Below are 57671 nucleotides of genomic sequence, written 5' to 3' on the forward strand. Positions count from 1 at the left end.
TTATTGAAAACTTCCAGTAGCCGTTTTCCTAATCTTCGGTTGAGATAACAACTGCAAATTTTTAAATAATTTACCAAAAACAATAACAAGAAAAATGTTATTTTTTTGAAGACATCTGCGGAAAGTCAGTTATAAGAAATCCTCCTACTATTCTGGGAAAATATAGAATATATATGGATGATAAACGAAGTCAAAAATATCCGAGGAACTTTAACTTTTATAATTTCACTTTTATAACTCCTATGTATTTTTTATAGATTTATTCTATTGGATGGGCGCGGTAATCGGTCAAAGGTTGAGTATTCCTATATGATATAGGATATTGGAGTTCAGAAAAGCATAGCATGAAAAATGATAGAAAAACGAGAAAGTAGGAACGTTGATTACAGACTAACAAAACATCAATACAACGTCAATCAACTCTACTCTGAAAGAAAGTTCACATAGCAAAGAAATGATTAATCAAGGTATATTATTCATGATTCAATCAATATAATTATAAAATCATAATAAGATTCAAAAGTACGAGGAAAATCTAAGTTTTTTCCTATATTACTTACTTTTAGCATTGTGGCTCCCCATCTGCCTTGTATACAGGTGAGGAGACCAACATTGCAAATTTAGATCTATTTAGGAGGCGTATCTTTTTCTTGTCTGTTCGTATGAATTCTGTCTGTTCGTAAGACATATTACTAAATGACAAACAACTATTTAATACTTTTGTCAATAATTGTGTTATTTAATGTTGATAAATTAAAAATAAGTAGTACTTATCAAAAGAATGAATTTCTCTCTATGAACCACCTTTCGGAGCTAATACATTTCAAGAAGAAATATGACTCCGACCCTTAGCGCAAGTATCAGAGTCCCGTATCTGGATATATATTTTTCAAACCGCATTCTTGTACTGTTTATTGACCATTTACTAAGGATATTTTTGTGAGGGTACGTAACTTAACATTGGAAATTAAAGCGCAAGCAGTAAAATGAAGATTAAAAGCAGAATATAAAATACAAAAAATAAAGTAAAAACCATAAAACATAAAAAAGATAACTTCATTAGTAGTAACACTATTTTTAAAAAAGTTAGTTCTCAGAAGTTAGACACTATTTCATACAGGACGTTTTCAAGTATGAGCATACAGAATTCCCCAAGGAACTCCGAAGAAGCAATAATTATTCAGAAGGAAATAATAGGCAGAAGTAATATTAAAACAGGGACTAGCCCCGAAAAGGCAGACAGAGCCTCTGAAAGAAGCGGTATTCCTATCCTTGAAGTCAAAGACCTCTGTCATAGATACCCTCACCTTGATTCAAACGCCCTGGATATGATTAACTTAAAAATATTCAAAGGGGAAAGAGTTGCAGTTCTTGGGGCTAACGGGGCAGGGAAATCCACTTTATTCAAGCATCTTAATGGAATCCTGCGGCCTCTTTCAGGGGAGGTTCTGATAAAAGGAGAAAAGGTTACTAAAAAGAATGTCAGGACCTGCAGGGAAACGGTAGGAATTGTCTTTCAGGACCCTGATGACCAGGTACTCGCTCCGAGTGTTGAAGAAGATATTGCTTTTGGACCGATTAATATGGGTTTATCCAGAGGCGAGGTCGAAACGAGAGTAAAAGAAGCTCTGGAGATGGTTGGACTTACAGGTTTTGAAGAAAGAGCCCCACACCATCTGAGCGGAGGGCAGAAGAAACTGGTGGCAATCGCAGGTATTCTTGCCATGCGCCCTGAAGTGATAGTGCTTGACGAGCCAACAGCAGGCCTCGATCCTCTAAGTTCCGCCCGCGTCCTTGAACTGATTATGAAAATGAACAGGGAACTTGGAATCACGCTGCTCCTTTCTACCCATGATGTGGATGTTGTCCCTTATTTTGCTGAAAGGGTCTTTGTTCTCCACCATGGAAGACTTGAAGCTGAAGGGAGCCCGGACGAGATTTTCAGTGATTCCGAGCTTCTCAGGAAAGCTCATCTAAGACTCCCAAGAGTGGCCGAGGTATTCGAAATGCTCCAGCAGGAAGGAATCGATATTAACATACAAATAACAGCCGAAGCAGCCAGGGACGAAATCCTGAGGGTTATCGGCCCCAGTGATAAAACGGCAGGGACGACGTGAAAGTCAAAAAAGCTTCCGCACAGGAGAACATTTGATGGTAACCCTCACGGATATTGAACGCGAGTCATACAAAAACAGCTTCATACACCGGCTTGATCCCAGAGTAAAATTGCTCTTTTCGCTTGCAATAATCATTTACGTAGTGAGCCTGCCGAGGATTCACGAAAAAAATATGGTTCGCCTTCTTGCCATAGAAGCTTATTTACTGTTTCTTGTGCTCGTTGCCGGACTGGACTTAAGGTATTTTGCCCTCCGCATCCTTGCTATTTTACCGTTCGGACTCGGAATTGCCCTTATTCAGCCTTTTCTGAGACCTTCGTTTATGGAAACTTATACCCCTTATCCTCTTGGCCTGCCTTTCGGGCTCAGCATAACCTATGAGGGACTTGCCTTCGGAAGTTCACTGATTGCGAAATTCCTGGTCTGCATAACAGTCGTCGTCCTTTTCTCTTCCACTACACGGATGAGAGATATGGTCATAGCAGCAGACAGGATAGGCATCCCAAGAGAATTTACCCTGCTGCTGAGTATGATGGTACGCTATCTTTTCCTGTTCTGGTCAGTCCTGAAAAGAATAAAAATTGCGCAGCAGACCAGGCTCTTCGATATCTGGAACAAAGATGTCCCAAGGAGATGGGTCATCGAGCAGGTAGGAAACAGTATGAGCGCAATTTTCATACGCTCCTACGAGCAGGGAGAAAGGACCTATATCAGTATGCTTTGCAGAGGCTACGGAAGCGGGCATGAAAAAGCGTATTACAGGAAAAAAATCAGGGCTCAGGACGTCTTTTTTTTGCTCCTGAGTGCAGGTTGCATATTATATATTCATCTTTATGTCTGAGAGATCTGCTGCCTGAAAAGAAACCTGAGTTATATAGTTTTTGAAACCCACTTTTTATAGATCTCCAGAAGATTTTATCTTTTTTTCAGAAATACAACCGTATTATTAACTGGAGGTTCCGGCTGAACCCGAAGATATTCTTCAAATCCGGCAGGTAGTTCGAAGAGAGAACTACTATCCAGAACTCTCCGAAGACCCCTTTTGTAGAGACGATAGGAGACTTTACTTCCCTTTGGCAGGACTTTTGCAAGGTGCTCGAATATCTCTTCTTTAGGTTCAGCCTGGGCAGCAACCATGTAAAGGTCACAGCTGGTATTAAGTGGTAGAATGAAGTGGTTTCCTTCTATTATCGTGATGTTTTCGGAAAGACCAAGGCGGGCAATTACCTTCCTGGAGAGGCTTGCTCTTTTTTTATCCTGCTCAATTCCAATTCCGAAAAGACCATATTTGTGGCAGAGAACTATCAGACTTAGGGGTAGAGGCCCACTTCCAAGAAAAATAACGCAATCTTTTGGTTTTAGGCAGGAACCTGTATATTCGGTCCTGGCAAGCTGGAGATAATTTGGATAAAAAGTAAAATTTTGGAGGTCTTCCCATGGATTCCGGCTTGAGAGAAGACTTTTTGCTTTTTCAATTTCAAGTTTCAGATTGTATAAAAGCCGAAAGTTAGAAATTGAAATTAGCAAGGAGTCAAATCCCGGGCTTTTAAGGATCATCTCTGTGGATAATTCATCTATATCTAGGGCTGCAAGTTCATCCAGTCTTTTAAATACGGCATGCAGTTCGATTGAGGAACTTTCCAGAATTTTGATCTCCTCAAGACCATTTACACGAGCATGAATCTGCCGAAGTTCGGCGATTAAGGGTACAGCCCCAATTTTGAGGATGTTACTCACACTCCAGGAAGACCAGGGTATTGTTTACCTTTCCAGCTGGATATATCTCTTTTATTTTTCGAAAACCTTTGATCTGTTCCGGCTGGACTGACAAATAAAGAAGCTGTCTCATGCCACTATAGTTGCGGTAGCACACTGAGATGGATTTTTCAGGACCTGATTTTCTATTTTTTATCATCAAATGGATGTTCCGGAAGATGCGCTCTTTGGGTTCGGCAAGTCCTGCTATCAGTACAGAATCCCATTCAATTTTTGAAAGTGCGGTTTCGTCCCCTTCAAGAATATTTATCTCCTTTTCGAGGCCAAAGTGCTTTACACAGCTTTTTGCCAGAACTACTGCTTCGGGGTCTCGATCTACGCCGATACAGCGGATGCCGTATAGTTTACTGAAAAGCAGTAGAGTAACAGGAAGGGGACCACAGCCTACAAAAGCCAGCACTTTAATTTGGGAAGAATTCTGGATATGGTTTTTAATCAGATTTTTGTACCTGGCATACAGAGGAAAAGATTCCAGCATTTTCCAGGGTTCTTTGCAGGCCAGAATTTCTCTTGCAAGTTGGGTCTCATGCAGGCTAAAAAAATGGGTGTAACTGGCATAAATAGAAGGAAGTACGGCGTTGATCTCGGGGTCCCTGAGTACAACCTGACAGAGAGCGTCAGTGACATCAAGCTGCCCAATTTCATCCAAGTCAGAGAAGATTTCGTAAAGATGGGGAAGATTAAACTCGGCAATTCGATTCATATCACAAGATTGAATGTTACTGTAAAAATTCAATATGCAAGATTTTATAGTTCTTATATTGAATAAATTCTGTCCATGTTCCTGAAATAAGGGTGAAAAATTGCTGTCCTCTGTGCTCAGTAAGCTGCTCATAAGATAAGATCCGATTCAATTCGTTGTAATTATATTAACAAAAATATATAATTATAGCAATATATACTCGGTCTGTGAAAAACGTATATAAAGCTTTGGATAATATTCTGCAGGTGTTAATATTAAAAATATATATATAAATTACATATGAAAAAATAAGTAAAACGTATGAAGAATTCGTTGAAATAGCCATTGAATACAAAAACAAAAAAAAATAATCGTTAACGTCGGGAAAATAAAAATGTTAGGGCATTTGGCATTGGCTCATTCAGAGTGACAGAGGAACTTATTCTAACTTTTTCTGCCCCGATATCAGAAAAATGGAGTTACTCCCAAGAAGCCTCTGCGTGAATGATTGCCTATTTTTTTTAAACTTCTGCACCTCCAGAAGAGGATTGACTGCGGTGTTCACAAATCCGATTTCAGAAAAGAGGAGAGAAGCATTCTCCGGACTTATTTTCTCATAGAGAGGCAGTGAATTCCGGATTGGCCCATAACAATCCTTGAAAATCGAAGCGGTCTGGTTCTTTTTCACAAACCTTTCAGCCCCTTCGGAAAGCATTCTTTTAATGCGTCTGCCTGGTCGGGGATCAAACCAGTCGCCATCTATGGCAAAAATCGTGCCTCCCGGTTTAAGAACCCTCCTCCATTCCCGGACAGCACACGCAGGCTGCTGGAGAGTCCATAGCAGGAATTTATTCGTGACCAGATCGAAAGAACTGTCTTCAAAAGGTAGGTTTTCCGCATCCCCATGGAAAAAATCAATCTCAAGGCCCATATTCTGTGCGTTATGCTTTGCTCTCTCAAGCATTCCTTCGGAAAGATCTATGCCTGTTACCTTATGCCCCATCTCAGCAAAAAGAAGGGCAAGAAAACCAGCACCAGTCCCCACGTCCAGTACTTTCAAACGCTCACTGGAAACCAGGGAATTTTCAAAGATTTGTTTCCAGACAGTGCGTTCTTCTTCATCAAAACCACTTACCCCGTTTGTGTATGTGGAAGACCTTATATTCCAGTAGTTGGCAATAACTTTCTTACAGTTTATATAAACACCTCCAAGAAATATTATAAAGAAAGCCCCTTACCTGCCCTTTTTTGCATAAGTTCTTTTATGCTATTCTTAGTTCTATTTTTTGAAGGCTTTTATTTTTGTATCCGTTTTTTAATTGGGTTGGTAAACACTTCCCATTTTCAAAAGGTTCGAGTTTTTGAGCTTTTTTTCGGCAGTGTTGCAAATTTGATGTAAATTTAAAGTTAAATTTCATGCATTATTAGGATTTGACTTTATGGAAGGTAACCTCCTTTAAGCTCGGATTTTTTATGACGAAAGGTTTTGGCGTCAGACCCTTTATTTTCAAGCTTCGTATGCGCGTATTTTTTAATCTGAGGGTTTTTGTTCTCGCAATTTTATCAGGCATATTTTATTCCTTCCCTTGCCAGAAAGTTTTTCTTAGCTTCTGGTTCATACTTATGTTAGCATTCGTAAAATAAATTATTTCCTATTACTAATTAATTGCATACAAAACTAATAAATTTACCCATAGAAATAACAATAAAATAGAATTTAACGATGTGAAATTAGATGAATAGTTGATGCCCAGAGAAATAAAAATATTCCAAGGAAACGTGCGGAAAGTCAGTTTGAGAATTAAACTATGAGTTTTCCCGTTTCTGAGTTCAGATGATTTTAAGAGAGTTGCGGCAGTTTGAGAGATAAAAGAGGACATAATGTGTTGTAAAATCTGCAAAAGAAGTATTGAGAACGATTTCTCAGAAGGAGGTAAGAGAAGGGGCCACAGTGAATTTCCTGCGGTTCGGATTGAAGAATAGGTTAGATTATAATTTTCAATAAATTATTTTGCATTTATCTGTTATTTTTCAAAGAATCCAGTTTCTTTGTATCTCCCGGTTTGTTAATACTAATTTTTATTTTGATATGAAAAAGTATTTAGTTATAAAACTCTTTTAAGTATAAAATAACATGAAAGTAAGTAATAGTGTTACCAATTAGTTCCTAATTTGGTAGAAACCGGTGAATTTTAGGGAATGGATTCTTAATGCAGAAAATTAAAGCAAAACAGGCTTCACCGAAGCAAAAAAACGGTTTACAGATATATAGGGAGTGGGACGAGTTACCCTTTGTATCTTCGCCGACTCCTCATTTTGCCCAGTTCTTCTCTCTTGGGTATTTTCTTTCTCCTGATTGCTCTGTATCTCTTCCAGGACTTTTCTATCTTGATCTGAACATTTACCGGGAGCCCATGATAAAAGCTCTTATCAAAGAACAAAGTGAGGATCTGTACCGGCTAATAAAAAGGGTCCAGTTTGACGGAAAATATTATAAGGTAAAATGTGTGCGTTCAGAAGAATGGGAACACTGCTGGGATCTGGCGGTCCGAGTGCAATTTATTGGAATGATACAGGGGTTAGCCTTCGAGCCGAAGAAGATTGTTTCCATAAAAGACAAGAAATAACCTACAAATTCCTTGTCCTGGTAAATCCATATGAGTTGTGGGAAAGGGAACTGGTCGAAAGGTTATGGAACCTTCAGGAGAGAATTGAGTTCCTGATAGCAAAAATCCTCTTTCACGAGTGCATCCATATCCTTATCTTCCTCGGAAAAACTCTACCCTCAGGTTTTGAGCAGACGGATAGTTTCCTTGAATTTAGAGAGATGCTTAAGTTTGCAAACTCGGAAAAACTGTGCCCTGAAAGTTGTGGCGTCCAGTCTCATCTTGTGAATCTGGCTGACCTTGCCCCAAACTTTTCCGAAAGTTCCGAAAAAAAGCTGGATAAGGTTTCTGAACTTTATGAATTTCTGATCCACGAAAAATACAGTATCAGAAAAACCGATCTGGCTTTCGGCCTTTCCTGGAGTAACAGAAAAATTTCCCGGAACTATGCGAAAATCGCAGCTTTGAAAATGGGCTCCTGTCCGGAATCCAATAAAAAAATTATGGGAGAAAGAAGTTAACAGGTTGCATAAGGATTTGGAAGAAGTATATTACAGGATTGATGATAACCAGGCATTTGAGAGTGAGATAAATTGAAAAATTTCCTTGAAAACTTGAACATCAGAAACTCGATTGATTATATTAAATACCAGATCTGAAGAAGCTAATTTTGAGTTTCAGGATAGGCTCAATAGTAAAATTCTTTTAATAAAAATAAAAAGGAGGGAAATAGATAGTGAGAGTTATGATCGTGGACGATGCCGAGTTTATGCGAATGGTAATCAAAGACACTCTCTTAAAGCACGGATATGAAGTGGTTGCTGAAGTGGGTGATGGGAAAGAGGCAATTCAAACTTATCTGGAAGTAAAACCGGATCTCGTGTTAATGGATATAATTATGCCAGATATGGATGGAAAAGAGGCATTGCAAAAACTTCTTGTTATGGATCCGGAGGCAAAAGTGGTAATGTGCTCTTCTCTTGGGCAGCAGGCCCTGATAACAGAGTCAATGAAAATAGGCGCTATGGGTTTTATAGTAAAACCTTTTGAACCTGATGGAATGCTGGATGTAATAAGAAAAATTGCTGATCAAATTAGTGTCGCGCCAACGGCAAAATGTCGTATAAAATCGATTGCGACTATTCAGAATCGTTGAATCTTTGATGGTTGACACTATATTAGTTTAATTTAACTCAAATAGAACTTAAGTGATTGAAATAACAAACCAGCGCCTAAAGCATCAAACTTATTTTAATATTTATGCCGTATTGATCATGCTTGATTCTCTCACAATATGTGCAAGTTTAGTGTGGATATTACATATATAAGAAGAACAAACAGTTTACTTTCCAGATAAGACTGAAAAGCTGCTCAATATTGAGATACGAACGATTTAATGCAATGTAGGGTCCTCAAAAAATGATCCGTTTTTTAAGGATTATTGAGTCTTATTTCCCAGATAAATGTGGTTTTAATGCTTTCTCAAAAAAGTACATATTTTTAATAGTTTATTTGTTATTTTAATGGAATTAATCTCCTCAATTTCCAGATTTTAAACATTTTTTTGGCAGTTTTAAAAATTTGCTGTAAAATAAAAGTAATATTTTTGGATATGGTTAATAATTTGAGCCTACTTAATTTGAATTAGTATCCTAACTTAGGAGTGATTTAAATATAATATAAAGGGTTTCTGTTTCCAAGAATGATTATTTGAGGAAATAGAACTATAGATCAATTCCCAAACTGTAAATTTGAAGTTATATTTTTATCATTCCTTAATAAAATATATAACTCCGCCGAAAGTTTGGCATTCTGTCGATTTTCGGGGTGAAAAAGTTGGTTATTATTTTTAATCCAGTGCTCCATCTTTTGCACCCAGTCCCTGCCTACTTTGGTACCACAGGCAGGGGAAAAAAGGAGTTCAGGTGCTTTAGTTGATTTAGGAGGTAATTTAAGTTTTGTGTCTGTTCGCCAGAGACACTCTATCTTTATACTACTAACCGGTATTTAACATTTTTTATATCTTTTTTACCATTTGATGTTAAATTTCATTAATATATTCATACATTTATTAGTACATTAATTTCTTGGAGAATTTGCCATCTTTTATAGTGATAAAACATTGAAAGTGAGTAGATGGATTTAAAAAGCTACATGATATATGAAAAGATAACAACGCAGGTAAATAAGAAAAGCTGAAATCCCTTGGATCTCAGCTATATTCGACGTAGTCTTCCCGTTCTACTTTTTAACAATGATCCTCTAGCTCTTCTTCTCGTTAAGTTTCGTAATAGATAAGGAATTACAGCCAACATAGTTAATGTGAATATATATTCGACTTAGAGCCTATCCGAAAAGTGTTGTTACCTACTGTAACTTTTACAATTGACAATATGTACAACCGGAAAGGATGCCGATATTATAGACCTACCGTAACTTTTCAACATGCGTTAATGACTTTTCGGATAGGCTCTTAGTGAAAGATATGAGGATACTTAATTCGACTAAAAAATAAATATACAGATACTGAAGAAGGTTCCAATAAAAAAATTGTCAAAAAAAGTAATACCAAAATATATATATGTAATACTGAGTTATCTAAGAGTATATTGGTAATCTTTCAAGAATTCATACCGAAATGAATAGCGAGAACAGTTATAAACAGATGAATAAACTGCTTTTCATTTACATTGACGTACTCCGTAAATTTTGATTTTATTCAGTGTTTATCCTTTATTTTATGATAAATGTTCTGAAAAAACATATTGACTGAAATGTTCACAGTAAAAACGGGGAAAATTAAAAATAAGGTGTAAAAAGAGGAAAACAAAAATGCATATACCTGATTCTTTTATACCGTTAACTCAGGCAATCGTCTATTGGTTGATTGCCCTCCCATTTATAATAATGTCAATGAAATGGGCAAAAAATGAACTTGACGAAATGAAAGTACCTGTTCTTGCCGCCCTTGCCGCAGGAATCTTTGCAATCCAGGCCATGAATATTCCCATAGGGATGGGAACAAGCGGGCATATGGTAGGAGCAACCCTTGTTGCCATCGTCTTCGGAAGCCCCTGGGCCGGAGTCCTTGTGCTTACTCTAGTCCTACTTGTGCAGGGTTTCGCCTTTGGTGACGGTGGGATCACAACCATGGGAGCAAATATACTGAATATGGGTATCATTTCCGGGTTTGTCGGATATTATACATATGTTGCCCTTCGCAAGAGTACAGGCACAAGCATTGCAGCCTTCGGAGGCGCATGGCTAGGACTCTTTATCTCGGCAATAGTCTGCGCGATTCAGATTTGGATTGCAGGGACTTTCCCCCTCGTCCCAGGCCTCATCGCCATGGGCACCTATCACCTGATAATTGGTTTTATCGGAGAAGGGCTGATTACTGCAATTGTAATCACAGCGATTGCAAAATCCCGCCCTGACCTTCTTGAGGATAGTTTTACTGCCAGACCAGATAGACTTAAAAAGGAGACAAAGGAGACCCACGCATGAGCGGAAAATCGAATATGAAATTTTTTTACGCCGGAATTGTGATTGCGCTTTTGCTCGCCGTTCTAGCCCCATTCCTTGCATCTCCAGATCCTGACGGGCTTGAAAGTGCTGCTGGAGGGATAGTTGAAGAGTCAAAAATGTCCCAAATTGAAGAATCTCAACCAGTAGTTGGGTCCCCAATGCCTGACTATTCAATTGAAGGCCTGGGGAAGAGCGGAGAAGTTCTGGCAATTGCAGTGGGAACACTTGCAGTAATGGGAATCAGTTTTGGGCTGGGTAAAGTTTTCAATAAAAAAGCCTGAGGTTCGGGCTTTAAAGGTTCCATTACTCTCAGAAAAATAGAGGTTAAGGATTCATAAATATTATACTTGAAGGGCAGAGCTGATTCACAACGCAGGATGAACATTTTGGTTTTCTTGCCTGGCAGACTTTTCTTCCATGATAAATCAGGGTCATGGAGATCGAATCAAGGTCTTGCTTTCGGGCAAGCGAGATCAGGTCCTGCTCAATTTTATCAGGATCGGAGTTTTTCGTAAACCCCAGCCTTCTTGAAACCCTTTTTACATGCGTGTCCACAGCGATACCCTCAATTATTCCAAATGCTCTGGCAAGCACGATATTAGCGGTTTTTCTTCCGACGCCTGGCAAACTAACCAGTTCTTCCATAGTATCCGGGACTTTCCCATTGTAGTTCTCAACAATCAGTTGCGCAACAGCTTTGATATTCTTTGCTTTGTTTTTGTAAAAACCTGTTGAATAGACATCAATCTCAAGTTCTCTCAGGTCTGCATTTGCATAGTCTTCTGCGGTCCTGTATTTGTGGAACAATTTTTCGGTTACTCTATTAATCTGGACATCGGTTGACTGGGCTGAAAGAACGGTTGCCACAAGAAGTTCAAGGGGATTACTGTAGTTAAGAGAAGGTTTTGCATTCGGGTACTCTTTTTTTAGAAGAGCCCAGATCCGGTCAAAATTGTGCCTATTGTTAGGAATATCAGATTCATAAAGAAAATCTTGAGTAGCCGATTTTTTTGGCTTTTTCTCAGACATTAGTAACTCCAAATTTTCGGGTTTGTTTCCTATTTCAGCGAAAGCGTACTTTCTTTGCGAAGTCTGTATTTACATTTAGTTAAGGTACAGAGTATATTTGAGTGCCTGCTTCCGGGTCTTGTAAGAGGTTTTACAGCATATAAGGAATATCCGAACATATAGTAGGATAGGTAAAGATTACTTTTCTTATGTCCGATACACTGATGTTAAGCCTCATTGCCATGGCGAAAATATTTATAGCTTCTTCCGCGTTCGGACCCAGAATATGAGCTCCCATTATTCGGTCATTTACCTCATCAATAATTACCTTTGAAGCTGCAAATTCGATACCTGTTCTCTGAGTTGTCTTCCATTTGCTCCTGTCCCGGAAAATCACCTTATATTTATCGCTGTCTTTTGCTGCGTTGATTCCCACAGAAGCCAGAACAGGAATAGTAAAGACAGCACTCGGGATACCTGTATAATCAGCTTCGGCATCATCTCCATCCAGAATATTAGCTGCAGCAATCTGGCCCTGAAGTGTTGCTACCGGAGTTAGCTTCATGCCTTCGGCGACACAGTCTCCTCCAGCGTAAATATTTGGATTTGAAGTCCGCATGTGTTTATCAACTATAATACCTTTCTTCTCAGAATTAACGTCTGCATTCTCAAGTTTCAGGTCTTCGATATCAGGGACTCTCCCCGCCCCGTTCACAACCATATCCGCATTATAAGTTCGGATTTCGGATTGAGCCCCTTTTTTGAATTCGGTCCTTACCAGAAAACCGTCATTTTCCTTTTTGATAGCTGCCACTGGATTATTTGTAAGGATTTTAATGCCTGCTGTTTCTGAAGCTTTTACAAGCAGATCTACCATATCGAAATCGAAAGATCCGAGAGGTTTTTCGCTCCTATGCAGAATTAAGACCTCGGATCCTGCTCTTCTCGCAATGTGCGCAAACTCGAAAGAAATGTAGCCACCCCCGATGAAAATTATCTTTTTAGGGATCTTTTTAGTTTCCATGAAATCCTCATCCGTTGTAAGGTATTCCTCACCGGGTATGCCCAGTTTCCTGGGCTTTGATCCCGTCGCAATGAAGATACATTCCCCTTTGAGTTTATCCTCTCCGACAATTACGGTTTTCTCATCAGCAAATTGGGCTATTCCGTGATACATATCAATCCCCAAATCCGCGAGCATCTTTTCAGTTTCACGAGGATAGCTCTCAGTAAACGTTCTCTTGAATTTGATAAGTGAGGGCCAGTCGATCTCTAGAGAGTTATGAGACCCTGCGCCTTTTCCTATCAACCGGTTATTCAGGTCCATAGCTTCAGATGCACTTGCAAGCACTTTTTTTGGGTCACAACCTCTAAGAGGGCAGGTGCCTCCGTACTTCCTTGAGTCAATAATAGCGAATTTCAATCCCGATGACCGTGCCCTGCCTGCAAGAGTCCTGCCTGCAGTACCTGTCCCGATAATGATAATATCATACTTTTTTTCCATTAAATTCCCCACAACATTTGATATGTTATTTTTTGGACAAAGAAATTAAAAAAGTAATCCTGGAAAAAGCCGTTTCTCTATGCATTTCCTATTCATTCTATTTCCAAAGAATAAGTATTTCACCTGAACACTTTTCCTGAAAGAAGTTAATATTAGTATAGTTTCAGAAAGTTATGCATACAAAGTACCAAAAACTTAAAGAACTACATATCCAGAAGATTTCTGAGAGCATACTGAAGGGAATACTGGAATTTCAGAATTGAAGCTAGTTTTTCCCGAAAAGAGAAGCTTCTTTTTAATATAATACGTGTAAACCATAAGTTTTATAGCTAATAATTTTTAAACCAAATATATTGGTGATTTTTTGGTAAAAAGGGCACTGCTCAGCGTCTCAAATAAGACAGGAATTGCAGAATTCGCACGCGGGCTTGAATCACTTGGCGTGAAGATTATCTCAACAGGCGGGACAGCGAAAATTCTTCGCGACGCCGGCATAGAAGTTACCGATGTCTCGGAAGTTACGGGCTGTCCGGAGATGATGGGAGGACGGGTTAAGACTCTCCATCCGAGAATTCATGGAGGGCTCTTATGTCTGCGGGAAAGCGAGGAACAGATGGAGGAAGCTGCAAAAGAAGAGATATCTCTCATTGATATGGTGGCTGTAAATCTCTATCCGTTTGAGGTAACAGTTTCAAGAAAAGATGTAGAATTTGAGGAAGCCATTGAAAATATAGATATAGGGGGCCCAACTCTCCTTCGCTCGGCAGCCAAGAACTACCGTTCGGTAACAGTACTCTCCGACCCATCGGATTACGGGCACGTCCTAAAAGAACTGCGCTCAAGCGGAATAATTTCGGATTCGACTCGGGCTACCCTGGCAGTCAAGGCTTTCAGGCATACCGCTGATTACGATGCAGCCATCGATACTTACCTTAGTAAGACTCTGCTCGGAGAAGAAGTACTTCGCCTGAAGTTTACTGACGGCATGAAACTCCGCTATGGAGAAAACTGGCATCAGAAAGCCTATTTCTATAAAGACCCCAAAATAGAAGGCCCTAGCCTGGCAAAAGCCGCCCAGCTGCATGGGAAGGAACTTTCCTATAATAACTATGTGGATGCTGACAATGCCCTTCAGACGGTAAAAGAACTCGGAAATGCCTTCCCTGCAGTAGCAATCGTAAAACATAACAACCCATGTGGACTTGCTACCGGAAGCACACTCCTTCAAGCTCTTCAGGCTGCCTGGGACGGAGATCCGATTTCAGCTTATGGAAGCATAATCTGCACGAATGAAATCTTTGACCTTGAGGCTGCTACTTTTCTCAATGGAAAATTTGTGGAAATTATCCTTGCTCCTGACTTCAAGCCTGATGCCCTTGAATATCTGAAAAATAAAAGTGAGAACCTAAGACTCCTGAAACTGCCTGAACTCAGGGAAATTTTCGGGACAGAATATACATATAAGTATATAATCGGAGGCATGCTCAAGCAAAGCCGCGACATCGGAATCTACGAGAAATGGGAGTCGGTCACAGATGCCCCCTATCCTGAAGACAAGCGTTCTATCTCGGAATTTTGCCTGAAAGCCTGTAAAGCAACCAAATCTAACGCAGTGATCCTAGCTCATGAGTACGAGTCAGGCTTTTTCATGGTACTGGCTATGGGTGCAGGGCAGCCTAATAGGGTTGACTCTATCCGCAAACTGGCAGCCACAAAGGCTATCGAAAATCTGAGGACAATTTACAAAAGAGAACATCTTGACGTTTCCTTTGAAGATTACTGCCAAAAAGTTATGTCAGAATGCGTAATGGCGTCGGATGCTTTCTTCCCCTTCGATGACAGCATAATTTATGCCGCAGAAAATAATATCCGCTATATAGTCTCCCCAGGCGGATCAATCAGGGACGGCGAGGTTATTGCCACTGCAAACCGGCTCGGAGTTGCCATGATCTTCACAGGCATGCGCCACTTCCTCCATTGAGATAATCGATAAAATAACAATGGGCTGAAACCGGAATCCGAATCTCTGCCGTCTAAGGGGCAGGGGAAACAAATTTACAAATGATTTTAAGACCTGTTAACGCTCAATTGGCAATAGTTTCGAGTACACAGGAAATATATATATTTATATTTTAAAGGAAAATTCAGGATATAGATCAGATCTATCTGGACTACTGATTAAATATAACTTTTATTGAGCTCGTCCAAAACCAGTTTTATTCTCAATCAGTAAGCGCTTAAGAAATAATTATCATGATCAGAAATCTTGATTGATTATTCAGAATACGAGATTCAAAGAAGCACTTTTGAGTTTTGGATGAGCTCATTATAAAAAATGAGGATATAATACTTTTCACAGTTTTTGAGAACTTACTCAATTAAATTCACTGTATTAAGTTATATATTCAGCTTTTTTTGAACGTTTTCACATATAACATTTATTTAACGTTTGATCCAACGCATCCCTGCTTTAAAAATCGCTTACTTTTGGTAAATATTTAATAAATATATTACTTATGAATATGAATTTTTTAAGTATTATTTTTGTTATATTGTCTGAATACTTAACTATGAAATGTATATTAGTAAAATAATCTAATACCATTAACATATAAAATTTCTGTTCGTGGACGGAAAGATTATTTAAAGTGTCTGTCTACTTTTTCGGAAGCCAGATACATACAATCCGGAATGATAGAAAAAATCAGTAATGATTAAGTACACTCTCAAAAAAGATAATATATATTGAATTCGTATACCATTATAGCAATGTTATATCACCCAGACATAACTGCTACTCCAATTCAATGTAAAAAAAGAGAGGAATATAAAACTTAAATATTATATATTGTAAATCAAAAGCGGAGAGCCTACATAGGGACATAAAGCCCCAATTATTTCCAGGAACAATATTAAAAATAATGGGTTGATAAAAGTGAAATCCAACGGACTTTTAAGCATTCTAACTTTTTCTGAAAAGAGAAAGGATATTCTATTTCTACTTCAGGAAAATCCTAGAACTCTTTCCGAAATCAAAGATTATTTTGATGTAAGGTCACCTGAGATTCTGCCTCGCCTGAAAGAGATGGAAACCGCAAATTTGATTGTCAGGCAGGAAGGAATGTATCAATTGACCTCCCTCGGAAAAGTTTCAGCCATATATTACAAGCCCTTCCTGGACACCCTCACAGCTATAGAATCAAATGAAGATTTCTGGAGAGACCATGACCTTGTTGCAATTCCGGATATGTTGTTAAACAGGATTCAGGAACTTAAAGAATGCAGGGTTGTAAGAGATGAACATGAACATATTTACGATACTCATAAGGCATTTATGGAAAATGTGTTATCTTCTACCCAGTTCATGGGATTTTCATCCATTTTTCTTCCAAGCCATCCTCCAATGTTCCTGGAATTGGCCCGCCATAATATTCCGATTTCCATAATTGTTACACCCAATGTTTTCTTCAAAATAAAAAGCGAGCATAGTGCTGAAATTGAAGAATTCCTTAAATACAAGCATACAAGTTTCCATGTGTATGACAATGCAAAGATAGCTTTTGTGGTAACAGATCGATTCTTATCCCTTTCGCTCTTTTTCAAAAACGGAACCTTCGATCCTCGAAATGACCTGATAGGTTTTGACTCGTCTTCAATTAAATGGGGAGAAGACCTTTCTAAGTATTATAAAGAAAATTCAATTGAAATAAAGAATCTGTAAAATCCTGCAGGAAATTTCCGGAGAAGAACCCTGAAAAACGAGATATGGAAAATAAGGATTTAGGGATTTGCAATTTTGAGTCCGGTAAATTCACTGTGGATTGAATCGCTTTCTCTGAGACATTCTGTCTGCTGTATTGCTCGTTATACTTCAGCATAGAACTTTTGTTAAGCCATACAATTTATACCAGCAGAGCACCTGCAATCGTCCGTAGTCCGATTATTGAGGTTGATTCTCCGTCCACAAGAATGATCCTTTTGAATTTCCGGAAAGGAGGCTCTTCGTCATCAGACTTTGTATAGCTCTGGATGCAGATCAGCCCACATATGAAACTGTAGAGAATGATCATAGGTTCGAAAGCAAGAATTCCATTGATTAGAGCAATACCGAGTATCAGGTGGGAGAGCATGTGCACTCCTAGAAGGAAGTTACGGGTATTTCGTATACCGAGGCTTACAGGAAGGGTTTTTATACCTGCGAGAGTGTCCCCTTTGATATCTTTAAAATCATATATAGTAGAATTGACAAAGAGTTTGACTCCAAAAAAAGTGAAGATTAGAACAATAGGAATAATGTTTCTACAGGTGCTACCTGCAAGCCCGGAAATGAAAGTACCCCAGGTAAGACCCACAACAAAATTTTTGACTCCAAGTCCACCTTTGAGTTTCAAAGAAAATTTTCCGATATTAATACCTTTACTATAAAGAAAGCCGGTCACAAAAGGTATGAATGCGAGTGCAAGCATTCCCTCTTTTGCCAGTATATAGCTTCCTATGACAAAGGTCAGCATGGAGGCAGCAAGACCTATTTCCTTTTTAGAGCCACTTAATTCTTTCCGGTTTACAGTATCCTCTTCGGAACCGAGTGCCCTGTCGAGTGTATATACAGAGTAGATTACAAGTCCTCCTGCAATGCAGGTAAATATATTGGACTGGAGTTGGAGCAGGAGGAAAGCGAGATGAATTCTGAATGCACCTGAAAATGCAACTAATATAGAACTTTTTAACAATTCGCTAGTAGCATTCTTTTCCCCATACTCTGAGACATTCCTTAGTCTATGCCTGATAAAGCGGTCAAAACTTTCGAAAAATACATTGGAGTTCATAAAAATAATAATGAACGACTTACAAATATTATTAACTTAATAGAAGATTTTACAATCTGTATAAAAGATAACTGGTCAACTAAATTTTAAAGAAATGAACTAATAATAGCCGAATAAACTAACAATTGGTTGTAAGGAAATTATGTTCTCGTTATTCCATAAAAAAGATACTGGCATACATTTTATAAAAAATCGGAATAATTCTAGGCGTAGAAACCAATGTATGAAAGAAATGTATTAAGTTGCATACTGAAAATCTTGGAAAAGTTATTCAAACTGTATGAAAACAAAACCGATCTACAAACAAAGATCTTTGCCAAGCTGATCATATTTGTAACAATGGCTACATCATTTTTGTAAACTTCACCATTATTCACCGCATGGATGGTTTGGAACTGTGATGGTTGTGACCTGCGTCTCAACCACAATCTGAACCCTTATTATGGGGCTGTGGGCTAACTGTCCATTTGCCCCGGCTCCGGGAATGGGCTTAAATGCATTTTTTACATTTGACATGATTCTCGGTCTGAATATGAGCTGGCAGGTTGCCTTTACTGCGGTTCTTGTAGCTGGAATTGTCTTGTCATCTAACCCTTATAAAATTCAGAGAGATTATAGTCAATGAAATTCCAAAAAATCTTAAAATTACAATAAATGCAGGAATAGACTTTATTATTGCTTTTATTGGGTTTACGGATGCAACATGTTCAGGAGTGGTCTTGGGGACATTTACAGGAATTAGGTATGTTAAGTGCATCCGCAGCCGAGGAAAGACAGGGCTTACTTCAGTTGTAGTTGCAGGATTTTTTTCTGGTTGCGCTCTTCATATAGCCCAGCTCAGCCGTTATCTCCGAATATATGATATCTCCGGCCCTTATCATGGCAGAAATTTTCATGATTAAGGGGTTAAGAGATCTCACCTCTTAAACCCGGACAGAGGTTATTGCTGCAGCAGTTACTATCCTGATGATAACTCTCATCTATTCGATTGCGGAAGGAATTGTCTGGGGAATAATTTCCTACACTGCGATTAAGGCCGGAAGAGAAAACTTCAAAGATATAAGTGTAACCATGGTTTATCTATCCCTGATTTATCTGTTAAAGTAGAGGAATCTTCATGCGTCTTCGGTTAAGTGAGGAATCGTGACAAAATGCCCCCATTTTCACAACAGTTGTTATAAATTTCAACATATGGTGGACTGGAACAAGGTATCGAGTTCATATAAAATGGCCAAAGTTTAATCAGGCTTAAGGTGCAAAATCGATAGCTTTCAGGCAAGAAAATTCCTTAACCGATGACCAATGGAGGAATCTTTAAAAAAGTAAGACATTTTAGAGAGAAGGCAAACTCACAAACAATTCATGAAATAGAGGAAATAAATGGCTTCCCTGAAAACTCTGATAAGTAGAAAACACCAAAATAGTAAAAAATAAAGGGCAATTGTAGCCCAAAAAGAAGCGAATTATAAATGTTACAAGGGAATTATTTTCTTTCCGTACATTTCGTTCAGTACCTGCCCCATGGCAGCGTAAATTGCTGAAAACCCTGTGAGAATTCCCTCATAACCGGCGATCTTGAGTATTGCCGGGTTGCCCAGATAGTTTCCTGCAGCAAGAAGGAAAAACAGGATTGTCAGGGTAAGGAAAACAACCTGGAGAGCCCGTGTTGCTTTCAGTGTGCCTATGAACATGTAAAGAGTGAAAAGTCCCCACATGAAGAGGTATGCAGCAAAGTCTGTCGAAGTTAGAGCCAGCTCTTTAAAATTATCCCCTAACTTAGGGAGCAGGACAATTGCCACCAGACTAAGCCAGAAAAGCCCGTATGATGTGAAAGCTGTAGCCCCGAAAGTGTTGCCTTTTCTCCATTCTTCTATTCCGGCAATGACCTGACCTATTCCACCATAGAAGAGGCCCATAGAAAGAATCACCGCTCCCAGTGAATAGAACCCTGCATTGTGCAGATTCAAAAGTACAGTCGTCATTCCGAAACCCATCAAACCCAGAGGAGCAGGGTTTGCGGTTAAATCCGTAATTTTTACATCACGAACGTTCATAATATCTTTAATGTTTTGACTCATGAATACAATCCTCCTTCCCGTTAACCGGAGATTTAGCCTGAACTTCCATAAAAATGATATGGAGACACACTGCCTTTTTGGGTCTCATTTTTACGTTTTTTGAGAGATATGTAATTGTTAATACTTATATTTAAGGACAGTCAATATATTTTCAATACCCAATAAATATATAATATAAAATATTATAACAGTTACTGTAGAGTTTTATAACAAGCTATTTATAAACAGGTGTGGAATTCCCTTCATATGACTCAGGAAAGAAGACCTCTTATGCTCATGATTCTTGATGGGTGGGGCTACAGGGAAGCAAAAGAAGGAAACGCTATCCTGGCAGCCAGAACTCCAAACCTTGACCGCTTGACGGAAGAATATCCTTGGTGTTTATTAGAAGCCTCCGGGGAGGCCGTAGGTCTTCCGGAAGGTCAGATGGGAAACTCCGAAGTCGGGCACCTGAATATAGGAGCAGGGCGAATTGTATACCAGGACCTTACCCGAATAAACCTCTCCATCAGGAAAGGAGATTTCTTTAAAAATACGGCTTTTTTGAATGCGATTTCAAATGTCAAAGCCAATTATTCAAGCCTGCACCTCATGGGACTTGTCTCCTACGGAGGAGTTCACAGCTATATGACTCACCTCTATTCCCTTATCAAACTTGCACAGGAGAAAGGGATTAAAAACGTTTATATACATGTTTTTCTGGACGGGAGGGATGTACCCCCTAAAGCCGCCCTTAAAGACGTAAAGGAGCTTGATGCTTTTTGTAAGGAGAGCGGAAGTGCTAAGATCGCAACCGTATCAGGGCGCTACTACGCAATGGATAGAGATAAACGCTGGGACCGGACAAAACTTGCCTACGATGCCCTGACTAGCGGAATTGCTCCTTACACAGCTCCTGATGCAGAGACTGCAGTTTCTGAAGCCTATGAAAGGGGAGAAACTGATGAGTTTGTAAAACCGACTGTAATAGCCGATTCGAAAGGAAAGCCTGAGGCAATTATACGGGACAGTGATTCTGTAATCTTCTTCAACTTCAGGCCTGATAGGGCTCGGCAGCTTACGTGGGCTTTTGTGAATAAAGTTTTTGAAGGCTTCACCAGGGAAAAACGGCCGAAGGTTCACTATGTATGTATGGCCCAGTATGATGAAACCCTGGATTTGCCCATAGCTTTCCCCCCTGAAGAACTAAAAAATGTGCTTGGAGAAGTGCTGAGCAAGCAGGGGCTTATCCAGCTCCGCATTGCAGAAACCGAAAAGTACGCCCATGTGACCTTTTTCTTAAACGGCGGACAGGAAAAATGTTATGAAGGAGAGGACCGTTGCCTGATTCCCTCGCCAAAGATCGCCACCTATGACCTCAAACCTGAAATGAGCGCATATGAGGTTACTGATGAAGTGATTAAGAGAATCCGGTCAGGAAAGTATGATGTGATTTTCCTAAACTTCGCAAATATGGATATGGTGGGGCACACCGGAATTTTAGAGGCTGCAGTAAAGGCAGTCGAAACAGTAGACAGCTGCGTGGGTAGAGTTATAACGGCTCTGGAAGAAGCAGGGGGTGTAGCACTTGTAACTGCAGACCACGGAAATGCCGAAAAGATGGAAAATCCGATAACAGGAGAGCCGCATACTGCGCATACTTTAAACCCGGTAAAATGCATTTATGCAGGAAACGGTGAGGTAAAAGCTCTTAAGAACGGAAAATTATGCGATCTTGCACCAACTCTTCTGGAACTCCTCAAGCTCCGGAAACCTGAAGAGATGACAGGGAAATCACTTATCATAAAACAATAATTAAAGAAGAATTAAAGAAGAAGAAAAACTGTCTGAAACTTCAGACATCTTAATTTCCCTTTTATTTCGGTTTTCTTTATTTCAGTTTTCTTTTATTTCATTTTTTTTGATCTTTCGTATTATTTTCATGAAACTTAAGGCTTGATGAAAGATAATATTTAAAAGATTAAATATCAGCAGTTACAATAAAAGAGCACAGAACTTAAGAAGTCATAAGGCTTTAAATGTAGTTTCGGAGTTTAACAGGAATGATCAAAATAACCACTCCTTGCCGAATTCATATGACTCTTATTGATATGAATGCAGAGATCGGAAGAGTCGATGGAGGAACAGGACTAACCCTTTCCTCTCCGAATATAAAGATTACGGCCGAAGAAGCCGACAGAGTCAGTATCGAAGGTCTGCAGGGTTTTGCCGATCGAATGAAAAAAGCTGCAGAAGCCCTGCTTCCTGCAGGGAAAGGGATAAAGATCAACGTACTGGAATTGTACCCAGCCCATGTGGGTTTCGGATCAGGAACTCAATCTTCCCTGGCCGCGGCAGCAGCTGTGAATGAACTGTATGGACTTGGGAAGAGCGTTAGGGAACTGGCATTTGCAGTAAAGAGAGGAGGAACTTCAGGTATAGGAGTAACTGCTTTTGAAAAGGGGGGATTTATTGTTGACGGAGGGCACAGATTTAAAGACAAAGGTGCTTTTATGCCGTCTGCTGCCAGCAGAGTGCCCCCCGGACCGGTGCTCTTCAGGGGAGACTTTCCTGAATGGGACATAGTTATAGCAATCCCTAACGAGAAGGGAATGCATGACCAGGAAGAAATCGAGATCTTCAAGAAATTCTGTCCCCTCCCTATAGAAGAAGTCAGGGAAATTGCACATGTGGTTCTCATGCAGATGATGCCTGCAGTAATAGAGGGAGATATCGAGAGTTTTGGGGCCGCAGTAAACCATGTCCAGACTGTAGGCTTCAATAAAAGGGAGAGCCTTATCTGGCCTGGATTTGTAAAAGATATCGCATCTTTCATGCGCAGCCGAAGTTATGGAGCAGGAGTAAGTTCTTTTGGGCCTGTGGTATATTCCTTTGTAGATAATAAATCAGAAGGCAGGCAGCTCCAGGCAGAAGTCCAGAAGTTGCTCGACGAATCGGTCGGCGGGACTGTAATGCTTACCAGGGCAAAAAACAGCGGCGCAGAGATTTCCAGATTAGGAGCTTGAAGGGTCTTACAGGTTCAGTGAGAGTAGGATGGTAGACTGCATGTTCATGCTAAAGAAACCTGTGAAATACTTCGTCTGATCCGAGTGGGTTCACATGCACAACTACATTTGAAAGGTAACCCAGTCCATGCATTATTCTGTACCGTACCTCGACGGCAATTGCATGCCCTTCTTCAACAGAAAGCAATGAATCTACCGCAATATTTACTTCCGCATGCAGTCTGTGCTCTAGCCAGCGAACCCTTACTTCAGCCACATCCCTTACCTTTTCTACCCTGGTGGCTACTTGGAGGATTTTGTCAACAATGTCTGGATCTACCCAATCTACTATACAGGAAAATACGGATTTATCCGCATCCCAGCCTACTAGGAGAATTGCAATGGTAATAAGAAGCCCTACCGGAAGGTCTGCAAGCTGATAACCCAGCCAGATCCCAAACACACCCAGAAAAGCGCGGCAAGGCTCGTAAAGCCGTCGGCCCATGCATGGTGTCGGCCACAAAAGCCTGAAAATCGACTCATAGTCAGCAACAGTCGCACTTAAAAAGATTAAGGAGACAATTGACAGACCTGCAAGTCCTTTGCTCTGCCGTAGCCGTAAGTGAAACGTTTATTCGGCTTTTTCCTGGAAAGAAGAAAGGCAAAACCCAGGAAAATTGCGGTTGCGGCGTCCCCAAAATTATAGATTGTATTAGCGGGAAGGTATTCACTTCCCGAGATCCAAAAAACAAGGATTTGAAAAAAAGCTGTTGCTATCAGTCCGGCAAAGGACCACTTGACTGTATATAGTCCCTTGGATGTATAAAGGAGTTAAGGATCCACAATTCCATGAGTATGGACATATGAGTGCTCTTTCTGGAAAGAGTTTGTGCCTGCTTTTGCCAGTCTCAAACCTCTTTGCCGGAATATTTTATGAAAAAATTTGTATAAAGAAGGAATTTAATGTAAAGAGGCAGTTGAACAGAAAAATTCCGTTAAAACCACTGGTCAAGAGTTTTCTGCCTGGCTCCTGAAGCAGCCTTAAGGCGTTCTGCTGCTTTCTCCACCCTGTCAACCGAAAAATCGTGATTGTCACAGAGGAATTCGATGAGCTTTTCGGAATCAGGTTTGCCCCATTTGATTTCGTAGTCGTCCGTTACTTCGGGGTGAATGAAAAATTCTCTTATTTTGTCCACAGCTTCAATCTCTATCCCCTTTTCACGGAGTACGGCATGGATATTTCCATGCTTTTTAATAAGTTTGAGGGCTGTTTTAGGACCTACTTTTTCCAGGCCTTTATTGTAATCCGTGCCCACACAAATAGCAATATCTATAAGCTGCTCCCTGTCAATTCCCAGGGCATTAAGGGTTTCGTCCAGTTCGATTATTTCGGGCTCGACATCAACGTAAACATTCTTTCCTGGAAGCTTTCGTTTTCCTGTGACAGCCAGGTTCCGGATAACTATCGGAGCTCCGAAAAGGAATGAATCGTAGTCCTGAGAAGCAACACAGTTAGCATCTTTTTTGAGAACCATATGTGCAGCCTGTGCTTCCCCTTCAGAGGGAGCTTGAACAAAAGGAATTCCCATAATTTCGAGAAGATATTTGGAATCTTCAACGATTTCCCGGTTTACCTTCGAAGAAGCCTGAGCATACTTAAAAGCAGATTCTAGATCCCCCTCGGCCTGTGAATTCACCCATTTTTCCCGTGCAGATTCCCTTATTTCATTTCTACGGTTCAGAGTATCGGACTTGAGATCAGGAGGTTTGCCGTCAAAAACAAAAAGAGGCTTGATACCGGCTTCAAAAAGGCTCGCTGTTCGGTAGAGCAGGCCTGAGAGGTGGGAGGTTACTCTCCCTCCGGAATCGACCAGGGGACTCCCGTCCCGCTGGCGAATAATGCTCAAAAACTGATGCAACGTGTTAAATGCATCAATAGCAATCACCCTGTTTGCAAGATCTGAAAATTCAACTTTTCTTTTCTGGAGCAGATCGCCTATATCTGTGCCCATGTTTTCCCTCGAGTATCTGAACTTTATCTTAAAGCATCAGTGCTTTCCTTCCTATTCTTTAACCTTTCAACTAGATTCAGTGTAAAACGAATATCAAAGATACTTTACCGCAATACGTGTTATTTACTGAGCAATACGTTTTATATGTACTGGATTTTATGTTTACTACAGGTTCACAGTTATTCAAAAAGATCTTATTGAAGACAGCTACTGCTCAGCAGTAAAAAGATAACCAAACCAATTCAATGTTATGAAGTTTGTACCCGTCCACCTTCCAGAAAGCCAATTAAAGCTATCCGGTAAGGCAGAGAAAAGAGATGAGAACTTAATAAGCTTGACGAGCCTCTACAGATACCTCAAAAATTAGGCGGTAAGATCAAGCCGAACATCGATTACTGAATCTTCATTTGCCTCTATTTTGGATATTGTCAGTAAATTGCCTTTCCTTTCCAGTAACGTCGCTTTCGTGACCTGAACCTGGTGGCCATCTACCTGTTTATTGCTATTGTTTTTATGGACGACCAGGAGCTTCTGTCCCTTCTCAGCCCCTTCTCCTATTTTGGAAACAATATTTCGTATTACCTGTTCAAAATCAGAATAAATCAAAATTTCCGACTTATTTGCAACCTTCTTGATAATGCCAATCGGTTCCAGATTAAGGTGCATATCAGCTTTCCTTCTTTACCTGTTTACACAAGTAATCAAATTATACTAACTCTGAGTAATAATAACTTGCGATACATAATATCTGATCTATTATTTATATAATAGCTTTAATTGCAGATATTCCTCTGTACTACAGAAGAACCAATATATATACTTTACTAGATCATGGAGCCTGCACCTGAAATACCTTAATTGAGTATGAATTAAATTGAAAAAATTAACATATATTACAATGAAACAAAAGGGAAATAATAATAAATTTGGATTCAAAACCGTGTAAAATCAGAATGTCTGTTTGTAAAAATCTCGATTCAATCTTTAATTAATTGATTCTTTCCATGTAGAAAATTCCTGCATTATAAAGAACGTACCGCTAAACTTTTATTAGACTATTAAATTGAAAATTATATTTAATTGTTAGAAAAAAATTTGAATATTCGAACCACAACCTTCCTCAAGGACAAAATACTGAAAATTTCGTGTTTATATAGAAAATAGATTATAAATAAAATTTAATGGTATTTTCGGCGGTTGAATTCGCAAATAGCATTATCAACTTTGCTTGATAGTTCATTCATCCTTTCTTCGATTTTTACTCCCGTACTCTCCATGTTTGCCTTGAGGGTACGGTCCTTTGCTTCCATCTTATCTTCGAACTCCTGAAGCTTGTTGTTAATAGAGATGAGCATAACAGCTAATGTTCCGACCAGAACCATAACCGAAAGAATTATCAGGGGATTTGTGGGTGTGTATTCAAACCTTCTAAGCCACTCAAAGGACAGAAGGAAGGATGACAAAACCATCACAACAAGAAATGTTGTATCTCTAGTCTCCATCGTATACCTCTAACATACCTGTAGAAATTCTTCGCATACATACGATTTCCTTGATATAGCATATTTAAAAATTATTATGTGAGATACCTCTATTAAAGTATTTACTGTTTTTCTATTTTTACTACTTTCCATTTTTGTTCATTTTTTTATACGGATACAATATATAATTATTTGCACAAACTATTTATGTATGTTTTTGCTTCGTTACTTTCTTAAGATTAATCCTACGAAAAGTTAGGCAGTATTTTAAAGAGTATATACCTGAAGCATTGTACCTGAAGCATTGGGCAGGAAAATTATTTAATCAGAAAAGAGGGTGGAAAAAGAAAAAAGATTTTCCTGTGAAGAGAATTATATAATTAATTAGAATAAGTTGAAGATAAAGAATACAGTAAATATATAAAGGAATAAAAAAGGCATACTGTTAAGAATTAAGGAGTTTAGCATTTGAGTTCCAGCGAACAATCAATTAAAGATTATTTACCTATTCTTTCCATGGCAGGATTAATCCTGGTAGTGCAGGTTCTTGCACTATTTTTGTCCGCACCCATGAAAGTTAATGACATGCAGGCTTTTGAAGACCCGACCCAGGTGTCCAATTCCATATATTATATCATAATGATCCTGGTTTTTACCCTATTAGTCCTGATAGCACTAAAGAAAAACATGAAATGGGTAATCAGTCTTTTTATATATATAGCCATAATAAGTACCCTCTATTACGTATTTTTCGCCCTGTTGACCCTCTTTCCCTCTCTTTCGGGGTTTGAAGCAATTGCCTCAGTTCTGCTGTCTATAGGAATAACAGTGCTGCTTTATAAATATCCCGAATGGTATATAGTTGACATTGTGGGAGTTTGTATTGCAGGGGGGGTCGGTGCCCTGATAGGGATTTCCCTTTCAGTTGTCCCTGTAATAGTTCTTCTGTTGCTTCTTGCAGTCTATGATGCTATCTCGGTATACAAAACAAAGCATATGATAGTTATGGCCGAGGGAATAATGGATCTGAAGCTTCCCATTCTGTTCGTAATTCCAAAACATTCGAACTATTCTTTCTTGCAGGAAAGCTTCAAAGAAGGAGAAAAGCGCGAAGCTTTTTTCATGGGACTTGGAGATGCCGTCATGCCTACTCTGCTGGTGGTTTCGGCAAACGTTTTCATGCACAACAATGGAGGAATTTCATATCCTGTAATCGGGGCCATATTAGGTACCCTTGTAGGGCATGCAGTACTTTCTATCCTGGTAATGAGAGGAAAACCGCAAGCAGGTCTCCCCTTCTTGAATTCCGGAGTAATCCTGGGATTTTTTACTGGTGTTCTGCTTTCAGGGGCATCAATAATGTGAAAAAAAACTGACTGACTTACTCAATTTAGTTATTTATATATTTATTTATTTATTTATTTATTTATTTATTTATTTAACCTCACTTTTCTGTTGTATTTACAGGTTTTCGCAAAGATTCTTTTATTTTATAGCTTAATCACTTGATATGTCCAAAAGAATTGCAGTGGTCTTTGACAGTGCCGGAACCCTTCTACATATGTACAGAGTTGCAAAAGAAGCCAGCACAGGAAATATTATTGAAAACATAGAGAGCACTGCCATTGTCTCAAAAAAGATTGGTTGCGGCCTTGTAGCTCTTAATACGGAGAAAGAGACAATCCTGCATTCAAGAAGGGATATGTCTTTATTTGAATTTATAAGGGAGTACAGAGTCCCAATAGGCATAAGCTGTTCAAAAGGAAAGTTTACCCCGGATGTTGCATGTGAGATCATAAAAGGGGCTTCAATCCCGATGGGAGATGTACATGATGTGCTAGAGGCAGTTACATCCCACTGCCCTGACAGCATTTATCTTGCGGCCGGTCTGATAGTCGATTCGGAGGCGAGAAGAATACCATATGTGCTCAGCACTGGAGGACAGGTATTTGATAAGACGCTGCAAACCACCCAGATGCTCCATGCCATAGAGGTGGATATGTACATAGCATCCGGGGATAGAATGTCAGCCCTCATGCAGCTTGCTGAGTTCATAAATATCCCCAGGGAAAGAGTCTTCGCCTTTGCAGATCCCTTTATGAAGGAGAAAGTGGTGCTTGAACTTAAAAGCAGGTATGAGAAAGTAGTTATGGTAGGGGACGGAATTAATGACATCCTGGCGTTCAGGGCAGCAGATATAGGAATAATGACAACGCAACAGGGAGATAAAAGACCAGAAGAACTCAGAAAAGCAGCAGATGTGGTTCTTGACGATATAATAAAAGTTGTGGATGTAGTAAAAGGGCTGTAATCAATTCATAAAATGTAACCAAAGTAATAAAAATAACCAATAATAGCCAGTAAATTCGCCGGATGATCTTGGTTTTTAGATGTTAACAGTGACAAAATAATGCGTTATGTTTATCTAATGTTTACTCTTATCTAGTTGTTGCCCAAATATATGAAATTTATTATTTATGTTAGTGCACATTCACTTAAAAAAATTGCATTTTACTCTTGAGCGAGATGCCCAGGCAGGCAAGAGCCATCAGAAAGTTTTGCAGCTCATAATTGCGGAGGAAAATTCATGCCAGTATTTATTGAAGTTAAAAATCTAACCGTAGATTTTGACGGTCATAAGGCCCTGAAAAACGTAAGCTTAAGCATCAAGGAAGGGGAAATAGTTGGAGTTTTAGGAAAAAGCGGATCCGGGAAAACAATCCTGATGCATGTACTGCGCGGCACCGAATCTTTTGAAAAGATATCAGGTGAAGTAATTTATCATCTGTCCCGCTGCGAGAAGTGCGGATACATAGAGCGCCCCAGTAAAACCGGCCAGCAATGCCCGATCTGTGGAGAAACGCTGGAAGCTTTCGAAGCGGATTTCATCAAACTTTCCCTTTACGACCCGATAAGGAAAGATATCACCAAACGCATTGCAATCATGCTTCAGCGTACCTTTGCCCTTTATGGAGATGAGAGGGTTCTTGTAAACGTTATAAACTCCCTGAATGAAATCGGGTATACGGGAAAAGACTCCATGAAAAAGGCTGTAGAACTGCTGGAAGAAGTAAATCTGAGTCACCGTATGATGCACGTTGCAAGGGAACTTTCAGGGGGAGAAAAACAAAGGGTTGTGCTTGCAAGGCAACTTGTGAGAAATCCGCTACTCCTATTAGCTGACGAGCCCACAGGCACACTTGACCCCATGACTGCAAAGCTGGTTCACGATGCTATGCTTAAGGCAGTGAGGAGTTATAATATGAGCATGATTCTTACTTCTCACTGGCCCGAAGTAATTGAGAAACTGGCAGATAAGGCTATTCTGCTTGAAAATGGGGAAGTAATCCAGGAAGGGGATCCCCTTGAAGTCTCTGCAATCTTTATGCAGAGCGCATCTATGGTGAGGCAGGAAAAGAACGCCATGGTAGGGGAACCTATAATCCGCGTAAGGGACCTCTCAAAACGTTATATCTCAGTAGACCGCGGCGTAGTAAGAGCTGTAGATAAGATCTCTTTTGATGTAAAGGAAGGAGAGATCTTCGGGCTAGTAGGAGTTAGTGGGGCAGGCAAGACTACAACTTCGAAGATTCTTATGGGAATTCTACCACCCACATCCGGAGAAGTTGAAGTTCGAGTAGGAGACGAATGGGTTGACATGACACAGCTGGGAGTGGAAAATAAAGGAAGGGCAACTAAATATATGGGGTTCCTGCACCAAGAATACGGCCTCTACACTCACAGCTCCGTAATAGATAATCTCACCGAATCTATCAGCCTGGATCTGCCTTTTGAACTTGGCGTCAGAAAAGCCATAATAACTCTCAAAGCTGCAGGCTTTGAAGAAGATAAGGCAAAAGCGATTTTACCCAAAATGACCGATGAAATGAGTGAAGGAGAAAGGCATAGGATTGCACTTGCTCAGGTTCTTATCAAGGAGCCCAGAATCGTCATTATGGATGAACCAACAGGAACCATGGATCCGATTACCAAGATATCGGTGACAAATTCAATCCTGAAAGCCAGAGAAGAAATAGGAGAAACATTTGTTGTAGTTTCTCATGACATGGATTTTGTAAACGAGATCTGTGACCGTGTAGCACTTATGCGTGACGGAAAAATTGTAGATCTAGGGAAACCCGAGAAAGTACTCTCCCAGCTCACAGAAGAAGAAAGGCTCAAAGTTACAGAAGAAATATAAATATGCTGCCCCTCTTAGCATGGAAAACTACCAAAATGAGGTGCCGATTACGAGTAATGAGATCAGCGTAGAGGTGAATGGGCAAAAATACACATTGCCTGCAGGCTTTACCCTTGGAGATGCCCTTAAAGTATCCAGAGCCCCCTATATAGCCGGTACAGCGATCGGAATTCTGAAAGAGACCGCTGAGAAAAGAACAGGAACAATCACCGAATACGCTATCAATACCCCCAAAGGTGAATTCAGGATAGAACTAAAAAATCCTGAGTCACCTTCAGGAAAATTATGGGCGGAGAATTTTAAAGAGTACGAAGGGAAATCTGCCCACTGGACAAGCACTGAAGCCCTGGCTTTCGGGCCTTTTGAAGCCGAAATCAAGCCTTTGCGCGGGATGAAGAGCTTTGAAGCGTTTGATGTCCTTTTTGGAGCAGGGGGGTTTGATCCCCTTAATACTCATCTGATATTTTCACGAAAAAGACATACTGCAGAATATGGAGTTCCTGAAGACAGTGTTTTTGCGACAGTTGTGACAGGAAGAAATATTTTGTTCAGGCTTTCTAGAGAGGATACAATTCTGAATATCGAGCCGGTTATAGAATGGGAACAACTCTCTGAAAAAACCTGTACGACTGACCTTTCCATTCCTCTGGAAAATGGAAACGGCATATTCACTTATTTTGAAGTAGAGCTTTCTAGAAATGCTCCCAGAGGAGCAGAACATTTCTATGCCCTGACCCGTGAAGGAACTCTCAACATAGATGTTACTACCAGTTCATTTATTTCGGATGATGGTCTGAAAGGAGAACTCGTCTCTTACGAAAACTTTGATCCGAGAAGAGAAGGTGCCGTTTCGGTCCGAACAGTCGGATACGGGACAGGTAGGATATATATTTCCATAGATGAACGGCCTTCAAGCCTCGTACATTCGGTAGTAGGGCAGGTAACAAAAGGCATTGAACTCCTCAAGCTTGCAGAAAACGGACAGAAACTATCAGTCGAAAGCCTCCCCCCCCAGATGGTTCTTTTGGGACATAGCTTTGAGGAAGTCGAGCCCGTGCTGTCCTCCATAGGAGTGGAACTGGTAAAAGACGGATACACCGGAGAGGATGCAGTAATTGTCAGGCAAGACCCTCCAACGACCCTGGAAATTCTTGGAGAAGCAAAGGTGACCGCCTATGCGGTATCCAGAGCAAAACTCATTGAAATTGAACTTTATCCTGATAAAGCCCCTAAATCGGTGGACTTTTTCCGTCACGCTCTTGAACTTAAGACAAAAACGGTTGGAAAACTGCCTGTCTATATGATATATGATGATACTTACCTCTTCAAAACAGAAAAGGAAGTCGTGAAGTATAGGGAAATCCTTCCCGAAAATACACCCACGGAAAAGGTATTTGCCGGGGAAATAGGAATCACAAACCAGGCAGCAAAAAGGATGGGCATTATAGGAGTCAAACTTGGAGATGACGATATCTTCGGCCCCACCGGAGAAAAGTTTTCCTCAACTAATATTGTCGGCCGGATAGTCGAGCCTGAGAAACTCAGTGATATCAAAGAAGGAGATGCAATATACTTAAGTGAAGTTGCAAATAAAGAAACTGAAAAGTAAAGCTTTAAGACGTGAGATGAATAACTGAGAGCATATATAATAAAAATAATATATAAAATATGTATTATATGTGACCACAGTAATTGGTAAGTAGCAGTAATAAATAGATAGCTAACAGGCAAATTAAAAGCTGTTAAATCAGTTTATTTATACCAGATTAAAAGCAGAATAAAGAAAATTAACTTATTTGTAAATGCTGTTGTTCTTATATAATCTAGATACTTGAGCGGATTCACATTTGTGAATTTATCGCAGGTCAAGTCTCCCGAGACCAAGGAGAGACGAAATATGGCTGAAACAAAAAAAGAAGAGATTACAAAGTACATTGTAATCAGTTCAGATAAAGTACTGCCTTCAGATGCATCTATGAAGATTTATGAATCAGAGTTTCCAGTTACGGTAAAAGAGACATGTTTCGGACTTATAGTAACAGGAGCTAAGGAGGATGTACAGGCAGTGGTCGAAAAAATCCGGCAGCTGGATAAAAACCATATTTTTGTAAAGGATAGGGGATTCCCTGCAGGAGACCAGAGGCGTTGCCGGGCAAGCAGGGGAGGTGGCCCACGGCCTGGGTTCCACTTTTTGAGGGAAGAAGTGAAGATGCTTCCTGCTATAGGGGCTGCACTTGATGAACTGGAAGCAAAGGAATGTATAAAAGAAAAATGCAAGGAGAAAAGCAAGCTTAAAATTTCGGACCTGGAAAAAGTTATTGAAGAGGAGCTTGCGAGGTGAGTTTTTTGGCAAAGGTCTTCATTTACCCTGTAAACAGTCTTATTCTGGCTGACCTGGTTGAGCGCTTCGGGCATAAACCCCTTACTATAATGAACCAGGTAAGAGAGAAAGTTACAAACATCAGCCTGGATTCTCCCCCAATAAATATCACTCCTGAAGATCCTAAAATCGGGCTTCGATATGCTGCAATTGAAGTGCCGGCTGGAGTAAGGGGACGAATGGCCCTGATAGGCCCCCTTATAGAAGAGACAGAAGCTGCAATTATAGTTGAAAATCCACCTACAAACTTTGGCTGTGTGGGCTGTAACCGCACAAATGAGCTGATGAAATATCTGGTCCGCTCAAAAGGTGTCCCTGTACTCGAAGTAAAGTACCCTGAGTTTGATGAGGAAGCCCACGATTTCGTAAACAAAATCGCAACATTTCTGGAGTCATTGCCTAAAGAAAAGTCTGAAGAAGATGAAAAGGCAAAAGAGAAAGAACCGGCAGAAAAGGAGGACAAGAAATGAGTACTGAAGAATCTGGACTTGTCAAGATTGCCCTGGTGTCCTGCGGCTCTGAGTATGCTGGAGTTCAACCCGAATTTGAAGCTGCCGCATCCAAAGTGAATGCAAAATTTGTTTACCCTGAAATTGACATTGCATCTATAGATACTATAGGCAGGGATTTCGGACTTGAGGTTGCAAGCGGAGACCTGAGGCTCATGATGGCGCGGGCAAAGGCTGTCGTTGAAGGCACAACCAGTGTAGACGGAGTTTTTATTACCACCTGCTTCCGCTGTGCCGAAGGGGCTATTGTCCGAAATGAGGTCCGAAGATACATACACAAGCACTCGAAAATTCCGGTAATTAGCTATTCATTTACCGAAAGCACCAGTGCAGCCACCCTGCTCACTCGCCTGGAAGCCCTGACTACAATTGCCAGGCACAGGCATCTACTTGCAAGAGAAGTCCAGACAGGACTTACTGCGGGAATAGATTCGGGATCAACAACCACAAAAGCAGTTGTCATGAGGGACAACAAAATAATAGGCAAAGGTTGGGTACCCACAACAAAAGTCCTTGAAAGCGCAGAAGAAGCATATTCTCTTGCCCTGAAAGAAGCCGGCGTCTCCAGGGAAGAAGTCCAGGCGCTGGGCACTACCGGATATGGACGCTTCCTTGTAGGGAACCATTTAAAAGCCCAGCTTATCCAGGAAGAAATCACCGTCAACTCAAAGGGTGCTGTATATCTTGCAAACAAGCAGAAAGGCCCTGCAACTGTTATTGACATAGGCGGTATGGACAACAAGGCAATCTCGGTTGAAGACGGAATTCCCGGAATGTTTACAATGGGTGGGATCTGTGCCGGAGCCTCAGGGCGTTTCTTTGAGATGATCTCAAAACGTCTTGGCATAGATATTACAGAGCTTGGAGCTCTGGCAGTCAAAGGCATACACGAAAATGTGTCTATGAACAGCTACTGCATAGTCTTCGGAACCCAATCCCTTGTAAATTCCCTTGCAAAAGGAGCTACTCCTGAAGATGTAGCGGCTGCTGCTTGTTATAGTGTGGTAGAACAGATCTACGAACAGCAGTTGCAGGAAGTAGATGTAAAAGAGCCGCTGATTCTTGTGGGGGGGTCTTCCCTAATTGCAGGAGTTCCAAAAGCCCTGGGGCAACTTCTCAAGATCGACGTCCTGGTGCCCGAAAACTCCCACATGATAGGGGCAGTAGGAGCAGCTCTGCTTGCTTCAGGCTTTGTTGAGGAGTGAGGAAAAGATGGATTCGCTTGAGATCTTTGAAGTCGAGTCTGCAATTGCTTCGGAGCAGGAGTTTTATAGGAAAATTATCGAGGACAACCTTGCAAGTCTCAAGCTTGCACCTGCCATAGGGAGAATAAAAGTGGTGCTTAGACCTGAAGATTCTCTTTTCCAGATGGCAATTGTCCTCAGGGATGTGGGCACAAGAGTTACAACAATTGATATTGCCGACGTGGATGCTAAACCGGTTGCCGGTGAGATAATAATTTTGATTAAAAAAGAACAATATATTCCAGAGTTACTGGGAAAACTATGGGATCGTTACGGGAAAGCAAACATCAGCCAGCCGGATCGCTGGACTGTGTCCATAAGCACGGATAGGCCAGAGGAAGAAGCGGCTTTTCTTAAAGAGATGATGGTTGCAGATCCCAGGCATAGACTTCACGAAAACCTTGTTGATTTTGCGATCCGTGTCACTCCAGAGGGTTTCAGGGTCCGCTATCACCTGTATAAAGATAACCGCTTTATTTTTGTAGCATCCGAGGAAGCATTAAAACATGAATGGATCGAAGAGGCAGGGACAATGCTCGAAGAATTGATGGAAGGAGGGAAAAATTAAGATGGCCGTACTCCGACCCTATCTTTACACAGGCGGTGTCCACAAGCATGGACTTTTAATTGAACTGCTGGAAGACCTGGGAGGCTACATAATCCAGAAAGTGATTACGGGGACTGAAGTCAACCTCATAATGCTTGTCCCTGAAAAAGATGTCCCGATAGTAAAAAAACAATCTGATGAACTGCTTGGGATTATTATAGAGGCTCCCCTTACTGGAGTTGAGATCGCAGTTGTTTCGCCAACCCTTGCCTCTCACCACCTTCCGCATTCGGCATGTGATGTAGCAGAATATCTCCGCCACCCCGGCGCTAACACAAACATGATAGGACTTGCAAGAGGAATGGGGCGCAGAGTATCCCTATCCATGGATTACGAAAGGAAACTTATCAATGAACATGATATTGCAGTTTTCACATTCGGATCATTCAGTGACTGCATAATAAACAAGAAGCCAAAGCTCTTCGAGGGCATAGAAATACCGATCGTAGTTACAGGCGGGCCTGACCTGAAAACCGAGGAAGTTTCCGGAGCAGACCTCTACGTTGGAAATATCGGAAGAACCTCTCACAGGTTAAGGAAAACAGAAGAGGTTAGCGCCCTTGACAAACTTAATGAAGAAGTTGGAAAGATTGCTGATAATATTCGTAAACAGCAGGCAAAAGACCCTCTCGCAGTGCTTCCTGCCAGAGCTATGAAGGAGATTGAAAACCAGGTCCCTGAAATCCGAACTGTGCTTTCGCCTGCCCCACTTACCCTCCAGCTTAACGGGCTCAGGGTCAAACTGCCTTATGATGAATTCCATGAAAGACTTGAAAAGCTGGAATTTGATGAGGGAGTCACACTTTCCGAGCTTGCAAATATTTCCAGATCAAAAATGAAAAATTATATATTGATAAAAATCAAATCTAAGTCTGACGTTGGTTTTGCAATTTGACCCGGATTCTGTTGCGTTAAGAGTTATCAACTTTACATTTTTACTGGGTTTGTGTCTTTTCACTTATCCTTTAAACTGTAAAGCCTGACCCGGAAAACGGCGTCTGAGCCTCTTTCCACGTTAATATATGCTGGTGGTTTCGTATGGAACTTGAGGATATTGTGGAAATTTTGAAAAAGGACCCTGAGAGAGCGGTTCCTGAGCTCCTTGAGGATGTTCGGAAGCAGTATGGTGAAGTTCCCTATATTATGAACTTCATGAAAGACCTTCCGGAAATTTTCATCCCGAAAACACTTTATGATAACTCCATAATGAGGGAATTCAAGAAACTCGACCCGGAAACAGTGGAACTTATTTCTATAGGCGTGGCTTCTGCCCTTCGCTGCGAGCATTGCCTGAAAATGCATATCAGAGTCGCAAAAAGAAGAGGGATAAAGAAAGAAAAAATATTTTATGCTATTATGATAGCAGCATCCATTTCGAATGCCGCAGTGCTTGCCGAAAGTACAAGGGCTCTTGCATCCGAATTCCCGGGTGATGGAAATGGTGAAGAGGAAGAAATAAGAAAAGAAGAAAACTGCTGTGATCCGAACTGTGAGATATGCGATATCTCCAGAGCTACTATTAAATAAAGAAGTTCAGTAAATATATCAGTTCGATTTTTGTGAATTCTGTAAATTAAGTTTATCAGGACTTAATTTAATTTTTCGAAAAATAATTTTCTCTGGCCGAAAGTTAATATAAATATAATCCATCAATATGTTCGGGACTTCTTCAACAGAATTTATATGAGATATAAAGTACTGTTACATTAGGTTTTAAGGGCCAAACGATTAGTTATTATGGAGGCCGGTTTATATTAATAGGAACATTATGTATAAAATAAGGTTGTTCTTTGTGCTGTTACTGCTGGCACTGATTTTACCCACCGTTTCGGCCGCATCTGAAGCAAATCCAGAAAGGCTTTTAGACCATCCGTGGGATCATTCTCCTATCACAGTATACATAGACAAAGATGTACCTGAACACTACAGTCCCACCTATTACACACAGATTGAAAAGGCTCTGGAATACTGGGAAGAAGGGGGAAACGGTAAGCTTGAATATACTCCTGTTTTTGAACTTGTTGATTCAAAAGAAGCTGATATCAATATCAGATGGGTCGAAAACCTGGAAAATATCGAAGGCGTTCCCTCAGGCGTTGCAGGCTATGCAAGCCCCAGCGTAGCAGATGGGCGATTTGTAAGAGTAAATATAGTGCTTGAGGCAGGAAACTACCAGGGGAAAGCCTGGCGCCAGTACGGCGATGCTACAATTCTTTCTATTACAAAGCACGAATTGGGGCACGCTCTGGGATTGGGGCACAGCAGCGACAGGCGAGACATTATGTATCCGGAATACGAGCAGAGAGACAATATAAATCCTATACTGCTGAGCAAATACGGAACCCTTCTGCGTGTGGCAGCTTTTGCAGCTCTGGTAATCCTCCTGTTTCTCGGGGTAAGCTGGCAATACAGCAGAAAAAAAAGGAAAACACTTGAGGATAAGTATTTCAAGTAAAAAATTTACACACCGTAAATCCGGATTAAATAGGCGACTCTGAAGGCTTTTTATTCTCTGTGACGAACCTTTTAAAGAAATCTTTGAAATAAACAGGAAGGGTGTCCATTCCCAGAATGCTATCAAGCGAGGTCCACGCATATTCCATATGTTCGTAGCTCAACTTTACATCAGCAATAAAGTACCCGCCATCATATACTATTGCGATCACCTTTTTTTCCGGAAGCTCAAAGGTAACATACCCTGCAATTTCCCCGGGGACAATTGAAATCCCGGTTTCCTCCCAGACCTCCCTAACGACAGCGTCTTGGAGGGTCTCTCCAGGGGCAAGTTTCCCCCCCGGCAGGTCCCATTTGCCCGGGTTAGTATGAGAGTTTTCCGAGCGCCTGAGAAGCAGGAATTTGCCTTTCTCATCCCGGAGAATGGCATATACGGAAATGATATAAGATTTCTCCAGATTCATACAATAATATGTGAGATTTCCCTGTCTTAAAGGCTGGCTCTTTTAAGATATTCAGAAAATGCCGCCTTAAAAGCATCTTTCAATATGCACCTTTTAAGGAGTAGCAGAGTTGCCTCAAAATTAAATAGACTGAAGCAATAAAAAAATGGCTCGAAAAAAGACACATAGAAGAAAGAATCAATAGAGAAAAAGTATCCTCTTCAAATTCAATGGAGAATTTTCCAACTCGAAAACTATTCAACAAATTTACCACATAGTTATAAAGTTAAATGTGTCGTTTGAAGCTGTTTATTAAACTTAATTAAATTTTTAGTTTTTTAGCAAATACATGAAATTTACTTTTACCCATACAATTTGAAGAGGATACGAGAAAAACAATAATCATAAAAGGTCGACAAAAAGGTCACTATTTATTAATTTTTAAAGACGGTAATAAAATACTACGTAATAAACTATTCTATATTAGCCCGAATAGGAAGACATATCTTCTTTTTTACTGATGTCTTTTTAGAGTTGGACTAAACACTCACTTTTCCAAGGATTCATGGAGTCAAATTCAGGTTTAAAGAATTCCTTTTTGAATTAAGGAGGCAAAATAAAATGAAAATTAACAAACGCCTGACAGTTTGGTTTGGAGCATTTTTTGTTTTTTTGATCATGACTATAGGGAATGGAGTTGCAGATCCGGCACAGGGCACGGAAACCCGGATAACCACCAATGAGTCAGCTCAGTCGAACCCTGATATCTACAAAAACCTGATCGTGTGGCAGGATGAACGCAATGGAGATGAAAACACAGATATCTACATGTACGACTTATCCACCTCAAAGGAAACCCGAATCACCAAAAGCGGATCAGCGATGGATCCTGCTATCTATGGCAACAGGATTGTGTGGATGGATGGTCGCAATGGAGGAAGCTTAGATGCAGATAGCTGGCCTGTTGGAAACTGGGATATCTACATGTATGACCTTTCCACCTCCACTGAATACCAGATAACAACTAATGAGTTAATGCAGAAAAATCCTGATATCTATGGTGACAGGGTCGTGTGGACAGATGAGCGCAATGGAAACTCAGATATCTACATGCAAAATCTTTCCACTTCCAAGCAAATTCGGATCACCACCAATGCATCAGAGCAGTATCATCCTAAAATTTACAGTAACACTATAGTGTGGGAAGATTTGCGCAATGGAAACGACGAAAATTTCAACTACGATATCTACATGTACGACCTCTCCACTTCCACGGAAACCGGGATCGTTACAAATGAATTTTATCGGGAGCATACTGGTAATATCTACGGTAAAAAGATCGTGTATACGACTGAACCAGCAGGTGATCTTGTCTGGATGCATGACCTCTCTACTTCACAAGACACTTTGATCGCCGCCGATGCGTGGGGCCCGGATATCTACGGGGATAGGATAGTGTATCATGGAGGAGGAACCGGGATGCCGATGCGTATGTACAATATCTCCACTTCCACGGAAACTGAGATAACCACCGACGATACAGGAACGAGTCCTGCTATCTACGGGAACAGAATTGTGTGGGCTGATGACCGCAATGAAAACTACGATATCTACATGTTCACACTCAGTTCAAGCTTTCCGGTTGCTGCATTCTCTGCATCCCCATCTTCAGGAAAAGCTCCATTGAAAGTAACATTTACTGACAAAAGTACAGCCTCGCCGACTAAATGGAGATGGAATTTTGGAGACGGAACAAAGTCATCAGTCAAGAATCCCAAACATACGTATTCAAAAACCGGAAACTATACGGTGTCACTTACAGCAACCAATTCTGCAGGCAGTAATACAACGACAAAAACAAATTACATAAAAGTGACCACAAATACAAGACCGGGTATATACTCAAAAAGCAAATAAACCTTTATTAAAAAACAGATAAAAACTTCAAGGATAATGGGTAGTGGGGGAAGTTATTTATCAGATATGACAGAACGAACACTTTCTTTTTATTCCGATTTGAGAGTGATTCTCCTGTTTTTTCAATAAGTCCCCCCACGATTTAATTTTTGACTCTTTTTAGTTCATTTGAAATTCTCAAGACCTCACTTTTACTTTTCTTGTGCCGAAACACCTTGATATTTCTATTTGGATTCGATTTGATCCAGCTCTAGTCTTAGAAGAATCATTTCAATAGAAGAATTTGAAAAATCAAGAGAAGGAAAGAATGTTTAAAAACAAATAGAAAGTATTAAGACTAACATTTTTCAAATGAGAAATAAGTACGGGAAGAAGTGATAAAAAATAAGGAAAAGTCGCATTCAAGAGCCGTATCTTCAATATACTTAGTTTTATTTGTTTAATTTACATTTTGTCAACTTCATTGGTATCTTCTGTACAAAGTGATTCTTCAACAATTACTGAAACTCAATTACCAACAAGAAATCAGGCCGCTGGGGTCGATGTACACAATGGCAGGATAATGTACGGATAAATGAAATAAAAGCCAGGTATCTACCAAGAGACAACAACCCTGGAAAGCATCTACAAGAAGGTAACAGGTGAAGTGAGGGCCCGCACAGCCATAATAAGGATTTATTATGAAGCAATCACTACGGAGATGAATTAATTGGATGAAGGATTAGCATTTGCTCTAATAATCCCAATATTTTTTATATTGATACCCATTAGTATCTCGTTTGTTATTTTATACGCAATCTTAAGAGATAAAAAACTAAGTATTGCGGGGTCAATTATTGGACTGCCACTTGCTTTCGGGATTGCATATGCCATCCCTATTAGTGACGGAGAGGGCATTATATGGTATCTTATGAATATAGATCTAGTGGCAGGGTCACCTTTTGCTCCTTATATAATGGCTATTTTTTTTGGTATGTTTACGGCGTTTATGGGACTAATTGCCACAAAGATAATGGTTCGCGTCCCCAATTTATTGAAAAAGAACTTAGAGGCACTACAGGGAAATGAAGCGGAAGTTAATTCCAAGAAGAAATTGGATAATTTATGGATATTTATATTTGTCATCGTAGCTGCATATCTTTTCTATACATTCATTCTGCCTATATTTTTCAATATTTAAGTTCATTTAGACTTCTTAAGCTATCTGTGATATTTATATTCACAAGAGATTTTGAAGGGTCTGTTGAATTCGTATCTTTCCGACTCATTTCTTTTGACAAACGATCTCAAGTTAAAGGTTTTCTTCAGAAGACCGATGCCAGAAAAGTATAAAAATAAAGAGTTAAAAAATTAAATAGGAAAAGAAAAAAAGAGGATTGAATGTGAATGGATGGACAGGAAAAACAGTATATTTAGACCTTAGCTCCGAATCAGTTAATGTTATCAAGACTGATGAAAAGTTAATCCGCAGTTATCTCGGTGGTAGAGGACTTGGGGTAAAATTGCTTTCCGGGCTTGCATATCCTGATATAAACCCTCTTGGTCCCGAGAATCCTCTGATCTTCACGTCCGGGCTGCTTACAGGCCTTGCACCTATGGCTTCAGGAGCAGTTCTTACATCAAAGTCTCCTCTGACAGGCACAATATTCAGCTGGAACGCAAGCGGAGGCTTCGGGAGAGAACTGAAGAAAACTGAGATTGATGCTCTGATTATTACAGGAAAAGCAAAAAAACCTTCTTATGTAGAGGTTAGGGAAGGAGGCGTCGAAATTGTGCCTGCAGAAGGGCTCTGGGGAAAGAATGTCAGAACCTGTACTGAAATTCTCAAAAGCAGAGGAAGCATAGCCTGCATAGGCAGGGCAGGAGAAAAACAGGTTCTGATTTCATCTTTTGTCATTGATTCCATCCACAGTGGGAGAGGAGGGTTAGGAGCGGTTGCAGGCTCAAAGATGCTGAAGGCTGTAGTTGTGAAAGGAGAAAAAGAACTTCTACCTGCCAATTCTGAGATATTCGGAGAACTTAACACAAAAATATTGAAGCTTTTCGACGCAAGCCCTATGCTCTCAAAAGGACTTCAAAACTACGGTACACCTGCGCTTGTAAAACTGCTGGATTACATGAATCTCATTCCAAGCAGGAACTTTTCCGGAAGAGGAACTTCTTTTGCAAATCTGTTTTCAGGAGAACGTATCAAAGCCAGTTTTGATCTTGAAAAAGAAAGCTGCCCTGCCTGTCCGCTGGGCTGCAAAAAGAGAATTAAAAAGACAGGGCAGATTTTGCCTGACTATGATTCCCTCTGGGCTTTCGGGTTTAACCTTGAGAACCCTGATTTCGCTTCAGTACTCAATGCTGACAGGATATGCAAGGACTATGGGATTGACCCTATTTCTGCAGGTTCGATTATTGGCGCGTGCGCAGAACTCAAATCCGAGATAATCGAAGCTTATGAGCTGGAATCTTTGCTTTTGGAAATTGGGGAAGGCTCAGAAATTGAGGGAGGAGGCAAACCCGGAAATGGAGCCAGGAAATATCTTTCAGGCAGGGGGAGAGAAGAGCTGAGCATGGATGTAAAGGGTCTCGAGCTTGGAGGCTTTGATCCGAGAGGGATCAGGGGGCAGGCCCTGGCTTATGCTACATCCAGCCACGGCGGAGATTACCTGACTGCTTTCATGGTTGGACCCGAGATTCTTGGAAAGCCCGTTAGTCTTGACCGCCTGAGCCTTAAAGGAAAAGCAGGTATCCTCCAGGTCTTTGAAAACATAGCTGCAGTACTGGATTCTCTTGTGTTCTGCCCGTTCTCGGTCTTTGCCCTCAATGAAGAACTCTGTTCAGCTCTTTTGCTTTCGGCTACAGGTATAGAAATATCGCCTGCGGAACTCCTGAAAATAGGAGAAAGAATCTATAACCTTGAAAGAACTTATAATCTGAAAGCAGGTTTCACCTGGAAAGACGACACACTTCCGGAAAGACTGTTTGAAAATGAGGAAGAAATCGAAGGATACGGGCTTCCCGGAAAGGAGTTTGAAGCCGCGATTCAGGAATATTATCATTACCGTGGTTGGGATGAAAAAGGGGTGCCTCTGTTAGAGAAGTTGAAAGAACTTGAGCTCAGCTGTTAAAGAAAAAACAGAAAAGAATTCCAGGAGCTTTTACTATATCACTAACTCCACATAGAAGATAGAAATCTTATAAAGTAAAGTATTTTCTCTATGAAATCCAATATTTCCTTTAACTCATGGATTTTTTTCTGGATGTTTTAGGCATTTTTCCCTGAAATCCGGTATAAAGACGCAAAATCTCGCATAAGCGTTATATAGTCAAGGATAATTAATCGTATTAGTTCTCGACCTGTAGATAGGTTCTGCAGGCACCCCCAAATTAAGAACATTTTTCAGTTTTGCCATACAGGACAGTTAATCAATGTATGGATAAATAGGAGACAGGCTTAAAAATCAGGAAAGCCTTCTTATACTATTTCACCGGAGCCGCGGAAAATTTTCCGGTAAATCCGGAATGACGTTTACAATTTATATATAAACACTTTAAAACGTATGGGAGAATCTCTATGAAACAGCAGGTAGAAGTAAAGGAGCTCAAAGAAGGGAAATACGTAATCATTGATGACGAAGCATGCGTCATAAAAAGCATTACCAAGTCCAAACCCGGGAAACACGGAGCTGCAAAGGCAAGAATAGAGGTTATTGGCCTCTTTGATGGCCAGAAGCGCTCTTACATAGGTTCAGTCGCAACTAAAATCTATGTTCCGATTGTGGAAAGAAAGAGTGCACAGATAATCTCAATTGCCGGTAACATTGCCCAGCTTATGGACATGGGAGATTACTCAACCTTTGAAATCGTAATTCCTGATGAATATAAGGACAGGGTTAAAGAGGGTGAAGAGGTTTCTTACATCACAGCTCTTGGCAAGATTAAACTCGATATACGGACATAAATTTCCGAAAAATAAGGCGAAAACTCAGGTTAATAGCCTGAGTCATTCTTTTTTAAGTAAATAATTTCATATCAGGTTAGAGTATGTTTTTACCCAATTCCTTTATAGATGCTCTCGCAGACTATGAATCTGCACGTTATGTTATCTTCGGCGTGCCTTTTGACAACACCTCTTCTTACAGGGCAGGCAGCCGCTGGGCTCCGGACGCCATGAGACAGGCTTCTGCAAATTTTGAAAGTTATAACCCGACTTTTGACATCGATCTTGTGGATCTTCCCATCTATGATGCAGGAAACCTGGAGACTTCAGCCTCGGTTGATGAGACCTTGCAGAGCCTTTATGATTCTGCAAAAGATCTCCTTAACGAAGGAAAACTTCCCATTATGCTTGGAGGGGAGCATTCCCTGACATATGCTATGGTAAAAGCCTGTGCCGAATTCGCAGGAGAGGATTTCGGGGTCCTTGTTCTTGATGCCCATTTTGACCTCAGGGAAGAGTACAGGGGATTCAAGCATAACCATGCCTGCGTATCCCGGAATATTCTCAATCAGGTTACAAAGAATCTGGTCTCTATAGGGATTAGAAGCGGCCCGGAAGAAGAGTGGGTTTTTGCCAGGGAAAATAACCTGAAGTATTATACAGCCGATGATGTAGAATCCATAGGTATGGTAGAGGTTCTCAAAGAAGCCCTTGAGTGGCTGGACTGCGACCACATATATCTTTCCCTTGATATGGACGCCATAGACCCGGCTTACGCCCCTGGGCTCGGCACGCCGGAACCTTTCGGCCTGAGTGCGCGGGATGTAAGAACTGCAGTAAGGACTCTTGCCCCTTTCTCAATGGCTTTTGATATTGTAGAAATCGCCCCCGAATATGATTCCGGACAAACGGCCATGCTCGGGGTAAAACTGATGAGGGAGTTTATCGCTTCCCATGCTAAAAGCTGCAGGAAAGCATAAGCCACGAGAACAGAAGAGTTAAGAAGGATGTATAAAAGTCAGATACTGATAGAGTGGTTTCGGCTTTTTGCGAACTCAAAAACTGCTGGAAAAGGACGAAGTATTAAAGCTTCGGAACTTTTCCATTATTCAATACACATTTTTATTCGAAAACTGTTTATTATGTGTTAAGAGCGCCACAGGGCTATGATCTTATCAATTGCTATGTGCGTGTACTTTCCATTCTGCTCAAGAGTTAGCACGTTGTCTGCGCAGGCTGCCACCTTTCCGTTAAAAATATCAGGGCCTCCACAATAAACATCTATAACTTCGCCAAGATGGTGTTCCACTATAAAAGATTGCATTTCTTTACACCTCAGTATTCTCCAAAGTATTGGACTCTGATCCTGCTGGTTTGAATCAGCTTTCTTTCCCGTTATAAGGGCTTTTTCAGGTAAAAAGAGATTTTTTAATTCGTTTTACTCCATTTAAGACTGAAGCAATATCAGTTTTCTCACATGTCTGTAAGGTTTTTGTCTATCTCTGCCTGATCCCGCTTATTCTTACCGGAAATAAAAGCCCTAATCCAGCTGTCTGGAGCGTTATCTAACTTAAAGTAGATTTAGGAAAAGATCATCAAGACCTGTCCTTACTCCAATTGTTCCCTATAATATAAGTCTGATTTTGAAATATAATATTCTGAGCTTATTGAGACCAGAGGGCTATTATTTTATCGATGGCTATATGGGTAAGTTTCCCTTCATTATTGAGCGTGAGGACGTTATCGGCACAGGCTTCTACAGTTCCCCCAAAGACATCAGGCCCACCACAGTAAACATCTATATCCTTGTTGAGATAATGTTCAACTATAAAGGATTGCATCATGTATTTTCCTCCTGTTTATTTTCTTTGTGACTTGCTTATACACCTATCATCTTGCTGACATAAACTATCTTTATATCCGCGATGTCCATTAATTGTAACTACCCTTTCATTTCTTATAAATATATTTAGAAACTAAAATTGATTTTAGGAATTCCACGCCGTAAATCCCTGGAAAGAAAATTAGCTATTAGCTTACTCACCTGAAAGCCTGTATATTTCTCAGGGTCTCGTTTTCCCGGAAATAAAAATAATTATATGAGGTTGTTTCTTCAGGTTTATGTATGTTAGAGAATTTGGGAAAACTAAGTTTAGCTGGAAAATATTATGAAACCAGCTTTTAATAAGATGGGACAAAGGAAATCATTTTTTTCTTCAAGGTATATCAGGTTTCGCTGTCTTCATAGATAAAAATATCCTCAATCCGGACTCCAAAAAGCCTGGAAAGCTTGAATGAAAGCTCGAGAGAAGGGTCATATTTTCCCTTTTCAATCGCATGTATAGTTTGTCTTGTCACTCCCACTTTTTCAGCAAGGCTTTCCTGAGTAAAGTCATGCATTGCCCTGTAAACTTTAATATTGTTCTTCATCTCCAACTCCGTACTTTTTATTGAAGTAGATGTGAAATAAAGGTGTACACTAAAAAAATTCCGCAGCTTAGATAAGCTAGGTGACAGCCAGGAGACGTATACTGAGGATATAAATCCCACATGGATATAAGAAAGATCCTTGCAAAAGCAAAATGCAGGAGTGAAAAATAGACGGGGCTGCATGAATTGCAGATCTCTTTTTGTCTGGAAAGCATCAAACCTATTCATTGGTTAACCCCACCTTTGTATAAAACTGGCTCATGATCTGTTCATTAAATTAAAACTTTGCATTCATCCCGAAGAGAGAAACGGCTTCCCCCTCAGCCTCCATATTCTCTGTTGTAATACATATAAAAAAGAGAATGAATTACAAGCACTATACAGCTTGCATACGCCATGAAAAAACCAAGGTCAACGTAGCCAGGGTAGGTTTCCCTCATCGATATCAGGACTGCTCCTCCAAGAGCAAAGCTGAGGGCTATAAACTGGAGAGTAACCCAGGACGCTTTCTGACCTACCTGACGTATCCTTTCGTCTTCAACAACCCCTTCCAGCCTGTTTTTGGAAAGGTACATGACAGCCATACCTGCAAGGACAGCACCTATGGCAAGTAGTGGATATCCTATCGAAACTGAAAAACCTACGACAGCTCCCATAACCATCACAATCATGAACGAAATTATTCTGAATTGCTTCCGCTTCATCTGCAGAACCTCCATAAGTACAGTATATTAATGTAAATAATTAATTCAAAGCCCCTATATGGACTTACAAATATATTGTTAAATTATATTGGCATAATGTAATAGTTCGTTTACATAAAGTAAATAAATGGATACATTATTTAAAGTTGTTGGAACTGATTGAGGGTAAAAGATACTATTGAAAAATGCGTGAAGGAGGGGAGGGAAAGAAAACAAAAAAACGAAAAAAGAAAAGAAAACTAGTCAAAGATAAATAAAAGCCTGAGAATTTTCCGAAAAATGATTAGTCTCAAGCTCCTTCTGAAAAAAATTCCCTGATTTCCTCCAGATTTTCGGGAGGACTGATTACAAGCAGGATATCGTCTGGACTAAGTTCTGTCTCAGCCCCCAGATCGTAAATAAGCCTGTGATTCCTAGAAATTGCAAGAACGGCAACACCATACTTTTTTCGAAGATCAAGATCTCCCAGAGTTTTCCCTGCAGCCTCCGAAAGTTTTCCAACTCTTATGCTTTTGATCTCTACATTGGAAAAATCAAGGGCAAGCTTACAGATACTTGTGCGACGGATTTCAGGACTGCGAAGCATCCTGTAATGATCAGCTCGAAGTTGCATACCCATGATTTCGATCTCATTCTCCGGGACCATGTACCTGTTAAGCACCCTGGAAAAGAGCTCTATAGAGCACTCAAATTCATCAGAAATAACTTCGTCAGCTCCGATGGAATAAAAAGCATCAATTTTGTCCAGAAAATGAGTCCTTGCAATAACATGGACATCCGGATTCAGTCTTTTAGCCACTTCAATGATCCGCCAGGTACTTACAGTATCGCCTGCAGTTATTACAATTGATTTTGCAGCCCTGATACCTGCATGTTCAAGCACGGTTGTTTGAGCTGCGTCTCCGTAGACAATTGTTTCACCCTTCATTTTTTCTTGCCGGACAGTCGCGGGGTTAATCTCAATTATCAGATAGGAGATACCAGCTTTTTGGGCAGCAATTCCAACATTTTTTCCATTAACCCCATAACCTACTATAATCAGGTGGTTCTCAAGCTCCTTTTCCTGATCCTCTTTCTTTAGAGCTCCGTGTCGGTCATCTGTTAATATCTTGGGAAGGAACCGAGAAAACTTCTGGCTGGAAGCGGCAGAGTAATATCCCAGATCCGTAAAAAAAGGAGTCAGAACCATGGAAAGCACGGTAACAGCCAGAAACTCCTGGTAAATTGTCTCAGTAAAAATTCCACTCTTGAATCCCACTTTCGCAGTGATAAGGGAAAATTCTCCTATTTGAGCCAGGGAAAAACCAACCAAGATCATGGTATGCAGAGGAAAGCCTATGAGAAAAGTAGTGAAAACATTTACAAAAGTTTTCAGGAAGAAAACAAGGACAGTGGCTGCGAGAATAAGTGGGAGATAAGTTATCATTATGTCAAGATTCAGTAGCATACCTGTGGAAATAAAAAAGATACTCATGAACAGATCTCTGAAAGGAATAACATTTCCAAGTGCCTGTGCAGCGTATTCGGAATCCGAGATAATCAATCCTGCCAGAAAAGCCCCAAGAGCAAGGGAAAGACCTGCCAGGGAAGTTATCCAGGCTACGGAAAGACCTATTACCACTACGCTCAGCAAGAAAAGCTCATTATTGCGTGTTTTCGCCACATGGAATAGGAGAAAAGGAACTACATAACGGGCACTTATAAGAGTAAGAACAACAAGCCCGATTCCCCGAAACAAAAGTTCAAGGAGATCACTGCCGACTACAGCCTCTCCTGCGAGAAGCGGAGCAAGAATTATAATCAAAACCGCTGCTATATCCTGAAAAATAAGTATTCCAAGTGCAATTCTTCCATGAGCACTGTAGATTTCTCCTTTCTCCTGAAGCAGTTTCAGGACAATAGCAGTGCTGCTAAGTGCTACAATCAGACCCATGAAAACGGCAGCTTCAGGAGAATAGCCAAGCCACCAAAAGATGAAAGCAACAACAATGGATGTAATCGAAACTTGCAGTCCCCCTCCCAAAATCACAATTCGCTTGATCTTAAGGAGCTCTTGCAGGGAAAACTCTATTCCGATAGTGAAAAGTAGTAAAACGACTCCGATTTCAGCTAGAGATTCGATGTTCTCTGTCCCTTGAATCAGTCCAAAACCAAAGGGTCCGGCAAGAATGCCCGCAAGCAAGAAGCCTACAAGTGGTGCTATCTTCAATCTGGAGAAAGTAAAAACTACAGGGATAGAAAGTCCGAATATTATCAGAAGGTCGGTTAGAAGATGCGATGCCATCAGAATAGATTTAATAATTAAATAATATAAATGTTATTTTACAGACGATTGCTAAAAGTATTGAGTTGGACCAAGCAAGAGGAATATTCAAAAGAGGAGGTCTTCATTCAAAAAAGGTGATCTATCAATAAAATAAACAATCTGTTTGAATACGGTTTGAGATTATTGACTTAAGAAATGCAAAGTAGAATAGTAGTTAAAATTTATACCTAGTGCTTCGTGAGAATTTTAAATAGAGATAATAAATATAAACAGAAACTTTCGATAAAAGAAACGACGAGAGGGGGACTCGAACCCCCGGGATGCGGGGCATCACGGGATTAGCAATCCCGCGCCATACCGGGCTTGGCTATCTCGTCACAAAGGACTTTAAGGAGCGCGTTCCCTTAAACGCATTTCATATATTTAACCTTTTCCAGGGAAAGCATCTCACATAAACTGTTTTGTCAGAAGTATAACAGTTAGATTATAAAACGAAGCCCTTTAAAGTGTTAAGCGATGAGCACGCCTAAGGTTGGTGCATCGTGGAGATTTCAGGAGACTGAAGCCTCTTCTCCACCCCGCGACCCCGCAAGCGACAGTTGCCCACAGTAAGTCTGCTCCCTTCCGGGCCTCGACCGGTTTCCGCAGTTAGGGTATGAGGACCTGTTCTCCAGCAAGCCCGCATACCTGCACTATCCAAGCAGGACGAGGCTTCTCAGTTGAGACTCCAGGCTGTAATTTCTTTGACGCATCTTCCTTTGGCTTCGTCCCCCGCATATCGGCGATTTCGGGTTACAGGTAACGCCGGGCTACCCGGACTAGCTCATCAGCTATACAAAGACACTTGTAATTTATAAAACTATCCCTCCCGATATGCATTTTGGCAGGGAGATCTAAAGGTTCAAGCTGCCGGGTAAAAAAAGGAAAAACAGGCAGGACAAGCCTTTTCCAGTAAGTCTTTATCAGCCGGAGTACCTTAAGAAGGGGTTTTTAGAGGCTACTGGGAGATCAAAAAGTGATTCAAAGATAATTATTTAATTTTAATTATATTTAAAGAATAAATTAGAGTACTCTATTTATTTATACATTATTTTTCAAAATAGTAAAATACATAAAACCTCAAGCAGCGGAATAATATAAAAAATAGCCGACAAAATAAGAAAAAGTAGGGGAATTTGTATGAGATACGGAGTTGCAATTGACCTGGGAACAAGTGGATACCGAGCTCAGAAAATTGACCTTGATACTGGAGAAATCAAAAGAACTGTAATAACTTTAAGGAACCCCCTTCCCGGTGCGAACGTGATGGACCACATGGACTTCGCAATCCACTACGGACAGGATCTTGCACATGGGCTTTCCGTGAATGCTGTAAAGAACCTTTTCGAGACTCTGGGTGTGGAAAGAGGGGAACTTAAAAGACTTTCAATCTGTGGAAACCCCATTCAGTTGTCCATCTTTCAGGGGATTTCCATTGAAGACCTTGCTTATGCAGGGGAGCGAAAGAAGCAGAAATACGATATAAAGGAACAGAACAGAAATGCAAGGATTATTTCTAGCAAAGAAATTCCCGGACTTGAAGAATTTGACTGTGAAGTGAGGGTCCCCCCGGCAATAAAACACGAAGTAGGAGCCGATGCCCTTGCCTTGATAATCAAATCTGGAATGCTTGACAGCGACGAAATATCGATTGCAACGGACTACGGGACAAATGCCGAGATGGCCCTCAAAGTGAAAGATGTCATATATACGGGATCTGCAGCTGCCGGGCCGGCTCTTGAAGGACAACAGATAAAGCAAGGAAAACTTGCATCTCCCTTCACCATCTCGGACTTTGAATTTGAGGATGGAGCCTTGAGAAACTATGTGCTCGACGAAGAGATGAAAGCAGTCCCAGGGGACCTTGTGGATCCGGCTACTGGGAAGGTGCTTGAGGAAGGGCAAATAAAAGCAAACGGAATTACAGGTACAGGAGTTATAGCCCTGCTAGAAAAAGCCCTCGGACATGGTCTTGCGGAACTCCCAAAGATCAAAACACCGGATGGGACAATTCACCTGCAGAATAATATCAAATTTACGGAAAAAGACATGCATGAAGCTGGAAAAGCCATCGGAGCCATCAGGGCAGGGCACATCACCCTCTGTTCAGCTGCAGGCATTCAAATGGAAGATATAGATACAGCTTACATGGCAGGAGCTGCCGGAACCTATATGGATGCGGTAAAAGCCCAGAAAATAGGGTTGATTCCTTATGCCACAGGAAAGATCTGTCAGATTGGAAATACATCTCTGATCGTAGCAAAAGAAATCTTGCTTTCCGAGGAGAGGCTCTGGGAACTTCAGGCCATTGCAAACAAGATCATAGGCACCCACATCATGTTTGCGACTGCCCCGGAATTCGCGGATGCATATATTCTTGAACTTGCATATTGGGAAGAGGGTATGCCCTTTAAGATGTTTAAAAAGTATCTCAAAAAGAAAGGTTTGCCAAATCTCGATGATCCTATAGATAACCCTGTTATCGAGAAACGTGTAGAGAGAGATATTCCGGTTCTTGGAGAAGAAGGACTCTATGTCCTGGAAAGAGTCGGGACATATTTGACCATGGTTGTGGATTGCCCTGAGTGCAAAAAATGTATTAAAGTTTGCCCAAATGATGCCATAACAATTGACGAAGAAAACAGAGTTATGATAAGCACCGATCTCTGTGAAGGTGCTCACTGCCAGAAATGCATAAGAGCCTGTCCTCCTGACAAATTTAACTGGGAAAACCTTAAGGTTTTCAAACAGCAGCAGCAGGCATGAGAAGTACACTAAAGACCTCTGGTCGGGAAAAACTGATACCCGGGAGCCCGAAAGAAATATGCAAGAATAAATGAAATTTTGCGTAGCCAGAGAAATAGAAGGAATTTAACAAAAAATAGTTTTGAACGGCTGTGAACATATAGATACAGATTGTATAAATAACTTTATATGAATATTGAGATTTAATCGTGTGCTTAATAGGAATCGTTCACAGCTTCCACATTTTTGTACAAGGTATCCCTTATGCACAGACTTCTGCGCCGATAATATTCATGGTGAAAAAGGAAAAGGTTAGAGGCTATAAGCCTCACGAAGTTTTACAGCAAGTACTTCAACCTGCTCCACTGCAGTTCCTATATACTTATCCGGATTTACAAGATTCTCGATATCCGTGGCAGTTAGATATCTTGCGACAGCAGGAGTTTCCAGAAGTACATTTTTGAAATGCTGCCCTGTGTCATGAGCTTTCATTGCTGCAGTCCGGACGAGTTCATGGGCTTCCTGCCTGCCCACTCCCCTCTTTGCAAGCTCGATCATTACAGCCTCTCCCATATTCAGGCCCCTGAGCAATTCCAGATTTCTCCGGATATTTTCAGGATAGAACCTTAGATTTTCAAGCACGCTAATCCCAAGCTTAAGGATATGGTCAGTCAGCACGCAGGCTTCCGGGAATACCACACGTTCACAGGAGGAGTTGGTAAGATCCCTTTCGTCCCACAGAGTATTATTAAGGAGCTCGGGCTCGATCATAGCCCTTACGATCCTTGCAAGCCCACATATCTGCTCGGACTTTATAGGATTGCGCTTATGAGGCATAGTAGATGAGCCTACCTGCTTTTTCCCAAAACTTTCCTCAACCTCGGCAATTTCACTGCGCTGAAGAGTCCTGATTTCTATACCGATCTTATCCAGAGTCGTGACTGTATTTGCCATCCACATTACAAATTCAGCGTGCCTATCCCTCTGAATGATCTGGTTAGAAACATCCACAGCCCCGACTCCAAGATGCTGCATGGTAAGTTTCTGAATAAGAATTCCGGCTTTTCCAAACGCAGCTTGAGTCCCAACCGCTCCTGTCATCTGCCCTACCGTCGCTCTCGGAGTAAGTTGATACAGGCGATCCAGATGCCTGGAAATCTCCGACGCCCAGATAGCAAAACGCAGTCCATAAGTTGTTGGAACTCCTATCTGTCCATGAGTCCTTCCGCAGCAAACCATGTGCTTATAAGCTTCTGCCTGATTAACCAGAATCCTGAGCAGAGTTTTGAGTTTATCTTCCATTATATCGATTGCATCCTTTATCTGGAGAGCTGTTGCCGTATCCAGAATATCATTTGAAGTGGCTCCGAAATGTACCCATTTCCCTGCACCATCCCTGCACTGTTCAGAAATAGCAACGACCACAGCCATCATATCGTGGTGAATCTCAGCTTCAATCTCGTCAACCCTCTCGGTTTTTACGGAAGCGATGCTTTCAAATATAATTTCGGCCGCGTCTGCGGGAATCAAACCCATATCTGCCTCAGCGCGGGCAAGGGCTGCCTCGGTCTGCAGGATCTTGATAAGTCTGTTCTCCTGGCTCCACACATGTTTCATTTCTGCTGTACCATACCGGTAGTCTATAGGATGAATCGCCACATCAATCACCATTTACGAGAGAAGGAATTAAATTAATTCCGGGATATACTTCGAACCTAATAATTTTAGCTTTAAATGATTCTTAGCGTCATGTAATTTCAATATTGACCTGTCACAGTTTAATAATGTCAGCTTAACTACGTCTTTAGTCCTGGTTTAAGTATACAGAGCAGGGAATAAACAACATAACCAATAAATAAGCTTTGAGTCGGCAGGGCAGTAAAAGCTGCAGGTATGCTGAAGACAAAAGAAAAAAAGGCTGCGAACACAGTAAAAAGCGGATTTTTTTGATGAAAAACATTATATCCCTTAACATCCATTATGCGGGCTATATACCTTATCAATATTAAAAAATAATAGCAGGTGACAAAAAATGGCTCGTTTTCCAGAAGCAGAAGAAAGATTATTAAACAAAAAAATCTGCATGAAATGTAATGCAAGGAATGCAGTAAGAGCAACTCGCTGCAGAAAATGCGGCTACAGTGTTCTTCGTGTGAAATCCAAGGAATCCAAAGGAGCATGATCTTTTTTGCAGGTGGAAGCACACCTCCAAAAAATCATTGACCAGGAAGGAAAAGTTCATCTTACCCTTATTGACCCGGCGTCCCAAACTCCTGAACGAGCTGCTGAAATCGCCCTTGCAGCAGTTAAGGGAGACACCGATGCCATCATGATAGGTGGCTCAACCGGAGCTTCGGGGACCCTACTTGACGAGACCGTCATAAAGATAAAACAGAAGGTAGATGTCCCAACTATCCTCTTCCCGGGAAGTTCAGCCGGACTCAGTAGCTATGCAGATGCCGTATTTTTCATGAGCCTCCTGAACTCAAGAGATATAGGGTATGTGGTCACAAATCAGGTACTTGGAGCTCCGCTTGTATACAGGAGTCAGATTGAACCAATCTCCATGGCGTACCTTGTGGTCGAACCGGGGGGAACTGTTGGTTGGGTAGGGGACGCAAAATTAATTCCCAGAAGGAAACCCGAAATTGCCGCGGCCTACGCCCTTGCAGGCAAATACCTGGGCATGCATTATACTTACCTTGAAGCCGGATCCGGAGCTGACACGCCTGTTAATCCTGAGATGATAGGGGCCGTCAAGCAAGTACTCGGGGAAAACAAACTGATCGTTGGCGGCGGGATCAGAGATGCAAAAGCTGCAAAACTCTGTGCTTCTGCAGGTGCGGATATGATCGTTACAGGCACAATTGTTGAAGAAGTGAAAGACGTTACTGCAAAGGTTGCTGAACTTGTATCAGCCATAAAGAGATGAACTTCCTGAAAAGGATGATTTCGGCTGTGCTGCCTGCTTTTAAGAGAATAAAAAGCTAATTTAACTTAACAATTCTTTTAAAACATTTATTTTTTTCAAATCTTTTTTCTGAAGCACAGGCTTTCTTTAGCGTTCGATAAGTCTCAGAAAATTCTAAATATTATAAGTGATTTTTGAAACTGTTCAGGTTCAAATCACATGCAGCCAATTGTAATAAATAGTTATAAGATAATACTTGACTCCTATTTTAATATAAATTTTAATCGCGCAAAAGGGTCCGAAAGATGCAACAGTTCAAAAAAGGCAAATTACCACAGGGAATTGGCAGAACTGCAGAATGGATTCAGGATCCGGCGTCAACTTGCGATCAACACTAAGAGGTATGATTATGCTCAGAGTTTCCAACCTGGTTAAAGATTATGAGGTACATTCCGAAAATAGAAGAGTACTGGACCATATCGACCTCACGGTGGAGGATGGCGAAATCCTCGGGATTACAGGCCGAAGCGGAAGTGGAAAGTCGACACTACTACGCATTATCCGGGGAGTGGAGCCTTTTCAGCAGGGAACTGTGGAAGTAGATGGAGAAATTATAACTCCTTCGTCTGGGATTGAAGGAGAAAAGTTCCTGAAAAGCGTAAGCGCAATACACCTCCAACGGAATTTTGGGCTCTGGAACGGGCCTGCAATTGAAAATATTATAAGAAAGCTAAATTACCTTAGAGTGGGGCATGAAGCCCTTCCGCATAATGAAACTAATGATTATGATGAACTCTTTGAAGAGGCTATGGAATATCTGAAACTCGTGGGCCTTGAACACAAAGCACTTCATTCCACCAACCTTCTGAGTGGCGGGGAAAAACAGAGAGTTGTAATGGCAAGACAGCTTGCCGCAAAGCCAAAACTCCTTCTCCTCGACGAACCCGTTACAATGACCGGGCCAGACACAAAACAGGAAGTCCTTGATGTAATAAAGAGCCTGAAAGAGAAATTGAATATCCCAATAATAGTAGTTTCTCACCTGCCGGAAATTCACGCCTATCTTGCCGACAGGCTGGTCTTCCTGGAAAATGGGAAAATTGCAGCAGACGGAGAGCCTGCTTTGGTGCTTAAAAATTTCCTTAGAGATATGAAGCCGAGGGAAAAGCTTGAAGAACATGAGAATAAGGAAATCTGCATCAAAGTTAAGGAAATTTCGAAACGTTATTCCATAATCCGGATGGGGGAAGTCCTGAACATAAAAAACTTTTCTCTCGATGTTTATAGGGGAGAAATTATAGCTTTTATCGGCTCATCAGGAACCGGAAAAACGACACTTATGAAGCTCATGGAAGGTCTTATCAGGCCGAAAAGCGGGACTGTCGAGTATCTTTGCAACGGAGACTGGGTGGATGTCACCGAATACAGCAGGGGACGCATGGAACTTCGGCGAATTATGAGTGTTATGAATCAGGAATTCTCAATGTCCGTGAACTCCACGGTCAGGGACCAGATTCGATTCAGGCTAAGCATGAAGAAGAAAGGTGCGATCGAACATGCCAGAGATCAAGCCAGGGAGATGGGTCTCTCGGATGAAACCCTCGATACGATATACCGCCTTCCAGACATGCCAGAAGAGGAGAAAGCAACCGCACTGCGGGAGCTGAACCTGAATGACACTATATATTTCGAGCTATTCCCCACAATTCCAGCAACTGATGTCGATGCCTATGCAAAGCCAGTCTTTGAAGCCCTTGACCTGCCGATGGAAGTCCTTGATAAAAACCCTTGCCAGATCAGCGGAGGTGAGCATGTCCGGGCTTTTATTGCCCTGAGCCTTGCAACATCTCCCGAATATCTCATGCTGGATGAACCCTTCGGAGACCTTGACCCTGTAACCCTCAGAGATGTCACAAACTCTTTAAAAAGGATTAATGAATGCTTCGGCACGACCATTGTGCTTGTGAGCCACCATATGGATTTTGTCCGAGAAGTGGCCCACAGAGCTTTATTGATAGAAAACGGAACCCTTGTGATGGAAGGAAAGCCAGCTGAAGTTTGCCAGGAACTTATAAACAGGAGCAACGCACCTTACATGGAGCACAGCCTGGAAGACCTGGTGGAAGGGAACTGAAAAAGGTGTTTTAAAGTAGAGAAGGCCGTTAAAATTTTGCCCCTCGCAAAATTTTTAATCTTTTCTTTATCCAACTATCTTATTTTCTCAATACTTAAATTCTAAATGGTTGTCCATCTGTGGCTACATAATCATATTTTTGCTCAATGTGAAA

At 40.9% G+C, this 57671-nt stretch carries 49 protein-coding genes, 1 tRNA gene, 1 other RNA gene and 1 pseudogene; 31 read left to right on the top strand and 21 right to left on the bottom strand.

All coding sequences use genetic code 11. The annotated features are described in order from the left end of the window. The first annotated feature begins 1133 nt into the window (after positions 1–1133). Complete coding sequence (locus RG963_RS03535) at positions 1134–2117, top strand: ATP-binding cassette domain-containing protein (RefSeq protein ID WP_310574901.1); 984 nt, start codon at positions 1134–1136, stop codon at positions 2115–2117. Positions 2118–2151: 34 nt separating this feature from the next. Then, on the top strand, positions 2152–2958 hold the full coding sequence (cbiQ, locus tag RG963_RS03540; RefSeq protein ID WP_310574902.1) for a cobalt ECF transporter T component CbiQ: 807 nt from the start codon (positions 2152–2154) through the stop codon (positions 2956–2958). A gap of 74 nt (positions 2959–3032) precedes the next feature. Here the strand turns inward: cbiQ and RG963_RS03545 are convergent, their stop codons facing one another. The 3 genes from RG963_RS03545 to RG963_RS03555 all read right to left on the bottom strand — a co-directional run bounded on the left by RG963_RS03545 (position 3033) and on the right by RG963_RS03555 (position 5797). Further along, positions 3033–3854: a nicotianamine synthase family protein gene (locus tag RG963_RS03545; protein WP_310574903.1), complete on the bottom strand. Its 822-nt coding sequence runs from the start codon at positions 3852–3854 to the stop codon at positions 3033–3035. Next, entirely contained in the window at positions 3847–4596 is a 750-nt protein-coding gene (locus RG963_RS03550) for a nicotianamine synthase family protein (RefSeq protein ID WP_310574904.1), read from the bottom strand. The genes RG963_RS03545 and RG963_RS03550 overlap by 8 nt, the downstream gene beginning before the upstream one ends. 418 nt (positions 4597–5014) lie before the next feature. Then, on the bottom strand, positions 5015–5797 hold the full coding sequence (locus tag RG963_RS03555; protein WP_310574952.1) for a class I SAM-dependent methyltransferase: 783 nt from the start codon (positions 5795–5797) through the stop codon (positions 5015–5017). A gap of 988 nt (positions 5798–6785) precedes the next feature. Here RG963_RS03555 and RG963_RS03560 point away from each other — a divergent pair. The 5 genes and pseudogenes from RG963_RS03560 (at position 6786) to RG963_RS03580 (ending at position 10990) form a co-directional block, all read left to right on the top strand. Then, on the top strand, positions 6786–7202 hold the full coding sequence (locus RG963_RS03560) for a hypothetical protein (protein WP_310574905.1): 417 nt from the start codon (positions 6786–6788) through the stop codon (positions 7200–7202). Beyond that, positions 7097–7702 (top strand): hypothetical protein, encoded by a 606-nt coding sequence (locus RG963_RS03565; RefSeq protein ID WP_310574906.1) that lies wholly within the window; start codon positions 7097–7099, stop codon positions 7700–7702. The genes RG963_RS03560 and RG963_RS03565 overlap by 106 nt, the downstream gene beginning before the upstream one ends. 212 nt (positions 7703–7914) lie before the next feature. Continuing rightward, positions 7915–8271, top strand: a pseudogene (locus tag RG963_RS03570) (response regulator); the annotation flags it as partial. A gap of 1742 nt (positions 8272–10013) precedes the next feature. Beyond that, complete coding sequence (gene cbiM / locus RG963_RS03575) at positions 10014–10688, top strand: cobalt transporter CbiM (RefSeq protein WP_310574907.1); 675 nt, start codon at positions 10014–10016, stop codon at positions 10686–10688. Beyond that, a complete protein-coding gene (locus tag RG963_RS03580; protein ID WP_310574908.1) occupies positions 10685–10990 on the top strand; it encodes a PDGLE domain-containing protein in 306 nt (101 codons plus the stop codon). The genes cbiM and RG963_RS03580 overlap by 4 nt, the downstream gene beginning before the upstream one ends. A 43-nt stretch (positions 10991–11033) precedes the next feature. On the opposite strand, the gene nth is transcribed toward RG963_RS03580, so the two are convergent. Next, on the bottom strand, positions 11034–11738 hold the full coding sequence (nth, locus tag RG963_RS03585; protein ID WP_310574909.1) for an endonuclease III: 705 nt from the start codon (positions 11736–11738) through the stop codon (positions 11034–11036). A gap of 130 nt (positions 11739–11868) precedes the next feature. Further along, entirely contained in the window at positions 11869–13221 is a 1353-nt protein-coding gene (locus RG963_RS03590) for a dihydrolipoyl dehydrogenase family protein (protein WP_310574910.1), read from the bottom strand. Between the two features lie 364 nt (positions 13222–13585). Here RG963_RS03590 and purH point away from each other — a divergent pair, with 364 nt between their 5' ends. Then, entirely contained in the window at positions 13586–15202 is a 1617-nt protein-coding gene (purH, locus tag RG963_RS03595) for a bifunctional phosphoribosylaminoimidazolecarboxamide formyltransferase/IMP cyclohydrolase (RefSeq protein WP_310574911.1), read from the top strand. A gap of 954 nt (positions 15203–16156) precedes the next feature. Continuing rightward, positions 16157–16942 carry a helix-turn-helix transcriptional regulator gene (locus RG963_RS03600; RefSeq protein ID WP_310574912.1) on the top strand — a complete coding sequence of 262 codons (786 nt, stop codon included), beginning with the start codon at positions 16157–16159 and terminating at the stop codon, positions 16940–16942. A 181-nt stretch (positions 16943–17123) separates the two neighbouring features. On the opposite strand, the gene RG963_RS03605 is transcribed toward RG963_RS03600, so the two are convergent. Together RG963_RS03605 and RG963_RS03610 are read right to left on the bottom strand one after the other, a co-directional pair. Further along, a complete protein-coding gene (locus tag RG963_RS03605; RefSeq protein ID WP_310574913.1) occupies positions 17124–18047 on the bottom strand; it encodes a UbiA family prenyltransferase in 924 nt (307 codons plus the stop codon). A 1472-nt stretch (positions 18048–19519) separates the two neighbouring features. After that, positions 19520–20125 carry an acetate uptake transporter gene (locus RG963_RS03610; protein ID WP_310574914.1) on the bottom strand — a complete coding sequence of 202 codons (606 nt, stop codon included), beginning with the start codon at positions 20123–20125 and terminating at the stop codon, positions 19520–19522. Positions 20126–20371: 246 nt separating this feature from the next. Here RG963_RS03610 and gpmI point away from each other — a divergent pair, with 246 nt between their 5' ends. Then, positions 20372–21919 (top strand): 2,3-bisphosphoglycerate-independent phosphoglycerate mutase, encoded by a 1548-nt coding sequence (gene gpmI, locus RG963_RS03615; RefSeq protein ID WP_310574915.1) that lies wholly within the window; start codon positions 20372–20374, stop codon positions 21917–21919. Positions 21920–22167: 248 nt separating this feature from the next. Then, the gene (locus RG963_RS03620; protein ID WP_310574916.1) at positions 22168–23130 is read left to right on the top strand and encodes a beta-ribofuranosylaminobenzene 5'-phosphate synthase; all 963 of its coding nucleotides are present in this window, start codon (positions 22168–22170) and stop codon (positions 23128–23130) included. 49 nt (positions 23131–23179) lie between these two features. On the opposite strand, the gene RG963_RS03625 is transcribed toward RG963_RS03620, so the two are convergent. From RG963_RS03625 to RG963_RS03645, 5 genes are all read right to left on the bottom strand, one after another. After that, positions 23180–23614 (bottom strand): cation diffusion facilitator family transporter, encoded by a 435-nt coding sequence (locus tag RG963_RS03625; protein WP_310574917.1) that lies wholly within the window; start codon positions 23612–23614, stop codon positions 23180–23182. A 65-nt stretch (positions 23615–23679) separates the two neighbouring features. Further along, positions 23680–23889 (bottom strand): cation transporter, encoded by a 210-nt coding sequence (locus tag RG963_RS03630; RefSeq protein ID WP_310574954.1) that lies wholly within the window; start codon positions 23887–23889, stop codon positions 23680–23682. Between the two features lie 215 nt (positions 23890–24104). Next, on the bottom strand, positions 24105–25121 hold the full coding sequence (gene fen / locus RG963_RS03635; protein WP_310574918.1) for a flap endonuclease-1: 1017 nt from the start codon (positions 25119–25121) through the stop codon (positions 24105–24107). Between the two features lie 363 nt (positions 25122–25484). Next, positions 25485–25787: a hypothetical protein gene (locus RG963_RS03640; protein ID WP_310574919.1), complete on the bottom strand. Its 303-nt coding sequence runs from the start codon at positions 25785–25787 to the stop codon at positions 25485–25487. Positions 25788–26299: 512 nt separating this feature from the next. Next, positions 26300–26623 carry a hypothetical protein gene (locus RG963_RS03645; RefSeq protein WP_310574920.1) on the bottom strand — a complete coding sequence of 108 codons (324 nt, stop codon included), beginning with the start codon at positions 26621–26623 and terminating at the stop codon, positions 26300–26302. A 447-nt stretch (positions 26624–27070) separates the two neighbouring features. On the opposite strand from RG963_RS03645, the gene RG963_RS03650 reads away from it, so the two are divergent. The 11 genes from RG963_RS03650 to RG963_RS03700 all read left to right on the top strand — a co-directional run bounded on the left by RG963_RS03650 (position 27071) and on the right by RG963_RS03700 (position 37998). Beyond that, positions 27071–27967 carry a presenilin family intramembrane aspartyl protease PSH gene (locus RG963_RS03650; RefSeq protein ID WP_310574921.1) on the top strand — a complete coding sequence of 299 codons (897 nt, stop codon included), beginning with the start codon at positions 27071–27073 and terminating at the stop codon, positions 27965–27967. Between the two features lie 145 nt (positions 27968–28112). Further along, a complete protein-coding gene (locus RG963_RS03655) occupies positions 28113–28913 on the top strand; it encodes an HAD family hydrolase (RefSeq protein ID WP_310574922.1) in 801 nt (266 codons plus the stop codon). A gap of 276 nt (positions 28914–29189) precedes the next feature. After that, positions 29190–30803 carry a methyl coenzyme M reductase system, component A2 gene (atwA, locus tag RG963_RS03660; protein ID WP_310574923.1) on the top strand — a complete coding sequence of 538 codons (1614 nt, stop codon included), beginning with the start codon at positions 29190–29192 and terminating at the stop codon, positions 30801–30803. A 40-nt stretch (positions 30804–30843) separates the two neighbouring features. Continuing rightward, on the top strand, positions 30844–32412 hold the full coding sequence (gene mmp3 / locus RG963_RS03665; protein ID WP_310574955.1) for a methyl-coenzyme M reductase-associated protein Mmp3: 1569 nt from the start codon (positions 30844–30846) through the stop codon (positions 32410–32412). Between the two features lie 288 nt (positions 32413–32700). Continuing rightward, positions 32701–33144, top strand: coding sequence for a methanogenesis marker 6 protein (locus tag RG963_RS03670; protein WP_310574924.1), 444 nt, complete (start codon positions 32701–32703; stop codon positions 33142–33144). After that, complete coding sequence (locus tag RG963_RS03675; protein WP_310574925.1) at positions 33141–33653, top strand: methanogenesis marker 5 protein; 513 nt, start codon at positions 33141–33143, stop codon at positions 33651–33653. The genes RG963_RS03670 and RG963_RS03675 overlap by 4 nt, the downstream gene beginning before the upstream one ends. Continuing rightward, positions 33650–34897, top strand: coding sequence for a methanogenesis marker 15 protein (locus RG963_RS03680; RefSeq protein ID WP_310574926.1), 1248 nt, complete (start codon positions 33650–33652; stop codon positions 34895–34897). Before RG963_RS03675 ends, RG963_RS03680 begins: the two co-directional genes overlap by 4 nt. A gap of 7 nt (positions 34898–34904) precedes the next feature. Then, complete coding sequence (locus RG963_RS03685; RefSeq protein ID WP_310574927.1) at positions 34905–35504, top strand: methanogenesis marker 17 protein; 600 nt, start codon at positions 34905–34907, stop codon at positions 35502–35504. 1 nt (position 35505) lies between these two features. Next, complete coding sequence (locus tag RG963_RS03690; protein WP_310574928.1) at positions 35506–36438, top strand: methanogenesis marker 7 protein; 933 nt, start codon at positions 35506–35508, stop codon at positions 36436–36438. Positions 36439–36581: 143 nt separating this feature from the next. Next, entirely contained in the window at positions 36582–37070 is a 489-nt protein-coding gene (locus RG963_RS03695; protein WP_310574929.1) for a carboxymuconolactone decarboxylase family protein, read from the top strand. 241 nt (positions 37071–37311) lie between these two features. Continuing rightward, positions 37312–37998, top strand: a complete 687-nt coding sequence (locus RG963_RS03700) for a matrixin family metalloprotease (RefSeq protein WP_310574930.1) — start codon at positions 37312–37314, stop codon at positions 37996–37998. A 25-nt stretch (positions 37999–38023) separates the two neighbouring features. Here RG963_RS03700 and RG963_RS03705 read toward each other — a convergent pair whose 3' ends face one another. After that, complete coding sequence (locus RG963_RS03705; RefSeq protein WP_310574931.1) at positions 38024–38461, bottom strand: NUDIX hydrolase; 438 nt, start codon at positions 38459–38461, stop codon at positions 38024–38026. A gap of 600 nt (positions 38462–39061) precedes the next feature. On the opposite strand from RG963_RS03705, the gene RG963_RS03710 reads away from it, so the two are divergent. The 5 genes from RG963_RS03710 (at position 39062) to speB (ending at position 45268) form a co-directional block, all read left to right on the top strand. After that, on the top strand, positions 39062–40357 hold the full coding sequence (locus tag RG963_RS03710) for a PKD domain-containing protein (protein ID WP_310574932.1): 1296 nt from the start codon (positions 39062–39064) through the stop codon (positions 40355–40357). A gap of 709 nt (positions 40358–41066) precedes the next feature. Then, the gene (locus RG963_RS03715; protein WP_310574933.1) at positions 41067–41537 is read left to right on the top strand and encodes a hypothetical protein; all 471 of its coding nucleotides are present in this window, start codon (positions 41067–41069) and stop codon (positions 41535–41537) included. 202 nt (positions 41538–41739) lie between these two features. Then, the gene (locus tag RG963_RS03720; RefSeq protein ID WP_310574934.1) at positions 41740–43476 is read left to right on the top strand and encodes an aldehyde ferredoxin oxidoreductase family protein; all 1737 of its coding nucleotides are present in this window, start codon (positions 41740–41742) and stop codon (positions 43474–43476) included. A 446-nt stretch (positions 43477–43922) separates the two neighbouring features. Next, positions 43923–44309, top strand: a complete 387-nt coding sequence (locus tag RG963_RS03725; protein WP_310574935.1) for a translation initiation factor IF-5A — start codon at positions 43923–43925, stop codon at positions 44307–44309. 83 nt (positions 44310–44392) lie between these two features. Next, positions 44393–45268, top strand: a complete 876-nt coding sequence (gene speB, locus RG963_RS03730; RefSeq protein WP_310574936.1) for an agmatinase — start codon at positions 44393–44395, stop codon at positions 45266–45268. A 167-nt stretch (positions 45269–45435) separates the two neighbouring features. Here speB and RG963_RS03735 read toward each other — a convergent pair whose 3' ends face one another. The 7 genes from RG963_RS03735 to ffs form a co-directional block, all read right to left on the bottom strand. Next, positions 45436–45612 (bottom strand): MM0924 family protein, encoded by a 177-nt coding sequence (locus RG963_RS03735; protein WP_310574937.1) that lies wholly within the window; start codon positions 45610–45612, stop codon positions 45436–45438. Positions 45613–45952: 340 nt separating this feature from the next. After that, entirely contained in the window at positions 45953–46132 is a 180-nt protein-coding gene (locus tag RG963_RS03740; RefSeq protein WP_310574938.1) for an MM0924 family protein, read from the bottom strand. A gap of 382 nt (positions 46133–46514) precedes the next feature. After that, positions 46515–46718: a helix-turn-helix transcriptional regulator gene (locus RG963_RS03745; protein ID WP_310574939.1), complete on the bottom strand. Its 204-nt coding sequence runs from the start codon at positions 46716–46718 to the stop codon at positions 46515–46517. Positions 46719–47038: 320 nt separating this feature from the next. After that, positions 47039–47422 (bottom strand): DUF2178 domain-containing protein, encoded by a 384-nt coding sequence (locus tag RG963_RS03750; RefSeq protein ID WP_310574940.1) that lies wholly within the window; start codon positions 47420–47422, stop codon positions 47039–47041. 289 nt (positions 47423–47711) lie between these two features. Beyond that, positions 47712–49706, bottom strand: a complete 1995-nt coding sequence (locus tag RG963_RS03755) for a cation:proton antiporter domain-containing protein (RefSeq protein WP_310574941.1) — start codon at positions 49704–49706, stop codon at positions 47712–47714. A 274-nt stretch (positions 49707–49980) separates the two neighbouring features. Beyond that, positions 49981–50065: transfer RNA gene (locus RG963_RS03760), tRNA-Ser, on the bottom strand. Between the two features lie 137 nt (positions 50066–50202). Further along, positions 50203–50517: signal recognition particle sRNA (ffs, locus tag RG963_RS03765), an RNA gene on the bottom strand. Between the two features lie 350 nt (positions 50518–50867). Between ffs and RG963_RS03770 the strand changes: the two genes are divergently transcribed. Next, the gene (locus tag RG963_RS03770; RefSeq protein ID WP_310574942.1) at positions 50868–52493 is read left to right on the top strand and encodes a methylamine methyltransferase corrinoid protein reductive activase; all 1626 of its coding nucleotides are present in this window, start codon (positions 50868–50870) and stop codon (positions 52491–52493) included. A gap of 291 nt (positions 52494–52784) precedes the next feature. Here the strand turns inward: RG963_RS03770 and purB are convergent, their stop codons facing one another. Then, entirely contained in the window at positions 52785–54131 is a 1347-nt protein-coding gene (gene purB, locus RG963_RS03775; protein ID WP_310574956.1) for an adenylosuccinate lyase, read from the bottom strand. A 373-nt stretch (positions 54132–54504) separates the two neighbouring features. On the opposite strand from purB, the gene RG963_RS03780 reads away from it, so the two are divergent. The 3 genes from RG963_RS03780 (at position 54505) to RG963_RS03790 (ending at position 57517) form a co-directional block, all read left to right on the top strand. After that, the gene (locus RG963_RS03780) at positions 54505–54654 is read left to right on the top strand and encodes a 50S ribosomal protein L40e (protein WP_310574943.1); all 150 of its coding nucleotides are present in this window, start codon (positions 54505–54507) and stop codon (positions 54652–54654) included. Positions 54655–54660: 6 nt separating this feature from the next. Beyond that, entirely contained in the window at positions 54661–55404 is a 744-nt protein-coding gene (locus RG963_RS03785) for a geranylgeranylglyceryl/heptaprenylglyceryl phosphate synthase (RefSeq protein ID WP_310574944.1), read from the top strand. A gap of 388 nt (positions 55405–55792) precedes the next feature. Beyond that, positions 55793–57517: an ABC transporter ATP-binding protein gene (locus RG963_RS03790; RefSeq protein ID WP_310574945.1), complete on the top strand. Its 1725-nt coding sequence runs from the start codon at positions 55793–55795 to the stop codon at positions 57515–57517. The last annotated feature ends 154 nt before the right edge of the window (positions 57518–57671 follow it).

The organism is Methanosarcina baikalica (assembly GCF_031461075.1).
GTDB classification, from domain to species: Archaea; Halobacteriota; Methanosarcinia; order Methanosarcinales; family Methanosarcinaceae; genus Methanosarcina; species Methanosarcina baikalica.

Coding starts and splice junctions, on each gene's coding strand:
- RG963_RS03535 (WP_310574901.1), top strand. CDS start 1,134: ATGAGCATACAGAATTCCCCAAGGAACTCCGAAGAAGCAATAATTATT.
- RG963_RS03790 (WP_310574945.1), top strand. CDS start 55,793: ATGCTCAGAGTTTCCAACCTGGTTAAAGATTATGAGGTACATTCCGAA.
- cbiQ (WP_310574902.1), top strand. CDS start 2,152: ATGGTAACCCTCACGGATATTGAACGCGAGTCATACAAAAACAGCTTC.
- RG963_RS03620 (WP_310574916.1), top strand. CDS start 22,168: ATGATCAAAATAACCACTCCTTGCCGAATTCATATGACTCTTATTGAT.
- RG963_RS03605 (WP_310574913.1), bottom strand. CDS start 18,047: ATGAACTCCAATGTATTTTTCGAAAGTTTTGACCGCTTTATCAGGCAT.
- cbiM (WP_310574907.1), top strand. CDS start 10,014: ATGCATATACCTGATTCTTTTATACCGTTAACTCAGGCAATCGTCTAT.
- atwA (WP_310574923.1), top strand. CDS start 29,190: ATGCCAGTATTTATTGAAGTTAAAAATCTAACCGTAGATTTTGACGGT.
- RG963_RS03560 (WP_310574905.1), top strand. CDS start 6,786: ATGCAGAAAATTAAAGCAAAACAGGCTTCACCGAAGCAAAAAAACGGT.
- speB (WP_310574936.1), top strand. CDS start 44,393: ATGTTTTTACCCAATTCCTTTATAGATGCTCTCGCAGACTATGAATCT.
- RG963_RS03565 (WP_310574906.1), top strand. CDS start 7,097: ATGGGAACACTGCTGGGATCTGGCGGTCCGAGTGCAATTTATTGGAAT.
- RG963_RS03625 (WP_310574917.1), bottom strand. CDS start 23,614: ATGGGCCGACGGCTTTACGAGCCTTGCCGCGCTTTTCTGGGTGTGTTT.
- RG963_RS03610 (WP_310574914.1), bottom strand. CDS start 20,125: ATGAGTCAAAACATTAAAGATATTATGAACGTTCGTGATGTAAAAATT.
- RG963_RS03700 (WP_310574930.1), top strand. CDS start 37,312: ATGTATAAAATAAGGTTGTTCTTTGTGCTGTTACTGCTGGCACTGATT.
- RG963_RS03735 (WP_310574937.1), bottom strand. CDS start 45,612: ATGCAATCTTTTATAGTGGAACACCATCTTGGCGAAGTTATAGATGTT.
- RG963_RS03685 (WP_310574927.1), top strand. CDS start 34,905: ATGGATTCGCTTGAGATCTTTGAAGTCGAGTCTGCAATTGCTTCGGAG.
- RG963_RS03590 (WP_310574910.1), bottom strand. CDS start 13,221: ATGGAAAAAAAGTATGATATTATCATTATCGGGACAGGTACTGCAGGC.
- RG963_RS03725 (WP_310574935.1), top strand. CDS start 43,923: ATGAAACAGCAGGTAGAAGTAAAGGAGCTCAAAGAAGGGAAATACGTA.
- fen (WP_310574918.1), bottom strand. CDS start 25,121: ATGGGCACAGATATAGGCGATCTGCTCCAGAAAAGAAAAGTTGAATTT.
- RG963_RS03780 (WP_310574943.1), top strand. CDS start 54,505: ATGGCTCGTTTTCCAGAAGCAGAAGAAAGATTATTAAACAAAAAAATC.
- nth (WP_310574909.1), bottom strand. CDS start 11,738: ATGTCTGAGAAAAAGCCAAAAAAATCGGCTACTCAAGATTTTCTTTAT.
- RG963_RS03745 (WP_310574939.1), bottom strand. CDS start 46,718: ATGAAGAACAATATTAAAGTTTACAGGGCAATGCATGACTTTACTCAG.
- RG963_RS03655 (WP_310574922.1), top strand. CDS start 28,113: ATGTCCAAAAGAATTGCAGTGGTCTTTGACAGTGCCGGAACCCTTCTA.
- RG963_RS03645 (WP_310574920.1), bottom strand. CDS start 26,623: ATGGAGACTAGAGATACAACATTTCTTGTTGTGATGGTTTTGTCATCC.
- RG963_RS03740 (WP_310574938.1), bottom strand. CDS start 46,132: ATGATGCAATCCTTTATAGTTGAACATTATCTCAACAAGGATATAGAT.
- RG963_RS03755 (WP_310574941.1), bottom strand. CDS start 49,706: ATGGCATCGCATCTTCTAACCGACCTTCTGATAATATTCGGACTTTCT.
- RG963_RS03710 (WP_310574932.1), top strand. CDS start 39,062: ATGAAAATTAACAAACGCCTGACAGTTTGGTTTGGAGCATTTTTTGTT.
- RG963_RS03680 (WP_310574926.1), top strand. CDS start 33,650: ATGAGTACTGAAGAATCTGGACTTGTCAAGATTGCCCTGGTGTCCTGC.
- gpmI (WP_310574915.1), top strand. CDS start 20,372: ATGACTCAGGAAAGAAGACCTCTTATGCTCATGATTCTTGATGGGTGG.
- RG963_RS03695 (WP_310574929.1), top strand. CDS start 36,582: ATGGAACTTGAGGATATTGTGGAAATTTTGAAAAAGGACCCTGAGAGA.
- RG963_RS03640 (WP_310574919.1), bottom strand. CDS start 25,787: ATGCACCTTAATCTGGAACCGATTGGCATTATCAAGAAGGTTGCAAAT.
- RG963_RS03705 (WP_310574931.1), bottom strand. CDS start 38,461: ATGAATCTGGAGAAATCTTATATCATTTCCGTATATGCCATTCTCCGG.
- RG963_RS03770 (WP_310574942.1), top strand. CDS start 50,868: ATGAGATACGGAGTTGCAATTGACCTGGGAACAAGTGGATACCGAGCT.
- RG963_RS03690 (WP_310574928.1), top strand. CDS start 35,506: ATGGCCGTACTCCGACCCTATCTTTACACAGGCGGTGTCCACAAGCAT.
- RG963_RS03750 (WP_310574940.1), bottom strand. CDS start 47,422: ATGAAGCGGAAGCAATTCAGAATAATTTCGTTCATGATTGTGATGGTT.
- RG963_RS03550 (WP_310574904.1), bottom strand. CDS start 4,596: ATGAATCGAATTGCCGAGTTTAATCTTCCCCATCTTTACGAAATCTTC.
- RG963_RS03670 (WP_310574924.1), top strand. CDS start 32,701: ATGGCTGAAACAAAAAAAGAAGAGATTACAAAGTACATTGTAATCAGT.
- RG963_RS03580 (WP_310574908.1), top strand. CDS start 10,685: ATGAGCGGAAAATCGAATATGAAATTTTTTTACGCCGGAATTGTGATT.